Raw genomic sequence first — 55,533 nt, forward strand, 5'->3', positions numbered from 1 at the left:
GCGCGGCGCCTATCCAGAAGCTGCCGTTGATGGCGAGGCTGACCCGCCCTCGCACGCGCGCGGGCACCAATTCGTCGATGGCGGAATTGATCGCGGCATACTCGCCGCCTATGCCCAGCCCAGTGACGAATCGGCACAAAATGAAAGACCAGGCATCGAAGGACAATCCGGTGGCCAGGGTGGCGGCCATATATAAGGTCAGCGTCGCCAGAAACAGGCGTTTGCGTCCGAGCGTGTCGGCCATCCGGCCGAATATCAGGGCGCCAAGCACCGCACCGCCGACATACAGGGAGCCTGCCCACCCCACCTCGGATGCCGACAGCGCCAGTGTTTCGGGGCGCTCCAGCACGCTTCCGAAGGAGCCCACCAGCGTGACCTCCAGGCCGTCGAGCATCCAGGCAACGCCCAGCGCCAGTACGACGCGAGTATGCCAGCGAGACCATGTCAAATCATCGAGACGCGAAGCGATATTCTGAAGCGGACCCTGTCGGCCTTGATGCATGGAAGTCATGAAGTCTGGTTTCCCCATGGAACGATGCCACAGCTGCTGGAAAATATAGAATCAGAACGGTGTCATGAACAGATACCATACACTCCTTCATCTGGAGTGTTGAAGGGCGGTTTGCCCGTTGGCGGCTACAAGGAGTAGAGCGTGAAGAAAATCGGAATGGTGGGCGTGGGTCTGATGGGAATGGGTATTGCAAGCAATGTACGGAAGGCGGGCTATCCGCTGGGTGTGCTGGAGCACCCGGGAAACCAGCCACTCGACACCTTGCTCGAGGGCGGCGCAAAAATCTATCGCAGCGCACGTGAGCTTGCGCAGAATGCCGATATTGTGATTCTTTGCGTAACCGGATCTCCCCAAGTTGAAGATGTTCTGCTCAAGGAGGGCGGCGTTCTTGAGGGGCTATCCGAAGGGGCTGTGGTGATCGATTGCTCGACGGCCATTCCTTCATCCACGCAGCGCATTGCCGCCCTTGTCCAGGAAAAAGGCGGCCGCTTCATGGATGCGCCCATGACGCGTACGCCTCGCGAAGCGGCAGAAGGCCGTCTTAATCTGCTCGTTGGCGGCGATACCGACCTCTTCGAGGAGATCCGCCCCTTGCTGGCCACCTTCGCCGAAGGCATTACCCACGTTGGTCCAGTGGCATCGGGTCATCGCATGAAACTGCTGCACAACTATGTATCGCTGGGAACGATTGCACTGATCTCGGAGGCGGCGGCATGTGCGGCACAGGCTGGCATGGACCCATCCGTTTTCGTTGACGTACTTGCGGCCGGCGGGGGAGGGGGCGCCGCCCTGGAACGCCTGACGCCCTATCTGCTGCGGCACGACACATCCTCTCTGCGCTTTGCCATGTCCAACGCGGAAAAGGACATGAATTATTACTCGGCCATGGCGGAGGAAAGCAACACGGCTCGGCTCATTGCCGACGCCGTTCGTGGCACTTACGCCAGGGCTGCAGCAGCGGATCCCGTCCGGTTTGCGATTGAGCTGCCAAGCCTGCTGAACGCGCGCTAGCAAGCCGATACCGTCTTGCGCCTGGGGCGCGGCCGCGCCGGCGCGTACCAGCGTGGCTGGCATAAACATCATATGTTATGTTATAACATAACATTTATTTCATACCCCACGTTCCTTCGCCGCTATGCGCGGTGTTCCCGCCAGTTTCCCAGGAAGCGCCATCATGCAAGTTCTGTCCTCCCTCAAAGACGCCAAGAAACGCCATCGCGACTGCCAGATTGTGCGCCGGCGCGGCCGTCTTTATGTCATTTGTAAAAGCAATCCGCGCTTCAAGGCGCGCCAGGGCGGTGCCCGCAACAGGCGCGCGTGATGCGGGCGCTGGATGTCGTTGTGGTCGGTGCCGGCGCCGCCGGAATCGGCATGGCGCTGGCGCTTCAGAAAATCCCTCGGCTCCGGTTTGGCGTTCTGGAAGCCGGACGTATCGGAGAGTCTTTTCACCGATGGCCCGCTGAAACACGTTTCATCACGCCTTCGTTTTACAGCAACCCCTTCGGGATGGCCGACCTGAATGCCGTCAACGAGCTGTCCTCGCCCGCAATTTTCTCCGGATCCGAGCACCCCAGCGGCGAACAATTCGCCGCTTATCTCGCATTCCTCGCCAAAGGGCATGAGCTGCCGGTCGTCGAGAATTGCCCAGTGCAACACGTTGCGGCCCTTGAACGCAGCCAAGGCTTCAGGCTTTCAACGCCCCAGGGCCAACTGCGTGCGCGATTCCTCATTTGGGCCACTGGCGAGTACCAATATCCTGATCTCGATCCCTTTCCTGGCGCGCAATGGTGCCTCCACTATGCGCAGGTAAACAGCTGGAAAGCCGTCGCGGGCACGCATCATACGGTCATAGGCGGCTACGAAAGCGGCGTGGATGCCGCCGTCAATCTTGCCGCGCAAGGATGCGCCGTACGGCTGCTGGTCCGCAAGTCTTCCTGGGACCCACAGAGCACTTACGATCCAAGCCTGTCCTTGTCTCCATACAGCCGCGAACGGCTTCACCGGCAGGTCGACAGCGACAGGCTGGAAATTCTCTTTGGCGTGGATGTGATCCGGGTTACGCAGGGCCAGGGTATCGGGTTTCGTGTCCATGCCTCCGATGGTCGTTACTGGGATGTCCCACAGCCACCCATCCTTGGCACGGGCTTCGTCAAAGGCGGCGGCGCCCGCCAGATTGCCGGGCTCTGGCAATGGGATGGGGATAACCGCATTGTGCTTAGCGAAGCCGATGAATCCACACGCACGCCGGGGCTGTTCCTAATCGGGCCCCAGGTCAGGCACGACACGCGCATCTACTGCTTCATATACAAGTTCCGCCAGCGCTTTGGCCTTATCGCGCACAGCATCGCCCAGTGCCTTGGCCTCGATTCACAGGCGTTGCAGGTTGGCGTGGGCGCATGGGGTCCCTTCGGCAATAGCGAGTGCTGCGAAGGCTGCGAATGCTGATGCGCCCGGCGCATCTTGCCCAAACCGGCGTTTCCTTTTTGCTGTTGGCTGCGGTGTTTATCGGGGCTGCGGTTGGACAGGTGCTGCCTGAAGCTGGACGCTGGCTGGGCGGGCACATCGATGCCACCTTGCTGGCACTCATTTTTCTATTGTTCTTTGGCGTACGTGCCGACGCTGTCGTGACTGCATTCAGAAACCTTCGCTTTATCGGCGTGGCGCTGTTGGTCAACTTCCTGCTCGTGCCGCCAATAGGCTACGGCATTTCCCGCCTTTTTCTGGACATGCATCCATGGATGCAGATAGGGCTGGCCATCTACTTTATGTCGCCGTGCACAGACTGGTTCCTGGGATTCACGCGGCTGGCCGGTGGCAACGTGGCCTTGGGTGCGGCGCTGATACCGTTGAACATGGCCGCGCAATTGCTGCTGTACCCCTTTTATCTCCAGTTGGTTTCCCACAATGTAGTGCATGTAGACGCGGCAGTCATCAGCGATACGATGCTGCGGTGGTTTATGCTGCCGTTACTGCTGGCTGTGGTGCTGAGCGGCTTGCTGTCTACCTTGCTTGGTCTCGATACCTTGCGCCGCTTGCAGCGGTATGCGGACAAGGCCGTACCCCTATGCCTGGCCCTACTGGTGCTGGAAATATTTGGCGCCAATGTGGCTGTCATTCAGACACATGCGATGGTTTTCACCCGATTGCTGGCCGCCGTTTTTGTGTTCTTTGCAGCAACTTACCTACTAAGCGAAGCCGTAGGCCGCATTTGCCGCTACTCCTACCCCGAACACGCCCTGCTTACAATGACGGTCGCCGCCCGCAACGCGCCACTTATGCTTACCGTAACCATGGCGGCGCTGCCTGGTCAGCCATTGATCTACGCGGCACTGGTCATGGGGATGTTGCTCGAGTTTCCTCATCTTACCGTCCTCACACGCCTGCTGCTGCGCGCTCGGCCGCGCTGATATCGACAGCGCGGCCTCCAACGGGCACTGGGCTGGCCTGGCTACTGCTTTCAGTCCAGGGAGATATGGTTTGCCTTCACCACGTCGCGCCACCTTTGCTCCTCGGAATGAAGGAACGCCGCGAACTCTTCCGGTGTGCTGCCGACGGTGGTAAGACCGAGATGGCCAAGCTTTTCCTTGGTCTCGGGATTCTCCAGTGTCTCCTTGATGAGGTTGTACAGCTTATCTTTGACTTCATCAGGCGTGCCCTTGGGAAGAAAGAATCCATTCCATTCGTAGACACTGAAGCCAGGGACGCCAGACTCTGCAACGGTGGGCACGTCAGGCAGCTCGGGCATACGCTTTTCCGAGGTCACAGCCAGAGCACGCAATTTTCCGGAAGTGACATAGTTGAGGCTTGAGGCTGCATTGGCAAAATAGGTTTCCACGTGGCCTCCCATGACATCCACCATGGCCGGTGCGCCCCCCTTGTAGGGAATATGCACCATCTCTATGCCGGTATTCTTCTTCAGAAGCTCGGCAGCCATCTGGGCCAGGCTTCCAGGGCCGTACGATGCATAGGTGTGCTGGTTGGGCTCCGCCTTTGCCGCTGCGATAAGATCGCCCAACGACTTATAGGGCGAATCTGGCGCCACCACAAGAATATTGGGCACTACCACGGCCTGAGAGACCGGGATGAAATCCTTGTCCGCGTCATAGGGCAGCTTTCGCAGGACCGGGTTGATGGCGAAGGACGACGCGTCATAAAGCACGGTGTAGCCATCCGGCGCCGAGCGGGCAACCTGGGCCGCGCCAATGGAGCCGCTGGCGCCCGCCTTGTTCTCGACCACTATGCTTTGTCCCGACACCGCTTCCATGCCGTGAGCAATGATGCGGGCGGCATTGTCGGCACCCCCGCCCGCTGAAAACGGCACAATAAGCGTGATCGGTTTGTCGGGGTATCCGGCGGCATGGGCCGCGGTGCCGCCGAGCGCAAGCGTGAGCGCGGCGAGCCCCGCGAAGGTGAAGGTTTTGAGTGTCATACTGTATCTCCCTGGTGTAGATATTGTGAGTACTACTGAGTAAGCGACGATTATTCGTCGTCGAAGCCATAAAGACGGGCGGGGTTGTCGACCAGGATACGTTCAAGCACCTGCGAGTCGCCGCACCAGCGCGCAAGCAAATCAAAAAGCTCCGCATCATCCGGCTTGCGCGCCGGCTCGGTCACATGGGGCCAGTCGCTCCCCCATACCAGACGCGTGGGAGCCGCCCTGATCCAGGCACGGGCAATATCGTCAACGTCGTGGTAGCCACCCATGCCTTGCCGGGTGTTTAGATAGGCGCCGCTCAACTTGAGCCAGGCTCGCCCATCCTCCAGCAGGCGCCGTACGACGCTGAATGCGGGATGTGATGTCCCTTCCGCCAAAGGCAGCCTGCCCAGGTGGTCAAAAACAATCTGGCCTGGTAGCCGCTGCAGCATGGCCGCGTTCTCAACAATCTGGCTGGCGGTCCAATGCAGCTGCAGATGCCAGCCCAAGGTCTGCACTCTGTGGGCAAGCGCTTCAACGACATCGAAGCCGCCAGCGTTTTCATTCGGCGCGTGGAAACTGAAACGTATGCCTCGAATGCCGCCCTCATGCAAGGCATGAAGCGCTGTGTCATCGATATCCGGAGCAATCACAGCAATACCACGCGTATCGGCAGCGCCGAGCGCGGCGATGGCGCGCAGGGTAACCGAGTTATCGGTGCCGTAGACGCGCGGCTGTATCACGACCGTCCGTCGTGTGCCAAGCAGCGCCTGTATCTGGCGGTACTGTGCGACGTCGGCATTTTCCACGGCCGCTGCTCGCCTCTCCGAGCCCTGTTCGTAGATATGGATATGCGCGTCGCAGGCATCTGTGGGCGCAGCCGTGTTCGGCATACGAGCCGCCGCGGAGTTGGGAAAGTTTTTTGAGGCGGGTGCCATGTCAATGCCTATCGTGCAGGAGATCTGCTTCCGCATTGATCTGATCGGCATGCTCGTTGAGCATGGGCGCGGCGAAGGGCTCCGGACCCGGCGTGCGCCCGAAGACCATCGCCCGCTTGAAACCACGATAGCGCCCCACGACAGGGTGCTGGTAGACGGCAATCATGTCCTCGGCTGCGACTTGCGGGAAGTCGAACATGTCCTCGACCGTGCGGGCGGCCGCGCAGGGTACTTCGTCGCCGAAGCGCGCTTCCCACTCCAGCGCGCTGTACGCGCGCAGCGCCTCATGCAGTCGGGGAACTATCTCTGCTTGATGTGCCGCGCGTTTGCGCACGCTGTCGTAGCGCTCGTTGGCTAGGATATCGGTCATGCCGGTCTTTTCACATAACGCTTTCCAGAAATGCGGCGTATTGGCCGAAATGTACAAATAGCCTTCCCGGGTGGGATGGATGCCGGTAATGCCGCCGGAGCGCATGTCGCGCCCCTTGTCGCGCGGCTCGGAATCAGCCCAGACCAGGCGGGCCGATTGCATCGCAAGTGCTGCACGCAACAAGGAGACGCCGACATACTGCCCTTTGCCGCTACGCTCACGCTCATACAGGGCCGAGGAGACGGCGCCCGAAAGCAGCGCTGCGGCGTAGTAATCAACGACCGACCCATAAAGGACTTCGGGCGGGCCGTCTTGTTTTCCTTGCAGCACGCACATGCCGGTAAGCGTCTGTAGAACTTGATCGTAGCCTGCCTTGGTGCGCAGTGGGCCCTCGTCGCCATAACCGGTCAGGGCACAGTAGATAAGACGGGGGTTGATAGCGCACAGTTGCTCGTAATCGATGCCCAGCCTGGCCGGTACGCCCGGCCTGAAGTTATGCACCAGCACATCCGCGGATTTGACAAGGGCACGCAGACGCTGCAGACCTTCATCCTTCTTGAGGTCCAGCACGATGCCCAGCTTGCTGCGGTTGACACCCAGGAAAGCGCGGCTTTCATCCTCCAGGGTGGAAGGATACTTGCGCAAATTGTCGCCGGCTGGCGGTTCTATCTTGATGACCTGGGCGCCTTGATCCGCCAGCAGCGCGCAACCATAAGGGCCGGCGATATATGCGCTGAGATCCAGCACGCGAATGCCGGTCAGGGGACCCGACGCGCCGACGCGCTCCGGCAGATGGGACACAACGTCTTGTTTGGTTTCAGTGTTGGGCATAGACATGAAGCTGGAAATGAATACGGTATGAAGTCGGCTTGTGTTTCAGCCGTTGTGCCGCAGTGCCTGCGGCAGCTCTCCGATGGCGTGCAGCAGCGCCTCGGCGCGGCGGACAAAGGGGGCATCGATCATTCTGCCGTCCACGGTGTAGGCGCCCTTGCCTTCCTTGCGGGCCTGCACCTCGGCCGCCAGTACGCGCCGCGCAAACTCGATGTCGGCTTGCGACGGTTGAAATACATTGTTGGCCAGCTCGACCTGACTGGGGTGTATACAGGTCTTGCCCACAAAGCCCATGCGTCGTGCCAGTTCCGCCTCAGCCGTGTAGCCTTGTTTGTCCGCGATATCGGAGTAGGCCGCGTCGTACGCATAGATGCCTGCCTCCCCGGCTGCCATGCTTACCGTAAACATGGCTTGCTCGACGGCGCTCCGGCTACATCGGTCTATGCCCAGCGGTTCAAACAGATCCGCCAAGCCCAGTTGCAGCCCCACAACGCGCTCATCCGCGGCAGCCAGTTCGGCCGCCATGCGCAAGGCGCGGGGCGTCTCGATATTGAGCAGGAGGCCGATCGTGTTCGTGAGGCCTTGTGCAGTTTCCTGCCCGGCCATCAGCGCCGATATCTCGCGAACCGATGCGGCGCCGTCGGGCTTGGGAAGATTGACGACATCGACCGCAGCGTGCGTCACGGCACGTATATCCTCCTCGAAGTAAGGTGTGTCGGCCGCGTTGACGCGAACAATCACTTTCTTGCCGTTTTTCATATCGGGGGTGCGCGCCAGTTCATCCAGCCAGGCGCGCACTGCCTGCCGGGCCTGCAGCTTGCGGTTCGGGCTGACCGAGTCTTCCAGGTCTAGCGATATCGCGTCGGCCGAGCCTGCAAAAGCCTTGGCAAAGAGTTCGGGGCGGGAGCCGGGGACAAAAAGCTTGCTGCGCATAGTTTCGAGTTCATAAGACAATCAGGACAGTCTAGGGGCCCCAAGAGTTAAAATCCACTAATGTTATGTATATTCAAAAGATAGATAATCCTTCTTTTCGATCTGCATACAAGCACCTTCCGGTGCGTTCCGCATCGAGAAAACCGCATGGAAACCGACTTTCTGAAAACCTTCACGCGCATTGCCGAGCTTGGCTCCATGGCCGAAGCAGCGCGGGACATGGGCCTGACGCCCGCCGCCGTTGCTCACCAGATCAAGGCGCTGGAGAAAGACCTGGGCGTTACGCTGATTGCACGTTCCGGTCGTACTGTGGTGCCCACTGCGGCAGGGTACCGCCTGCTTGAGAAAGCCAGACCCGTCCTGGCGGATATGAATGGCCTGCGCGCCCTGGTCCAGGAGTCCGCCATGCAGGGAGAGCTGCGGCTTGGCGTCATCAATTCCGCGCTGCACACACTCATTCCCGAAATGCTCGAACGCTATTGCAGGAAGTACCCCGACGTTCATGTGCATGTGCATGCTGATGTCTCGCCGCAACTTCTGCATCAGTTGCAGGAAGACATCATCGATCTGGCCGTTTGCCAGCATCCCGCCTTCGATTTGCCCAAGACCCTGGGATGGTCCTTGCTACGCGAAGAGGCGCTGATCGTGATTGCGCATAAATCATTACAGCGCGAGCCGCCCCTGCATCTGCTGAAAACGCAGCCATTCATTCGCTATGACCGCAAACTGGCCGGAGGCAGGCGGGCCGACGCTTTTCTTCGGGCACATCATATCGAGCCCAAGGCAAGTTTCGAGCTGGACTCGCTGCTTGCCATCGCACTCATGGTAGACCGCCGTCTTGGCGTCTCCCTGATCCCTGATTTCCGCTCCCCGCTGACCGCCACGCTGGATATTGCCGCTTTGCCGCTGGAGAATACCGGCAAGGCGCGCGCATTCGGCGTTCTATGGAAGCGGGAATCGCCGCGCGGCATGCTCGTACAGGCCATGGTGGAGCAGGCGCGGGAAATGGCTGTCAAGTATGGGGAGGCGTATGAATATCAAGGACATCAGTAGCTTTCTGGCTGTAATTGAGGAGAAGTCTCTGCTGAAAGCCGCTGTAACGCTGGGCATAACGCAGCCAGCCTTGAGCAAGCGTATCAATCGGCTGGAAGATGAATTAAGTGTGAAGCTGTTCGAACGAAGTCCCTTCGGGATGGTGCCGACAGCTGCGGCGCGGGCGTTCTACGAACATGCAGTCAGGCTCTCGCGAGAGTATGGCGAGGCAATGCGTGTGGTCGGTGAAGTCGGTTTCGCCGAAAAAGCGACAATACGGGTGGGTACCACACCCACCTGGGACAGGCTCGTCAACGAGGCATTGAGCCGCTATTTGCAGTGGCGCCCTGCGGCACGGCTTTACTTCACCGTCATGCTGTCGGATATGCTGCTCGGTGCGCTTGCAAAAGGCGAAATTGACTTCGCAATCATAACGGCGTTGGAAATTCCTCCAGAGTTTAATGCTGTATGTATCTTCAAAGAAGACGTGGTGCCGATCGTCCGTCAGGGGCACGCATTGAGCCATGCCGACAGCCAATTGAAGTTAGCGGACTTCCTGCAAGAAAAATGGATTTTGCCCAGGCCAGGCATACACCCGCGTGAGGAGATCAATAAGCTCTTCGCAAGCCATGGTCAGCCCTTCCCTCAGGTACAGGTCGAGATCAATGGCATCAACGCATATAGCATATTCAATCTTCTAGCCAAAACGAATCTGGTTAGCCTATGCCCTTCATCGCTATTACCTACAGCGGCGTCGGCCGGACTGGTCCCGCTTGTCGTGCCTGAACTTAGCCTGGATTTTTTTCTGTACCTTGTCACCCGGCAGGGGGCTAAAGCCTCACCGAATGTGGAGTCTTTTATCTCTCATTTTCTGGAATCAATCTCCCGAGAGCCGTGACGCGTTCGAGGCTATCGATCACCGTAGTGGTTATAGCCTACCCTGATTTTGTTATATGGGTGCATGCAGACGCATCACTAGAATGGTGTCGAAAATTCATCATCCTGATGTCTTTGAACTTGAAAGGGTATTCCATGCCATTCGCTAATGCATCTGACGGCGTGAGTATTTATTACGAAACTCATGGAGAAGGGCAGCCAATCATTTTTATTCACGGAGGCGGCGGAAACACGCTGGTCTGGTATCAGCAGGTGCCCTATTTTTCGAGGAAGTACAAGGTCATCACCGTGGATCTTCGAGGATTCAAGCATTCAGTATGCAGCCCCGACAGAACGCTCCCCCAGCATTTCTCAGAAGACATGCTTTCTGTGCTGGACCATGCTGGCGTGGAAAAGGCTGTCTTTGCTTGTCAATCGCTCGGCGCATGGGCTGGTTTGCCGGTTGCTGTCCATCATCCGGAGCGTGTCCAGGCACTATTCATAAGCGGATCTCCCACGCCCGCCTACTCGCCCCGGACATGGAAGGTGCTGGAGGATGCCGCTCGCACCTTTGATTACAAGCAGGCTGATATGCGAGCGACTGGCATAGGGTGGAATAAGGCGAACTTGGAGAGTCGGCCGGAGCTGCTTTTTCTCTATAGTCAGCTGAAAGGCTTGAATCCTTCCGGGTTTCGCGCGGAAACGATGACCGCCGACGAGGTTCGAATATTGCCCGAACATTTTCGTGGTTATGCCATACCTACCATGGTGTGTGGCGGCAGCCACGACGACTTCCTCACACCGACATTGCACGAAGATGTTGCCAGGATAATTCCGGGCGCATCGGCCCACACTTTTGTAGACGCTGGGCATTCTGCTTATTTTGAAACACCTGACGAATACAACAGTGTTCTGCAGGCATTCATCGACCAGTACGGTTAACAACCGACGCACGTCATCGACCCTGAAATTCGCGTGGATGGACTGTCGGCCATGGCGCGGCGGCAGCCAAGGAGGATTCAATCATGAAAGGCAATTATGCTGTGCGGATGGCCATTGCGGTCATTGCATGGGCAGTTTCAATTCCGGTTTTTGCACAAGCCGAGACTGCTCCCAAGATTATCAAGTTCATTGTTGCCAGTTCGGCAGGGTCGCCGATTGACATCATTGCCAGAAAATTGGCGGACGTGATTTCGAAAGATATGGACTCGCAAGTGATTGTGATGAACAAAGGGGGGGCGGGTGGCACTATAGCTGTAAAAGAGCTGCTCAAAGCCCCTGCTGATGGCTCAGCATTCTTGATTACCACGGACTCGGTGCTTACAGCGCCGTTTCTCATAAAGGACGCGGATTACAATCCTTTGGAAAGCTTTTCATACATCAGCAAGGTAGCGGCCGCCGGTGCTGTTTTGATCGCGAATGTGAATGTTGAAGCTGACAACCTGACGGAATTGGTAGCGCATCAAAAAGCGAGCAAAAGCCCTCTTGCATACGGCTCATGGGGAATTGGAACTTTGCCAGTCCGTGTAATGAGCAGTTTGGCCGAGCGGGCCAGTATCAGTATGGAAGAGATTCCGTATCAAGGTTCGCCTCCGGCCATTCAGGACTTGCTGGGTGGACATATCCCGCTGACATTTACGGGGGCGAATGTTGCCGAACCGCTGGTAAAGCAGAATCTCGTTAAGGCCCTGGCAATTGTCAGCGACAAACGATCCATGTTGTTGCCCGATGTTCCGACGTTTAGCGAGTCGGGATACCGGGATTATATTTTTTCCAATAAGGCCTGGGTGGGCGTTTTAGGGTCCGCCAGGCTTTCACCAACCGTCGTGCGTCACATGGACGGCGTCATCAATGCGGCGTTGAGCACCCGTGCCATGCATAACTTCTTCTCCGATATCGGTTTCGACGTCCTGGCGCTGGGGCCAGACGCGTTCAAAAAAGAAACGGAGAAGGAGTCGCATGTTCTGCGCACTCTGCTTCAGGACAAACTGAGTCTAACGCCCCAGTAAATACGGCTGTCCATTCGTTCCATTCCACGCTTGCTTCGTCGCTAGTCCCGCCGCCTGCCCTGGGAATCCAGGCAGGCGGCTGTGTATTTCAGCCAGATTTTTACAATTTCAATTGTCTTTAGTGTCAAATACTAGACGTTTATATTGACATAAACGTCAAAAAACAGTCTAATAAGACAAATCATCTGATTCTGGGGCGATCATCAAGGAGACAAGCATGGCCAGCCGGAACACTTCCCATCTGATCACTGCCGGGTTTCTCAATACGGACTGGAACCCGCGCGATGTGCCTGCAAGCACAGTCACACGCAACGTCGTGCTGCGTACTGCCGATGGTGCGGCCACCTCGGGGGCGCTTTACCAGCCGTCAGGGGCGCGGCCTGACACGGTTGTCTGTGTTATGCACCCACGCGAGTTCATGGCGTGCCACTACCTCATCCCTGACATCGTTGCCTCGGGCATGGCGGCGTGGTCGCAAGGCTCGAGATCCATCGGCAACGACTTGAGGCTGGAGCATGAAACTGCGCTTCAGGACGTGGCGGCGGGCCTGCAGTTTCTGCGCAGCCAGGGGTTTCAGAAGATTGTGTTGCTGGGCAATTCGGGCGGGGCGGGCCTTTATGCCTTCTATGCGCATCAGTCGAGCCTTGCGCCATCAGATCGCATAAGCAAAACACCGGGCGGCAGGCGCACAGCTTTGGATGCGTTGGACATGCCGAAAGTCCAGGGTATGGTGCTTATCGGTCCGCATCCTGGCCAAGGCGCGCTATTGGGAAACTGCATTGATCCTTCCGTTGCCGACGAAAACGATGCGTTGTCCGTCATACCCGAACTGGATCCATTGAATCCGGACAATGGCTACGAGCCGAACGGCGAGGCCCGGTACAAGCCCGAATTTATAGCCCGTTACAGAAGCGCCCAGATGGAGCGGGTCGCACGTCTGGATGACAGGGCGCTTCGGATGATCAAGGAACGCCTGTCTGCCCGCAAGGTTGCCAAGGACGCGGAGGAGCCAACGCAAGCTCAACGCCGCCTGGCAGCGCATACGCCGGTCATGACAGTCTGGCGTACCGATGCCGATCTACGCTGCCTGGATCTGAGCATGGATGCCTCTGATCGGCACGCCGGATCGTTGTGGGGCGCAAACCCCTACGCCTCCAACTACGGCGCTGTTGGGTTTGCCCGATTCTGTACGCCTGAAAGCTGGTTGTCGACCTGGTCCGCCAGATCCTCGAACGCGAGCATTGCGCGCTCCGCCCCAAGCATCACCCAGCCTACGCTGATTGTGGAATACACCGGAGATCAAGCCTGCTTTCCTGGCGATGTGAAGGCGATCCGGGACGCGATCCCCGCAGTCGATAAAACACACCTGCGCATACGCGGAGATCACCATGGCCGAGCACTGGCCGACGGAGAGGAACCGGGGCGCTATGCGGCTGGCCGTGAGCTGGGTTCGTGGCTGCGCGAGCGCTTCCTCTAGAAATATGCCTTAGGAGAAAATGCAATGAATTCAGTTTCAAACCACGAGCCCCGACTGAAGCTGCATGGCGTCGATCATACGGCCCGTCCCACTTGGCGGCTGCGTGAGACAGTCACCTTCTATCGGGACATTTTGGGGCTGCCGCTGGTGCATGTCATTTCAGCGCGCGGTTGGGGCCCGGAAACGCATCCCGATTTCCTGCATTTTTTCTTCGACAGTGGCCAGGGCAGCACAATTGCCTTCTTTTACTACCTTGGTTCCAAAGAGCCAGCCGCGCTGCAAGGGCGTAATCTCAAGCGGCCCGTACCCGAAGACCATGTGTTCGACGCCACGCATACAGCCTGGCTCGTTCAGAGCCAGGACGAGCTCCGGCTCTGGAAGAAAAAGCTGGAGGACGCCGGGCTGGATGTGTCCGTCGAAACGCGGCATGAGGTGATTGAGTCGGTTTATGTCAGGGATCCGAACGGTTATTTCATCGAGTTCACACGCAAACTGCGCCCCCTGGGCCGCGTGGATTCCATTGACGCCGACCTGACCATACAGGCGGCCATGCAGGAGGAAGACACAGCGCGCTCCGCTGGCGCTCTGGTTCAAAGTATTGACGATATCTGGGCACGCAAGGCCGTTCTTCTTGAGGAGCACCTCGCGCTTGGAAGCCCGGATTCCGCACCAGGGGTGCGTATCTTTGTGCCGCGCGTGGCGGAGTTTTCCTCCCTGATCGAGGAGGCGTCGGCACGCGGAGACTGCAAGGTGGTTGATACCGAGTTCTTCCAGTGTGTGGAATCGGATACGACCCTGGAGTTTCAGCGCAGGAAACTGCGCCTGAAGCCCGCCGTGTGGTATGGACTGTTCACGGGGGGCGTCAAGGGGACGATTGAAGTGCTGGATCGGGACAAGGTCCGTATTGCACCCGTAGTGCGCTAGCCAGGTGCCATATAAAAAACGTGGAGGAGAGCATGATGCGGGACATTCGATACCCCATAGAAGGCGTAATCTATCATCCAGAGGAACGGGCGCGAGGGTACCTTGAGCGGAGCGTCTGGCGGCCCCAGACAGTGGGTGGCGTGCTCCGTGAAACTGCCAGCCGGTGCCCAGAACGCACAGCGCTGATTACGGATGAAGGCAGTCTTACATTTCGTGAATTGGACGAACTGACAGACCGATTGGCTGCGGCCATGCTGAGGCTTGGGTTGCGCGCTCCCGATCGTGTCATTTTTCAGATGGGCACGACAATCGAGACGGCGCTGGCATTGCTGGCTTGTTACAAGGCAGGGATTGTCCCTGTTTGTTCCTTGCCTCAGCACAGGCAACTCGAGATTGGCGCACTGATTCGCCAGACCGGAGCGCGAGGCTACTTCGTGCAGGGTGATTTCGGTCGCGCCGATCTGCCGGATTTCGCGGCTCAGATGATGGCTGATTATCCCGGCGTCGAGCATCTCATCGTGGCGCGGGGCAGTGCATCGCAAACGGGTCATGCCATGGGATCCATGATTGACGGCATGCCTTTGCTACAGGCCAGGGAGCAGCTGTTCGGAAATGAGCCGGGCTGTGAAGACGTGCTGAGCTTCCAGCTTTCAGGCGGAACAACGGGATCGCCGAAGATCATTCCGAGATTCCATGCCGAATACCTGGCCCACGCGCTTGCCTGTGCCCGCCGCTATCGACTTGATGAGACGGAACGCATTATCTGGGCCTTGCCCCTTCTACACAATGCTGCCCAAGTCTACGTTCTTATGCCTGTAATCGCCATGGGTGTTTCCGCTGTCCTGATGCCCAGAGTCGACGTTCCGAGAATGATGGAGCTCATTGATCAACATAGGGTGACAAGAGCCATGTCGATAGGCCCGATCGCGCCGCAGATCATGGCCTATCCTGATCTTGCCCGCCATGATCTCTCGTCTTTGCGGCTGTTTATTACCATGAGTGCGGCCGATCATCTGGAGAGACATCTTGGTGTTCCGTGCTCCAACCTCTTCGGTATTACCGAAGGCCTATTGCTTGGATCGCCTGCGGACGCGCCAGACTACGTACGCCATCACACCCAGGGTAAATCAGGCTGTGTCGAAGATGAAATCGTTCTCCTTGAGCCGGAAAGCGAGACCCCGGTAAAGCCTGGCGAAATGGGTGAACTATGTTTTCGTGGGCCGGCAACATTACCGGGATTCTTCAATGCTCCGGATGCGAATGCGCGCTCGTTCACTGCCCACGGCTTCTATCGTACCGGTGACATGATGACCGCGCATGTCGTGGATGGAGATACCTTCTACACATTTGGAGGCCGTCTGCGCGACAACATCAATCGCGGTGGCGAGAAGATCGGTTGCGAGGAAGTGGAAGCGCTGATCAACACGCACCCCGCGGTTTCGGAAGCGCGATTGGTCGCCATGCCCGATCCCGTTTATGGCGAAAAGGGTTGCATCTTCATCATCCCCAGGCCGGGTTCGCTGGCTCCCTCGGTGCCGGAACTGGGGGCGTTTCTGGTCGAAAAAGGGCTGGCCAAGTACAAGTGCCCAGAACGCGTAGAACACATCGATGCCTTTCCTGTGACAAAGGTGGGAAAGCTTGACAAGGCTGCGCTACGCACGCGAATAGCGCAGGTGCTCAATCGCGAGGCTGCAATGCGGCGGGAGTCGGACGATGACCAAGATTGAGTATGTGCTCCAGGAGACGCCGTTCATCGTCCGTCGCCGTGTCAAGTGGGGAGATTGCGATCCCGCAGGCGTGGTCTACACGGTCATGTTCGCGGAGTACGTCATATCCGCCGCCGATCTGTTCTATGGCCGGCTCCTGGGCGGAACGCCGCAGCGCATCAAGGACAGCCAAGGATTCGGCACGCCGACACGCGCACTGACTTTTGATTTCCGCGCTTCGGTTTGGCCCGACGACGACCTTGATGTACGCGTGACCGTGGAGGATGTTCGTGACAGGACCTATTCCTTGTGCTTTGAAGGCAGCGTGCAGGAAAAAGTCGTCTTTGAGTCGAAGCTGACACCAATTTGTGTGGCGCGAGGGGAGCGGCGCGCCATCTCCATACCTGATGTGCTGCGCACGGCGCTGCTTTCATATCGGCAGGATTGCTGCCAGGGCAACCTCACGAGCAGTCCAAGACGTAAAGGAGTACAGCCATGAAAATTGCCGTAATCGGTGCGGGCCCCGCAGGCCTTTACTTTTCCCTGTTGGCGAAGAAGCACAACCCTGAACACGATATACATGTGTATGAGCAGAACCCTCGTGGAGCCACCTATGGCTGGGGCGTTGTTTTCTCGGATGTCGGCCTCGCGGCGTTGCGGGAGGCGGATCCTGAGTTCTTCGACGATTTTGTTGCCCATCACGAGCGATGCGACTACATGGAGATTATTCATCGCGGCACGCGCGTTCAGATTCAGGGCAACCATTTTTCCCGCACTGCACGGATAGACATGCTGCGAGTGCTGGAAAAGGCATGCCTGGAAGCCGGCATAGTCATTTCCTATGAGCATCGCGTCGAGGATGTAGAGCGCCTTGCATTGGAATCAGACATGGTTGTGGCGGCGGACGGCAGCAACAGCGCCACGCGTACACAGTATGCAAGCCATTTCAAGCTGAGCTTTGAGCATCGCAGGAACAAGTTCGCATGGTACGGGACTCGCCAGCGGTTTCATCCTGTGTCGCTTATTTTCCGCGAGTCCGAACATGGCCTTTTTATCGCTCATAGCTATCAGTACAGCAAGGATCTGAGCACCTTTCTCGTCGAGGTTGACCCCGAAACCTGGAAACGTGCCAGCCTGGATACAGCGACGGAAGCGGAGAGCTGCGGGTTCTGTACAAAGATTTTCTCGCCAGATTTGGGAAGCAACGCATTGTTGACCAATCGATCCTTGTGGTTTGAGGCAAAAATCGTTCGGAATGAGCATTGGTCGTACCGGAACATCGTGCTTCTTGGCGATGCGTTGCGCACTGTGCACTTCTCGCTTGGTTCTGGAACACGGATGGCCATGCAGGATGCCATTGCGCTGCAACGTGGCCTGGCGCGGCACCCGGCGGATGTCCGGAAAGTGTTCGCGGCGTTCGAGTCCGAGCGTCGTCCCGCTTCATCGAGCTTCCAGACCGCAGCCGCGCGCAGCCTCGATTGGTATGAAAACGTGGCTTCCAAAATGGACATGGATCCGCTTGCCTTTGCGTATGACTACATGCGGCGAACAGGGCAGGTCACGCATGACGACCTTGCACGGCGCGACCCCGCATTCACAGCGGCCTACGAGCTGGCTTATCCGCATGAATACACCAAGCAGCCAGCTGCTTATTAAATACAAATTGATTTTCGGAGGAGACATGAAAAAAGTAATTGGATCGGCCATATTGGCGATCAGCCTCGCAGCCGGCGCAGCGTACTCGCAAGACCTTCACTATCCCGAACGCCCGGTGCGCGCGGTGCTGCCATACTCGGTGGGTAGCGGGCCAGATGCCGTCATGCGCATGGTGGGGGAGCAGCTTTCATCCAAATGGAAGCAGCCTGTGATCGTCGAGAACAAGCCGGGCGCAAATGGCTGGCTTGCCATTGGTGAGGTAAAGCGTTCTGAACCGGATGGATATTCGATCGTCATCGTGGACAGCACCCACATGACGTTGCAGCCCCATCTGTATCGTGAGTTGCCTTTTGATCCCGTCAAGGATTTTGATCCTGTTGCGCCTATCTATACGACGCATTTCTTTATCGTCGTATCCGCTGACTCGCCCTGGCATAGCGTGGGGGACCTCATTGCGGCCGCCAAGGCCGATCCCGGACGCATCACATACGGCACTTGGGGCATGGGTAGCGTTGCACATGTTGGTACAGCCATGTTCGAATCCAAAACCGGCACGCAGATGATGCATATTCCATTCAAGGAGCTGCCGCAACTCTACACCGCCGTGGCGAACAGGGAAGTGGACTGGGCATTCGGCACTGCGGCTACGGTGCAGAATCTTTACCAAGCCAAGCGCGTCAAGCTGCTGGCGCTGGCCGCGCCGTCGCGGCTGGCTACTTATTCCGATATTCCCACTGTGGCCGAGGCGGGTGGACCGGCTGATTTCGAACTCAAGACATGGGTGGCCGCCTTCGCACCCAAAGGGACGCCAAAGTCCATTACCCAGCAGATCAACGACGGGATTGCCGAGGCTGTTGTCGCGCCGGAGGTGAGCAAGCGATTCGAGACTTTCGGCTTTGATGCGTGGCCTGCCAGTGCCAGAGATCTGGTGCGTGTCCAGCAAAGTGATTCGCTGCGATTTTCGAATGTGGTCAGGCAAGCCCGCATTTCCCTGGATTGAGCCTGCAGGAGTTGTCATGAAACAGCTTTATCGCATTGGGCAAATCGTGCCCAGTTCCAATACCACCATGGAGACAGAGATTCCAGCCATGTTCAGAGCACGGGAATCCGTCTTTCCAGAGAGGTTTACTTTTCATTCCAGCCGGATGCGCATGCACAAGGTTACCCCTGAGGAGTTGCGTGCCATGAACCAGGAAGGACTTCGCTGCGCCGCGGAGCTTGCTGATGCACGGCCGGATGTCATCAGTACGGCGTGCCTGGTTGCCATCATGGCGATGGGACCGGGCTATCACAGGAAAACCGAAAGCGCGCTGCAAGAAGCCGTGCGCACCAACCATTGCGATGCGCAGGTCATGACCTCGGCTGGGGCGCTGATTGAAGGCTTGCGAAGGCTTGGGGCGAAGCGCATATCCCTGATGGCGCCCTACATGCCCGATTTGACCGACCGGGTCGTAACTTACATCGAAAGTGAGGGTGTCGAGGTTGCCGATGCAATCAGCTTCGGAATCCCGGACAACCTGGAGGTAGGACGGCGGGAACCGATGCAGCTTGTCGACGATGTGAAGCGCCTGAATACCAAGAACGTGGATGTAGTGGTACTGTCGGCATGCGTGCAGATGCCTTCGCTTGCAGCGATTCCGGTTGTCCAGAAGCAGATGGATGTTCCGGTTGTTTCCACGGCGGCCTGTACCGTATGGCAGATGCTGCAGCATATGGGATTGCCGGCGATCGTGCCGGATGCCGGCGCGCTGCTGGACCCTGAAAGCGTTATGACTCCCTAGACGGGGATTCTGGCGGACCCTCAATGATCTATGATGTTGTCAAGTGAAACGCTGCTTGGCGAAAAAGACAGACATCGTATGAAAGAAAGAAAGAAGCCCCTGATGCCAGCCTCCCCCCATGGCGGCGGTCACTCGCTCAAAGGAGAACTGCTGCGCGACGCGATTCTTGATGCTGCATCCAGGCTTTTCATCCAACGAGGCATCGGTGGCACCAGTATTCAGGATATCGCCGAAGCCCTGGGGCTTACGCGGACGGCGGTTTATTATTATTTCAAGCGAAAGGAAGACATCCTGCGCACCCTCACCGAAGAGGTCACCATGTCGGCTGGGCGGCTTGCCGCTCATGATACGCTGGATGGCGATCCCATTGAAGCGCTGAGGGCGTGGGTGCGCCGGTATGCAATGCATATTCTGTCGCGGCCGTCGGAGTTTCGCGTCGTGGATCGCAACGCCGCGGAGTTGACCGACGAGCATGGTGCCGCGGCACAAGCTGCCCGCAGGGCGGTTCTGACCAAATTTCGCGAAATCATAGATCGCGGCGTGCATGATGGCCATTTCAGAATGGTCGACGCGCGCGTCTCCGCTTTCAGCCTGATCGGCATGTGCAATTGGACGGCATGGTGGTACAGCGCCGATGGCGAACTTGGCAGGGAAGAGGTTGCCGAGGCCATCGCTGAAATGGCCGTGAATGCTTTGAAACGCGAGGCGTGCAGGCGGCCAGAGGCGGCAACCGTCAAGGAATCACTGCGTGTGCTGCGCGAAGATTTGGCCTACCTGGAGACCATGCTGGAACAACGCGACTGACAGTGCCGATCTCGCCGGCGCTAGGCGTGTGCGGGCTGCTGGCGGGCGTGCAGGACCTGGTTCGCCATTTCGACAAAACCTGCGCCGTGGCCGGCATCGCAGATCCATCGTGGCCGATGGGTCAGGCTATCCAGATGCTGTCTGATGTTTGCCACGCCCACGCTCAGCGCATAGGCGTTGAAAAGCGATTCGTCGTTGGGCGCATCACCAATGAATAGGACCCGGCGCGGCTGCTCGCCGGGGTCGATGCCCATATCTTCGGCCAGGAATTGCGCCGCCATGGAAGCCTTGTCATAGTCGCCAAACCAGGCATTCACATGTATCGAGCTGGCGCGTGCGCGTGCGCCGGCATCTTCGAATACCCTGATGATTCGGGCGATGCTGGACCAGGGCAATGGGCCCACATCCTGCGAGTGATCGACGGCTACGTCTGCAAGCCGATAGGACTGGTCGGCCGCCATGCGCGCCTCCGGGACTTCCTCCAGCGCCTGGCGCGCAATGTCCAACAACCGTTTCTGATCAGCGCGCAACTGCGCCAGCGGCCGCGCGTAACGTTGGCTCAGCCCGCCATTGGGGCGTTTTTGAAATCTGAAGGCGCCGCTTTCCCCAATCACCGCAGTTACTGGCCATGCGCGTACGATGTGATCACACCATCCGGCGCAACCTCCCGTGACCGGGACGACGCGCACTCCATTTGTCTCAAGGCGTTCCAAGGCATCAAGGGCCAAGGCAGACAGCTTGCCTTCCGTCGTCAGGGTGTCGTCCACATCCGTCAGTATCACATCAACCTGGGAGAGCAATTGTGGATCGGCTTCGGCGAGACGGCTCATTTTTTCTCCTGGAGATGGGGCGCGGCGATATCGGACATGTCGGCGCCCGCGGCAATATGAAGTTCGACGCCTGCCTCGTGCAAGGCATGCATCAAGGGCTCGGGTGGCGCCCGGTCTGTGACAACGCCGCTCAAGGCATCCAGCGGCGCCACGATTTCGAGCACATGCAGATCGAACTTCGTGTGGTCCACCAGCAGATAGGCGTGCTCGCAGCGTTCGATCATGGTGCGCTTGACCCAGGCTGCCTGGCGGTTTACGTCCATCACCCCTCCCGCGCTCAGGCCGCTGGCGCCGATAAAGGCGATGTTGGCGTGAAACCGCCCCAGAAATTCAGTGGTGTCCTGCCCGAATACGCCTCCTTCGCGTCCGTTGAATTCGCCCGGGCACACGATGGTTGTGCAGCGGGAAGGGCTCAGTGCGGAGGCGACCGGGTAGCTGTTTGTAATCACTGTCAGTGTTTCCGCGCCGCGCGCCAATTGCCAAGCCAACTGCGTGGTGGTTGAGCCTGCATCCATCATCAGTACCTGACCGTTCGATATGAAGGAGGCGGCCCGCGTCGCAATGCGTGTGCGCTCGTCCACAGTGGCTTGATCGCGTTCGAATATCGAGGGCTGGACCCCCATGGGCTGGGCGACTGCTCCGCCGTGCGCGCGGTTCACCAAACCTCGCCTGCTCAGAGAGTCAAGATCGCGGCGGATGGTTTCGGTCGTAACCTTGAATCGCTCGGCAAGCAAGGCGATGCGCAGATGCGGCGTGTGGCGCAGCGCCTCGAGAATCCGGGCTTGTCGTTCATCTTTGCGTGGTTTGCGGGTCATGGCATGCGAGGCCTGATAGGGGAACGGTTGAGCCGGCTTGACGGAAGCTTGGCGGTCATAAAAGTTGCTTACGCCACATTAGATTGTGATGATAACAACATTTATGCACAAAATTATTGTAAAAAACAACTTTTATTAGTAATCTAGGTTGGCAGACAACAACATTTCGCACGCAGCGATATATATCCATTGATTCGATATGAATATCAGGAGAAGAGAGGAGCCATGAAGATATCTATAGCCGGTATGACCCGTCCCGCCCTGCGGCTCACGTGCGCCGCAGCGTTTATGGCCATGATGCTCCCAGCCGTCAGCGCCGGCGCCGCTGAATGCAGCAACCGGGGTTCGTTGGCCAACATTTATTGCGATGAAAACGACGATCTTGTCGCCGACACCCCCACCGATCCGGACAAGCTGCTGAATCCCGATACGCTGGTATTCGCCTATACGCCGGTTGAGGATCCTGCAATCTACGCCGATATCTGGAAACCCTTTATCGAGCATCTGGAAAAAGTAACTGGCAAGGATGTGCGGTTTTTCGCCGTCCAGTCCAATGCCGCTGAAATCGAGGCCATGCGCAGCAACCGCTTGCACATCGCGGGTTATTCGACTGGCCCTACGCCATTCGCCGTCAATCTTGCGGGCGCCGTGCCGTTCGCCATCATGGGATCGGAAACGGGGAAATTCGGCTATACGCTGCAAGTCTACACACGCAAGGACAGCGGCATTGACACGATGGCCGACCTCAAGGGCAAGCGCGTGGCGCACACTTCACCGACCTCCAACTCAGGCAATCTGGCGCCTCGTGCGTTGTTTCCCAAGCTCGGCCTGACGCCGGACAAGGACTACAAAGTCGTGTATTCGGGCTCGCATGATCAATCCATGCTGGGTGTGGTCGCAGGGGACTATGATGCCGCGCCGGTGGCCTCCGAGGTGGTCGAGCGCATGGCTGAACGCAATCTGTATGATCCCGACGAGGTCAAGATCATCTACGAGTCCAAGCGGTTTCCCACCACCTCGTATACATACGCGCACAACCTTGATCCTGCACTGGTCGAGAAAATCAAGGAAGCCTTCTTCAGCTTCGACATGAAAGGGACGGCGTTGGGCGAGGAGTTTTCCGGCGTGACCAAGTTCGTGCCCATTACGTACAAGGAGAACTGGTCGGTCATCCGCGACATCCAGGAAGCCAACGGTGTGACCTATACAACTGAAAATCTGAAATAACCCCCCCCCTGTGTCGTCTGGCCGGCTCGCCGCGCCAACCGGCCAGTGTGCCGGCCAGATGACGCAAGACATACTGAAGAGTCACGCATGCTTCGCATTACCAGCCTGGTCAAACGCTACGGCGATGGCGCCCCCGTCCTGCAAGACCTCAACCTTGAGGTTGCCGGCGAATCTATCGTCTCCATCATCGGTGCGTCGGGCGCGGGCAAAAGCACCTTGCTGCGCTGTATCAACCGCCTGGTCGAGCCCACCTCCGGCTGCATCGAACTGAATGGCGTCGAACTGACATCGCTAAAGCGCGAAGGGCTGCGCCGCTCGCGCCGCCATATCGGCATGATTTTTCAAGGCTTCAACCTGGTCGACCGCCTGACCGTCATGGAAAACGTCCAATGCGGCCGCCTTGGCTATATCCCGTACTGGCGCGCTGCATTGAGACGCTACCCGGCCGAGGACATCGAGCGCGCATTCCATTTGATGGAGCGCGTGGGCATCGCGCACTACGCCAACAAGCGCGCAGACGAACTGTCGGGTGGGGAGCGCCAGCGTGTCGGCGTGGTGCGCGCGCTCATGCAAGAACCGCAAATCCTGCTGGCTGACGAGCCAACCGCCTCGCTCGACCCGGTCACTTCGCGCCAGATCATGGAGCTGCTGCAAAGCTTGGCCGACGAATTCAAGCTGCCGGTGCTGATCAACATCCACAACGTTGCCGAGGCCAAGGAATTTACGCGCCGCATCGTGGGCATGCGTTTCGGCCGGCTGATTTTCGACGGCCCCCCCGACGCCCTTGATGCGGATGCCATGCATCGCGTCTATAGCGGCACGCCCGCCGAAGAACGGGGCCATGTCCACCCCGACATCCTGGAAGCCACAGCCTGATGACGCGCCCATCCACGCCATTGCCGCATACCTGGCGCAAGCCGCCTTTCATCGCCAACCCGCTGCTGCGCTGGGCGCTGGCGGCTGCGGTGATCGCCTACCTGGCTTGGGCCATCTATACGTTGCCCTTCAATTGGGACCGCATCAGCCAAGGCATGACACGCGCCGCGCGTATCTTTTCCGGCGCTGTTCCCCCAAGCTTTGCCCGCCATGAGCTTCTGATCGACGGGTTTCTTGAAAGCATGCAAATCGCCATTCTGGCGACTTTGCTCGGTCTGGCGCTCAGTATCCCGATCGCCTTCATGGCGGCCCGCAATATCGCGGCCAAACCGATCTATCTGCTGGGGCGCGCCCTGATCATCGTGTCGCGCAGCTTCCATCCCGTCATTGTCGCTATCATTTTCGTCAAGGCGGTGGGCTTTGGTCCGGTTGCAGGCATTCTGACTTTAACCATTTACTCGATCGGGTTTGTGGCAAAAATGCTTGCCGAACGCATCGAGGAAATTGACTGGGGTCAGGTAGAAGCCTTACGCAGCACGGGTACGCCATTCTTTACGGTGTTGCAGTTTGCCGTGCTGCCGCAGATCATGCCGCGCCAGATCGGTCTGTCGATGTATCAACTTGACAGTAATTTGCGCGCTTCGGCCGTGGTTGGGATTGTGGGTGCCGGCGGAATCGGTGCGACACTCATGAATGCCTTCGGTCGTTACGACTATGATTTCGCCCTGGCGATCACCCTGGTCATCATCGGCGTTATCCTGATCAGCGAAGCCGTAAGCGGCCGCATCCGGAGGGCCATATGGTGACGCAATCCGTGGCCGATCGTGCCTGGGCGCGCCATACGCCGAAAGAGCGCTGGATGCGTCTGGGGATTTTTGCGCTTGTGGCGCTGGCTGTGGGCTGGTCCCTGAGCTCCATCAATATCATTTGGTCATGGGTGTGGGACGCCCCTGCTCAAATTGGCGACTTGGCGGGCCGCATGGTTCCTCCGGATTTTTCCGACATCCGGGCAATCCTGTGGGCCCTGGTCGAAACCCTGAATATCGCCACCATCGCCACTTTCATTGCTGTCCTGGTGTCCTTGCCGGTGGCCTATATCTCGGCACAAAACACCACGCCAAACCGTGCGACCTTGTGGCTGGGCCGATTCATTCTGGTTTCCAGCCGGTCGGTCAACACGCTGATCTGGGCGCTGCTGTTCGTGGCCATTTTCGGACCAGGCGTGATGGCGGGCATCGTCGCCATCATGTTCCGCTCCCTGGGTTTTCTGGGCAAACTGCTGGGCGAGGCGATCGAAGAAATAGACCGGCGTCCCGTCGAGGCGCTGGAAGCCACCGGCGCTTCGCGCGCCAAGGTGATTCTGTACGCCATCGTCCCCCAGGTTGTGCCCACATTCTTCGCAGTCGGCATATTGCGCTGGGATATCAATCTGCGCGAATCGACGGTGCTTGGTCTGGTGGGTGCCGGAGGTATCGGCGTCATTCTTCAAGGCGCCATCGATACACTGCACTGGCGCACGGTGGCCACCATTCTGCTGGCGATTATCGGACTGGTGATTGCGGGCGAAGCCGTTGCGGCGTGGCTGCGCAAAAAAGTAATTTAGCGCCTGACGTTTTCATTGGGGTGCTGATGAAATGGGTGGCCGCAATCATGGGCTTGGGCCGCATGGCGGCATATGCAGCGCCATCAGTTCAACCACCCAATCCATGAACACGCGCAGCTTTGTGCTGACATGTCGGTTTGGAGAATAGGCAAGGTACATTGGCATGGGCGCCAACGTCCAGTCCTGGAATAGGCGAACCAAGCCGCCGCTTTGATTTCGAGATCAAGGTCATTGCGAAGCTGCCGCGGGCGGGGTCGAGCTAGGGATGTCGTTACGTCACTACGACTCTGAAGCGCAGACCAGAAACAGGGAATATATCTACGAAAGAACCAAGCACATCGTTGGCTCGCTGATGACGCGGGAAATAATCGGGACGGCGGCTTTGGTCTATTGCGTGGCGATCCACCAAATCGTTCCTGATGAATCCTGAACACCACCGCGCAGATCGTCGTCCGGCCGCTTGCGTATCGGTGCCTGAACCTGCGTCGCTCCAGCAGCAATAGCCCGCTCGAACACCGATTTTGCATCATTGACGTAGAGGTGGATGTGAACATGTGCGCTTTGGTGGCCGGTTTCTCCACCGCCGATCATGACAACGCTGTCGCCGATGCGAACTTCGGCGTGCATCAGCGATCCGTCGGGGCGATCGAATCTTCGCAACAGACTGCCGTCGAATGCTTCCCGCATAAAGGCAATCGAAGCCTCGGGATTCTTGCATATCAAGTAGGGACTTATCGACGGATAGCCCGATGGTTTCCAATCTGTCATGCGAGTAAACTCCAGCTTGCGGCCGCACGTCGCAGAGAGTCAAGATAATCCCGAAACTGCGGCAGCAGGTTCTAGAACTTGCGCTGTGTTTTTGCCGTTACTGTTGCCAGGCAACCTCCATCGGCTGCCATCTTTATCGGCAGGTCGATCTTAGGGAGCTTAACATGCGTGTCCGGGTTATGACTCTCAACGTTTGGAATGTCGAGGGAGACATATGGCTCCTTGATCTAACGGGAAAACGCCTTGTTGCATTCAATGAGCGCAATCTACCGCATCCAAATGACCGTGTAGCCATGACGCGACGTCTGTCGTTGGAATGGAACGGCTTTCGTTATAAGTGACTGCTTTTTCCCACCACATCCCGTCGCCTAATGCAAAGGCGGTCCGATACCGGGCCATTACATCGTCAGGATGTCGGCCCAACATATCGTTCAGATATTCCCGTGTGAGAAGTTTGCGTGTGAAGGGGGTGTTGGTCACGTCTTCCAGAATATCTGCGAGTGTTGCGTACGAGAGGGTGTCGCTGGCAACGTAGATAATCTCATTCGCGATGCGAGGCTGTTCGAGCACGATTTCTGCGGTGAGTCGTCCGATGTCCTCGGGCGTGGTGACCGTAACCTTGGTTTCCCAGGTGCCCAGTCCATGTACTGTCTTGGAGTTGAAATCAACTATACCGAAGGCCGGTTCAAACAGAAAACTCGTGAACATGCCGGTGGACACAATTACCCATTCGGTTCGGTTCTGTGACCGCAGCAGCGTTCTGACGTCATACTGTTCATCGAAGACGGGTTGTCCGCTGCCTTTTCCGACAATGTCATAGTCAACACCAAACTGCCATGGAAAATATCGGCATACTTCTGCAGAGAGGGCGGCACGTGTCACCTTCATCTGGGTGCCGGGCCCTGCAACGAAACCGGTACAGTTAATGACGGTACGAAATCGCTTGAATACTTCGGTTAGCTCGTCTTCGGTGCAGGTAAACAGATCGAAGGGCAGTAATTCAGCGCCGAGGTCAATAAGCTCGGCAACCGATTTCGCCTCTAATACACTTGGCGATTTCCACATTTTCGGCGAGATCAAAACAGTCAGTCGTGTTTTTGCATTCTGGCGACGGGGTGCCAGCTCTCGTAGCACTGCCATGCCCAATTGGCCCGCGCCAAGTACCAGCATGTGTTCAGTATCTACTCCGCTTTTGTGTTGATTCATGGTGTATTTCCCTTACATGGTTGGAATATGATCTATCCCATATTTGTGCATAATCTGGCCAGCGCTGCTGGCTGATCAGCAAGCATTATGATGCCGGTAGAAAGCCGATTCCGAGAAATAATAATGGCCGGATGCATGATGGAAAAAGCCACAGAAATTGTTTTTAATATTGTAAAAAATGGAATAATAGGCTGGCCTTGAGACGTTACTATTCAGGCGCTCATGGCGCGCTTTATGTTTTGGAAGGGCTATGGCATACGGAAGAATCCTAATCTGGAGGTTCGAACATGGATAAACTCCGAGCTATGTGGGTTTTTGTACGCGTTGTTGATATGAATGGTTTCGCCAATGCAGCAAATGGCCTTTCCATGCCGCCTTCGACTGTAAGCAGAGTGATAAAAGATTTGGAGGCTCATCTTGGGGCCCGGCTGTTGCAGCGAACCACGCGCACGCTTAGCCTGACGCCGGACGGCATCCTTTACTATGACCATTGCCGGCGAATCTTGAGCGAGGTTGAAGTGGCCGAATCCTCGCTGTCTAGCAAGGCTGTGCCGCCACGCGGTAAATTGCGTGTGGATATGTCTCCTTCATTGGCTCGAAGGGTTGTTCTACCAGCTATCACGGACTTTCAGGAGTGTTACCCCGATATCGATCTCATACTGACGCTCGGCGATCGACCGGTCGATTTGGTTCAAGAGGGCGTTGACTGTGTGTTGCGCGCCGGCACCCCCGCGTCGTCGGCGGTGTTGGTGGCTCGTCGGGTTGGCAGCTTTGAATGGATAACGTGCGCCTCATCCGCATACCTTAAAAAACACAGCGAGCCGAAAACCCTGGAAGACTTAAAGTCTCACCGCTTAGTGCAGTTCCTGGCCGGGCGAACCGGGCGTTCAGTCGATTGGCGCTTTCTTATCAATGGCGAGGAACGTACCGTTAACGTATCCGGCAACCTTGCTGTAAACGATACTGACGCGTATGTCACTTGCGGCTTGGAGGGGCTGGGCCTGATTCGAATCGCGAACTTTATAGCCCAACCATATCTTCGAGATGGTCGATTGGTGGATATTCTCCGGACCTACGAATCGCCTGAGGTGCCGCTGTCAATCATGTATCCGCAGAACCGTCACCTGTCGCCAACTGTGCGTGCTTTCGTGAGCTGGGTAAGCTTATTGATTCACGATGCACAACCAACATGGCGTCTATCTCATTGCGGGCGAGTTACAAGCTAATGTCATATACCAGCGTACTCTCAAGCAGACCCGTTTCGATCGTCACTTCAATAGCCCGCCTCTCTTTGATGCCGGAAGGACAGGACATACACCGCGTCGTCGACTCGTTCGTGATGGTACAAAGCAACATAACCAGAATCCCCAAACGTAATGACCAGCTCACGCAATTCCGGCATTTCAGGGTATGGTCTGCCAACGTTTGGGGCTGTTTCCAATAACAAGAGTTGCTGTGCGATGGCTTGACCCGCTCGCCGGGCGGCTTCCGGCGCCTTGGCTTGCAGGAACTGCCGGCACCGCTCCAAGCCTTCCGATGCGGCTTCGGTGATGATTACTTGTGGCACTCGGGCAGCGCCTTTTCTTTATCGGTACCCCAGGTGTTCAACCAAGTGCGAACTTCCTGCCCTGTCAGGTGAAGGCCTGTTTCTTGGTAAGACGCCCATGATGCCAATGCTTCCTGCTTGAAGCTCTCGCGGGCCTCTTCGCGCTCGACGTACTGTCGGATGGCTTCGAGCATGATCCAATGTGGTGAGCGACGTCGTTGGCTAGCCAAATGCTGAACACGGCCTTTCAAGGCTTCGTCGATCTTGAGAGATGTTGCCATAGCAGGCCCCTTATCACTAGGTATTACTTAGTGATAATAACGCCGTCGGCCCGCCACGTCTACTCAATGTGATAAGCCAAGATAACATCACGTCACTTTTCGTACCTCAGTAGCGGCAGGCATCAAGATGGCGCCATCTTTCGATGTGGGTATCATCGGCGCGATTGGCTTGCCCGTGTTTTTGTCAATCAGTACGGAATGGCGCTCGCCACGCGCGAACGCATGCCGTTCCCCCCACTGTCGCAATGCCACGACAACAGGAAACAGGCTCTCTCCCTTGGCTGTCAGGACATATTCCTGATAGGCGGTGCCGTCCGAAGCCGCCTGCATTTCAAGAATGCCGGCTTTGGTTAGCTTGCGCAGCCGATCTGTGAGGATGTTGCGGGCAACGTCCAGGCTGCGCTGGAAGTCACCGAAACGGCGCACGCCATCAAAGGCGTCACGCACGATCAGCAACGACCAGCGATCTCCCACAATATCAACGCAGCGGGCGACGGGACACGGTCTGTCATTCATTGTCTTGTGGCGAGGCACGGTAGCTCCCATTGGAACATCGCGGGCATTCAACTAAGTTGCATTTTAAAACTACATGCCATAGCATTCAACTAGTTTTATTTTGAAACTTGATTGAATGGACTTGGAATCATGAAGTCATTGTTTACGGCACTGCCGAGTCGGAACCACGCTTCGGTGCCAGATGCACAAATGCCTCGTAGTCTGGTGCTGCTGTTTGCTATCGCCAGCGGTTTAAGTGTGGCGAATGTCTACTACGCGCAACCATTGCTCGACGCGTTGGCGCGAGACTTCGACATCAGCTACGCGGCTGTCGGCGGGGTAGTGACTGCCACGCAGGCCGGTTGCGCATTGGCCTTGCTACTGTTGGTGCCATTGGGAGACCGGATAGAACGTCGCCGACTGATGGCCATACAACTACTGGCGCTAGTGGCGGCACTGGCAACGGTGGGTATGGCGGCGTCCATACCTGTGTTGCTGGCCGGCATGCTCGGCGTTGGTATGTTGGGTACGGCAATGGCACAGGGGCTGATTGCCTATGCAGCAAGCGCCGCCGCACCTCGCGAGCAAGGACGCGTTGTTGGTGCAGCGCAAAGCGGGCTGTTCATTGGTCTGCTGCTGGCGCGCGTGTTCGCTGGAGGCGTCAGCGATGTGGCCGGGTGGCGAGGCGTATATTTCTGCTCTGCTTCTCTGATGCTGGCTGTCGCGCTGCCCCTATAGAAACGGCTGCCGGTCCTGGCGGTAGTGCCGAGCGCGATGAGCTACCCGCACCTGCTGGGATCGATGTTCACGCTGCTGCGGCAAGAAAAGGTGCTGCAAGTGCGTGGCGTGCTGGCTTTGTTAATGTTTGCGGCATTCAACATCTTCTGGAGCGCCTTGGTACTGCCATTGACCGCGCCGCCTTATGACTTTTCACACACGGCCATTGGCGCCTTTGGTTTGGTCGGTACTCTGGGCGCGCTGGTTGCAGTGCGTGCCGGGCAGTGGGCCGACGACGGATATGGACAGCGCACCAGCATAGCGGCACTCTTGATCTTGCTGCTGGCCTGGGGACCGCTATCGCTGATGGCGTGGTCGCTTTGGGCATTAGTGCTTGGCATTGTGCTGCTCGACTTGGGTGGCCAGGCACTGCATGTCACAAATCAAAGTTTGATTGTTCGCACCCGCCCCGAAGCGCATAGCCGGTTGATCGGTCTTTACATGCTGTTCTATGCCGTTGGCAGCGGGTTGGGTGCCATCAGTACCACCGCAACTTATGCTCGCACCGGCTGGCAAGGCGTGTGCCTGCTTGGTGCTTCGGTTAGCGTGCTGGCATTGGTGTTTTGGTATGCGACCCGACATGTTGCGTTCGTTGTGAGCTCTTCATCATTGACGGGGAAGAGCACTGAGTGCTTGGCCCACAAATGACAATCGCCGGCCTGAAAGCTGGGCTTTTGTACTCCATTTTGAAGCGCAATTATTTTCTCATTCCGAGGAGCTTGCCATGTCCAGCGCAGTAGAAGCAAAGGATGAGCGGCTTCATGTACCCCTGAGCGCGGAGGCCAAGACCATGCGTCAACGCGCGGCGAACTACCGTCATAAGACGGTGAGTCAGATCGTGTTGACGATTCTCGAGAGCATGCATCAAGAGCCGCAATTTTGACCGGTTGGGTAGTTCAGTTTGTTTGCTCGGCCTACGCATGATGTTCAATGCTCAATTAAGTGAACTCAGGCCATTCATATCGACTTGGCTATGTGTTCCCGCAGCCACTGGTGAGCGGGGTCTCGATGTACCCGCTCATGCCACAGCATCAGCATCTCGAAACCAGGCACCTCGATCGGCGGTTCCACCGCTTGCAGCGCTCGATTGCTGTGTATCAACCGAGACGGCACCATAGCCACAAGATCCGTGTTCGCCAGCACCGATTCGAGAAACAGAAAGTGCGGCACCGATAGCGCTACGTTGCGCGTCATGTCATGCAGCGCAAGCACCGTGTCCGTTGGTCCCTGAAACCCGCCACCAACTGGTGACACGATTACATGATCCAGTTTGCAGAACTGAGCGAGAGTAGGGCGGCGTTTCAAACGCGGATGGCTTGTACGGCCAGCCAGCACATAGCGTTCCGTGAACATTGAGCGGCGCCGCAAGCCTGGCGGTGCTTCTTCGCTGATGTGAAAGGCCAGGTCAATGTCGCCTTGCTCCGCTTGGCGTGCCAGTAAGGAAGGTGACAGGCCAAGGACCGCCAATCGCGTGCTGGGCGCCGCCACACGCAACCCGGCAAGCGCTGGTAACACGATCGTGAATTCACCGTAGTCTGACGCCGCAACGCACCAAGTCTGTCGTGCTTGGGCGGGAGCGAACGGACTGGATGGTGTGACCGCATGCTCCAGTGATTCCAGCGCTTGCCTCAACGGCTCTCGTAACTCGTCGGCGCGTGCCGTGGGCCGCATACCGCGTGGACCGGGAAGCAGCAACGGATCGTTGAACAGGGCGCGCAATTTGCCTAGTTGTACGCTCACGGTGGGCTGCGATAGGTGCAGACGTTCCGCTGCGCGTGTCACATTATGCTCGGTCAGTAACGCATCGAGAGTGACCAGCAAATTAAGGTCGAGACGGCGCAAGGAATTGTTCAATGTAATACCTAATATTTTAGAAATTCATTTTTAAGATACCGTGTACGCTGGTGGTGACTGAGCAGAATTTACGACGAACGGCCAAGTGGTTTGGGCCAAGCGATCAAAAGACACAAAAAATGCCCGCTTGTACGAGCAGACCTTTCGCAGCCAGGCTAGCCCGCTAGGAGAGCATGTGGTTGATGACTTGCAGCGCTTTGACAAGGGGTCTTGCGTTATCCTAATAGAATTACCAAACATATCAAAGGCTCGGGAAGGTAACGGGCTATCGTTCCTTCTTTTTTACCGGTTTCGTCATGAATGTTGCGTTTCTAAAAAACTTCCTCACCATCGTGGATGCGGGTTCTGTTGCTGAAGCGGCACGACGGCTGAATCTATCCCCGACGACACTGGCGCAGCAGATGAAGTCGATTGAAAAAGACTTGGGCGTGAAGCTCGTTATGCGCACAGGCCGCACGGTGTCCTTAACGGAAGCGGGGCATCGCGTCCTAGAACAGGCTCGAGCGCTGGTTCATGATTATTCGAACATGCATTTGACCGCCAACTCTTCACTGCCTCCAAAAGAGTTGCGCTTGGGATCGATCAATACAGCGTTGCAGTCGTTTATTCCGGATACTTTGTTGATGCTGACAGAGCGCCTCCCTACCTTATCAGTTTTTATTCACGCGGGCACTTCCGAGAAACTACTGGAAGACGTCCGCAAAGGCGCCTTGGATGCTGTGATCATTCCCCATCCACAATATGACTTTCCCAAGTCTCTATGCTGGCAATTGCTCATTGTTGAGCCGCTCATTGCGCTTGTGCCCGCCCGCTTGCGGGCTGCGGATCCGTACAAGATTCTAAGAACACAACCCTTCATCAGGTATGATCGTCAGCATTGGGGAGGCCAGCTGGCAGATCGCTACTTAAAAGAAATGGACATCGTGCCAAAAGAGCGTTTTGAGCTGGCCTCCTTGTTAACCATCGCTCTGATGGTGGACAGGGGACTAGGTGTGTCTTTGGTTCCCGACTCTCATTACCCGTCGCCGCCTGGGCTGCGTTTGGCAAAGTTGCCGCTTCTCGCTACTCACCATCAACGATTGATTGGTGCGGTATGGAAGCGCGGTTCTCCCAAGGAGGGACTAGTGGGTGTTGTTATAGATCACATTCGTAGCGTACTCGCCCTCGAGAAATCACGTTCAAGTTGACGCCTCAAAGACTATGCCGGATTCAAGAAGCTTTCGGTACGCATGTTCGTCGATGCCTACTTTCGCCAGAACTTCGCGATTATGCGCTCCGAGCGCTGGCGCAGGTGTTCTGATACTTCCGGGTGTTGCCGACAGCCGGGGAAGTACCGTGTGCATGGGAAACGAGCCCATTTCATTGTCCGGGTATTCGCGAATGATTCCGCGCTCGATAAAGTGTGGATCCTCGATGATCTGCGATATGTCATAAATGGGGCCGATGGTCACTTCCGCTGCCTCGAAGAACGCAACATTCTCTGCCTGGGTTCTTTGGGAAATGAAGTCCGCTACGATATTGTCGAGTTCATCAACATTTTTTACGCGTGCGGCATTAGTCGCAAACTTCGGATTGTTTATGAGATCCTCTCTGCCGATCGACCTGAACAGCCGCTCTGCCATTTTTTGCGTTGAGGCGGATAAGGAGACATATCGGTCATCCTTGGTGCGATAGGCATTTCGAGGCCCGGAGTTAGTAGACCGGCTGCCGACGCGAGGCTTCACTGTTCCCGTCAATCTATAGTTGGCCGCTTGCGGTCCTAGAACATGAAAAAGAGGGTCGAGCAACGAGACATCGATCACTTGACCTATGCCGCCTAGTTTCTCGGAGTTTCGTAGAGCGATCATTGTAGCCGTTGCGCCATAGCTTCCGGCAAACGCATCCGCCATGTAAAACGGGGGAAGTACTGGCTCGCGATCCGGAAATCCATTAAAGGAGGCAAAGCCTGAAATTCCTTCTATCAAGGTACCGAACCCTGGTCGATGGCTATAAGGGCCTTCTTGACCCCAGCCGGATATCCTGACGATGACCAGTTTTGGGTGACGCCGATGCAGCTGTTCTGGAGCGAGCCCCATCTTCTCCAATGTGCCTGGTCTGAAACTCTCCACCAGAACGTGGCAAGTTTCCACCAAGTGCCTGAGCAACTTTTGCGCATACTCATGGCGTAGATTCAGTGCGAGGCTTTTCTTGTTGCGGGCATATAACTTCCAATTGGTTTCTATGCCTTGCGTCTGCCAGGCGCGTAGTGTGTCTCCTTCTTTGGGTTCTACCTTGATGACCTCTGCGCCAAAGTCGCCGAGCATCTGAGTTAAAGCGTTGCCTGCAAACAGCCTGGATAAGTCCAGGACCCGAATGCCGTTCAGGGGGCCGACTGTGTCTCTATCGTAGTCTGCCTTATGAAATTTGCTTTCTGACAGTGCATTCACTTCCACTTCTTGCATTTGATATCTCCCGCTTGCTACGCAAATACTAGATCAGGAATACCACCCGTGGAAGGAGAAAAAGGCATTTTTAAAAAACGTGTATTACGTTCCTTTAATAAAACTACAACGTGTAATATGGATTCGAAAATTTATAAATTGATGATTTCTAGGAGGCAAGATGAACAAAGTCATCCGACTCTGTATGGCGACCCTTATAGGGTTCGCGATCAGTCCGAGCAGCTGGGCCAAATACCCCGATAAATCGATATCCATTATCGTGCCGTTTACCCCGGGCGGCTTCAGTGACAAGGTCGCTCGGCTGGTCGCCGAGGGCATAGGCGCCAAGCTGGGTGTTTCAACCATCGTTGATAACAAGCCTGGCGCAGCCGGCGCCTTGGCGTTGTCTCAAATAAGCCGCGCCGAGCCGGATGGCTATACCCTTTATCTATCCAATTCGGCGACTGATGCCATCAATCCCAACATCTATCGGACGCAGGAGGTCGATCCGCTGAAGGCACTCAAGCCAATCATACTGGTTGTTAAAACGCCCAACCTGGTAGCGGTCAATAAAGATGTAAAGGCCCATACGTTGACCGAATTGGTGGAGTTGGCCCACAACCACCCCGGCCAACTTAACTTCGGTACGCCCGGTGTAGGTACAACCGGCCATTTAACTGGGGAGCTTTTCAATGGGGTTGCGAATATCCAGTTGCAGCATGTTCCTTATAAGGGTTCTGCGCAGGTTTTCACCGACCTTGTCGGTGGGCAGATACAGGTGACTTTCGACAACATCACCACGCTTGCCGGGCAGGTCAAAGGTGGACATATACGTGGCCTAGCCGTCACGGGATTGAAGCGATCTCCGTTGCTGCCGGACATTCCCACCGTCGTAGAGTCCGGCTACCCGGGATTTGAAACTACCTCTTGGGCGGGGATATCAGCGCCTGCCGGTACACCGGATGACGTCATTCGGACTCTGAACAAAGCGATCTCGGCCATCATAGAGACAAAGGAATTCAAGGCCAAGATGAATGGCGGTGAGGTCGCGGGGGGTAGCGCGGACAGTTTCCGCCAATTCATTGTCGAGGAGCGGGAAAAATGGGGCGGGGTCGTCCGGCGAATCAACCTGAGCATGGATTGATCATGACTTTAGCGCCCGAATACTGGAGATCGCTTCTGTTTGTGCCAGCCAATAATCCCCGATTTATTGATAAAGCCAAATCTGTTGAAGCTGACGCGATACAGCTGGACTTGGAAGACAGCGTCTACCATACAGATAAAGATAAGGAGGACGCTAGGGCCTGCATCGCAACCGCTGCGAAATCGTTGCGCTTGGCTGGTAAGACGGTATCCGTACGTATAAACCAGCCTCTGGATCTTGCCGTCAGAGACATCGAAGCGGCAGTGTGTGAAGACGTGAGTGTACTGGCGCTGCCTAAGATAGCAGCCGCGGCGCATGTGAAACTCATCGAAGCGCTCGTTGAAAAATGCGAAATCAAGGTGGGCATGGCGGTCGGTACGATTCAGTTCATCGTTGCCGTGGAAACTCTTTCCGCTTTCTACCAGCTTCGCAGTATTGCGTCTTCCTCCGCAAGAATCATGGGCCTGATGCTGGGCAGCGAAGACTTTGCTTGGGAGTGTGGCTGCGAGCCCTCAGAGGAAGTCATGCGAGGTCTGAAGCAACAGATGATTGTTGCAGCGCGGGAGGCGGGGGTCAGACCGCTGGGGTACATCGGCTCGTTGTCAAATTTCCGCAACCTGGAGGAATTTGAATCCATGGTTCGACGATCCAGGGCATTTGGGTTTGACGGCGCGACATGTATTCACCCAGCCCAGGTTCCCATCGTCAATCGCGTGTTCGGCATCGAAGAAGACGAGTTTGCGCATGCAAAGAAAGTAATGGACAACGCTGATATTGCGCGCCGCGAAGGGAAAGCGGCATTCTCGGTCGACGGCAAGATGGTCGACAAGCCAATCATTGACCGGGCGGAACGGGTGTTATTGCGAGCCCGCCTGTATCGGACATCCTGAGAGTAAAAACTTAAGAGAGAGACATGAAATACCTTACTATCAAGCGTTTTCGCCACCTTGCCTTTACCTTGACCATAGCCATGCTGACACAAGGGTTTGCTGCAACGAATGCAGTAGCGGCGGATCCTTATCCCAGTAAGCCGGTCACCGTGATGGTGCCATTCTCCGCCGGGGGGTTTACCGACATTATGGCGCGTCTGCTAAGCAAGCTGTTAAGTGAACAATGGAATGCCCCAGTCGTCGTGGAGAATGTCACAGGCGCTGGCGGCAATCTGGGTGCTGCTAAAGTGGCACGAGCTGCAGCAGATGGGTATACCCTGCTTGTATCTAATACGGCCACGAACAGCATTAACCAGTTCATCTACAGTAAGATCGGCTTCGACCCGGTGAAGAGCTTCGAACCAGTCGTTTTGATCATTAAGACGCCCAACGTCGTGGTCGTCAATAAAGATGTGCCTGCTGATAGTGTTGGGGATCTGGTGAAGCTCATCAAAGCCGATCCGGAAAAATATAACTACGGCAGTTCTGGGGTTGGAACGACCGCGCAATTGACGGGCGCTCTATTTCAGGATGCGGCCGGTGTCAAAATCCAGCATATCCCGTATAAGGGCTCCTCGGGGGTGATGACAGCGCTGCAGGGCAACTTCGTTCAAATGGCTTTCGACAATAGCGTCGCATGGGCGCCGCTCATCGAAGCTGGCCGCGTAAAAGCCCTTGCGATAGCGAGTCTGAAACGTTCGTCGTTGATGCCGAATGTACCGACGATGGACGAGGCCGGATTCAAAGAGTTTGAAACGTCGTCGTGGTTTGGGATCTCGGCGCCCCTGGGAACTCCCAAGCCGATCATTGAAAAACTCAATGCCGACATCAATGCAGTGCTTCGCATGCCTGAATTTGTCGAGAAAATGAAGGGCGGTGAAATTGTCGGCGGAACGCCAGAAGAATACGGAAAATTCATCGTGGCTGAAGCAAAAAAATGGGAAAAGGCCGTCGCCTTAAGTGGCGTCGAGAAACAGTAACAGGAATTCATTATGCGGGTATTGTTCACCTCAAGTACGACTTCCCCACAATTGAAGATTCCGTTGAATGCGTGTGACTCGCACATGCATATATTCGATAGCCGGTTTCCTTTCGCCGAAAATGCGCCGGTTGTTCCGGATGCGACCGTCGGCGACTACAAACGATGGCAGAATGCCATGGGCTTCACCAGAACCGTCGTTGTGGCGCCGTCGATGTACGGTTTCGACAATCGATGCACGTTGGACGCTACCAGGAAAATGGGTGGAAAGGCCCGATGCATTGTCACTCTGGGCCCGGACACGCCAGAAGCCGAGATCGAAAAAATGCATGCGGACGGTGCGCGGGGCTTCCGATACAACCTGGCCCGCAGCTCGATCAACAGCATGGATTCGCTTGTCCGGATTTCAGAGCGTGTGGCTTCCTATGGTTGGCACCTGCAATTATGGATGCATCCAGACGGCCTTGAAGACATCGTTCCCATACTCAATAGCCTGTCTATTCCGACAGTTATGGATCACATGGCCGGCATCCCGATCCATGGCGGCACATCGCATCCTGGCTACCGGACCTTGATCCGCCTCTTGGAAGCCGGCAGAACCTGGCTGAAGCTTTCCTTAGCGACTGCTTGGCCACAATTGGAGTCCGCGGCGCGACCCGCTCTGAATGAACTTGCACGGACATTCATCTCTGCGGCGCCGGATCGCATGTTATGGGGCAGCGACTGGCCCCACGCGATGTCTTCGGTACATGCCCAACCCTATCCTAACGACGCTTTGAAGGTCGATGCCTTGTCAGACTGGTGCGCCGATGATTCCGTGTTGCAGAGGATTCTGGTTTCAAATCCTGAGCACCTTTACGGGTTTCCCCGATAGACACAGTCCTGCCGAGAGAGAAAATAATGTCGCATACAGACCACGATGTTTCCGATACAGACGCCATTCCCTTGACGGCGGAGTTGGCACAGTTCATATCCCATCTGACGTTCACGGATCTTCCGCAGACCGCGATCACGACCGCGAGCACCGGCTTTGTGGATTGCACCGGCGTCATGCTCGCAGGCGCGGATGAGCCAGTCGTTGGCAAAGTCATCTCTGCTATTGGACACTGTGCCGGGGAAGCCCCCGTGCTTTTCAGCCAGCACACGATGCACCCGGCGCATGCCGCCTGGATCAATGGCGTGGCGGCGCACGCGTTGGATTGGGATGACGCTGCTTTAAGAGGCCACCCAAGCGCCGTTCTCGTGCCAACCATTCTTGCAGAGGCTCATGTGTTGGGCCGCTCGGGAGCAGACGCCATCACTGCTTTTGTCGCAGGCTATGAGACCTGGGCGGAGCTGGCGCACCGTGATGCCGAAAGCCATCACCGTAAAGGCTGGCACCCGACTGGAATCTTCGGCGCCATCGCCTCCGCTGCGGCCTGTGCCTCGCTATACAATCTGGACCCGGAACGTGCCGCGCATGCCCTGGCCATTGCTGCTTCGCGAAGCAGCGGGCTCATGTCGAACTTCGGCAGTATGACGAAGCCTATACACGCTGGCAATGCTGCGCATGCCGGCATCATTGCCGCAAGGCTAGCCGCCGCCGGTACGACGGGATCTCATAATACATTGGAAGATCCGCAAGGCTTCTTATCCGCAGTGTCTCCCTCGGGCAAGGTGGATAAGCGCACTCCCGTTCATGCGCGCCGGGATTGGCATATAGAAGAGTATGGCCTGAACATCAAGCAGTATCCTATGTGCTATTGCACGCATCGTCCTATCGATGCCATGATTGCGCTTCAGAAAAAGCATGGGTGGGATCCGAATCAAATCAGAAACATCGATGTGTCGATCAGTGGCAGAAACGCTACCGTTCTGCGCAACCATTGGCCTCAAACTGGTCTGGAAGCCAAGTTTAGTATTGAGTTTGCAATGGCTTCGGCGGTGGTTGCCCAGCGAGTTGGCCTTGCTCAAGTGAATGATGATTTTGTGCAAACAGACATCATTCAAGATTTGATGCACCGCGTCTCGGTCACGATCAATCCGGCGGAAGATGCCGAATCCGGCTATGCACCGTACGACCACGTCGTTGTAACGTTGGCCGGCGGTGAAACCGTAAAGAGCGATGAGGTCCATGAGGCGCGCGGGGCCCGTTCCGTGCCCTTGACGAAGGGCGAGCTTAGAGAAAAATTTGAGGAGTGCGCCCGGGCCGGTGGCATCCGTGACGACATTGCCGGTTTGTTCGAATTCTTGAGCTCGCTGGACAGGCAAGCGGAACTGATGCCTTTGCGGAAATGGCAGCGCCATCAGGTGATCGTTCTAGCGTCGAACTGGAACCCGAACGTATAGGCCTGCCCGCCAGGGTATCGCGAGGTGCCCACCAAAACCTCCCTGCCTTGGGCGTCCCGGTATACCAGCCGTCTCTGCAAAATAGGATGCCCCGGCAGGACCCCCAATTTTCTTGCGTCTTGTGGCGTAGCACTGTGGGCATCTAGTTCCACTTCACCGGACGCGATGTCGAAACCAGCATTCTTCAACAAGACCAGCAGGCTTTTATGCTCAATGTCCGCAGGGGGGATAAGTCCATGCACGGAGGCCGGCATGTAGCGCGTGTCCAGGCTCATGACGCCATTGACCGAGCGCGTGCGTTGAAGCCGGGTCACTTTTTCGCCCGTCTTCAGCTTCATGAGCCTGACAATGTTTGCCGGCGCTTTGACGATTCCATACGATTCGACAACGAAATGGACGGCGCCGCCTTCCGTCCAGCCCGAGAAGTCGGGTGTTCCCGAGATCGGCAGGCGTTCCAAATAATGTCCACTGACGAAAGACCCCACGCCCCGCTTGCGCACAATGACCCCGGCATTGACCAGCCTCTGGTAGGCATGCCTCGCGGTCATTCTGCTGACACCGAACCGGGCGGCGACATCCGGCTCGGCGGGCAGCGGCTCGCTGCGGCCGGCTCCGGTCTGTATGAGCTCGCGCAGGTAGCATTCAATCTTCTGGTAGGCAGGGCCGGCTTTCTTACCTGTCATTCTTGTCTCTCGCCATGGGCGCACACAATCTCAATCCACTGAATGCTAGCTCAGCTGGGCATGAGATGTCGACGCTGTCGTCTTCAAGCATCACCAGATTGCGACATGTCTATACATACTCTTGACATGACATATGTATATACATATGATGAAGTCATTCCCAGCGGTGCACGATGACATTTTCTTGCGCAGTGCGGGGCAACTTCCATGACAAAAGGATAAGGCATGAATCAAACAAGCTCTGCGATTGCCGACAGGCAACGCGATATCGATGTAGAAGTGCTGCCGCTCGCTGCTGCTTTGGGCGCGGAGGTAAAGGGCGTGAACGTCGCTGAGGGCGTCGGCGACGATCAAATGGCTGTGGTGCTTGATGCCTTGCATACGTATGGGGTGATCGTTCTCCGTGACCAGCGCTTGACGCCGCAACAGCAGGTGGCCTTTTGCAGGCGCTTAGGCCCGATGCGCGTGTCGTTCATGACCGACGTTGCGGTTCCCGAAGCACCGGAACTCACCATCGTTTCCAATATCGTGAAGGACGGGAGGCCGATAGGTCTTGTGGATGCCGGCGCCCTTTGGCACACCGATGGCTCTTACCTACCGCAGCCCGATATGTATACTGTACTGCACGCGATTCAGATTCCCCAACGGGATGGTACCTCGCTGGGCGAAACACGTTTCATGAGCACAGCTGCGGTCTATGAGAATTTGCCCGACGACATCCGCGAAAAAATCGACAGTGCGCAAGGGGTGCATAGCCTTTCGTATCACATCCAACGCAAGATAGAAGGCAACTTCAAGGCACCTCCGGCAAAGGACTCCAAGCCGGATGTGCTGCATCCCGCCGTGATCCAGCACCCGGTGACCAAGCGTAAAGGGATCTACTTGACGGAAGGCCATACCAAAGCCATACAAGGTTTGCCTGAGCAGGAAGGTCGAGAGCTGTTGGACGTCATCGCCACCTTTGCCAAGCAGCCGCAATTTCTGTACCGCCACAAGTGGCGTGAGGGCGATTTGCTGGTTTGGGACAACGTCGGCACGCAGCACCTAGCCATCACCGACTACGGCACGATGCCCCGCCGTTTGCACCGCGCCGGAATCAGTAGTCCCTTTGACGTTTTTACGAAGCACTGAAGCCCTTATACGGCAGAAGGGCAGCAAAACGGGCCGCTTGTGTGGCCCACTTTGTCGTTATTTGGTGAAGCTGATCACCTAGCTTGCCAAATATGCTCATGTCCACAGAATCGGGATATGCAGCAGTAAATCAAGCTATCAGTGGGTGGCTGGCCCAGCAGATATTCCAGACGGTGTCGCGGCGGAATTGAATGGGGTAATGAAAAAAATAGCAAACGACGAAAAATGATGAAAAGTCTCAAAGGCGCCGCACGCTACGATCCTATAGGAAGTAGCGCACCAGGCATGGCTAAAAGACAAAAGACGACACTGAGCTGTTTGGTGGCTTGGTCAAAGAGTCCGGTAGTCAGCCACAGTAGATAAAAAGCACTTTCAGTACTTGCAACGCATATTAGCATTTACGGGACAAACCATGATCGGATTTCAAATTAAGAAGCGACACCGCGCGGTCGAGGCATCAATCGTCGACCGCTACAAGCAATTGCCAGTGGCCAATATTAGCGACGTGATGTCGAGGATGTTTGCCGGAGGACCAGATCTGCGTCCGATGCATAATGGAACTGGATTGGCAGGCTCGGCCGTCACTGTTCGATGTCGGCCCGGAGACAATCTGCTCGTACATAAGGCCTTGGAAGTTGCTCAGGCCGGTGACGTGATTATTGTAGATGCGGGCGGCGACCTGTCTAATGCCATCATTGGCGAAATTATGGTTGCATATGCTAAGAGGCGGGGCTTGGCAGGGATAGTCATCAACGGTGCCATTCGAGACTCCGCCGTAATTCGCCAAGGAGACTTTCCCGTATTTGCTGCCGGCGTTACCCACCGCGGGCCTTATAAAGATGGCCCTGGTGAGATCAATGTCGAGATATCTATTGGAGGTATGGTTATTGAGCCTGGCGACCTTATTGTTGGTGATGCAGACGGCTTACTTTGCGTTCCGTTTGATCTTGTCGACGAAGTGTATCGCGAAACGGTCAATAAGCATGAGGTAGAAGAGCGCATGCTTGCTGATATTGCTGCGGGTACCTATGATTCCAGTTGGGTAGATACTCGTTTGGCATCACTTGGTTGTGATCTCTAGTGTGACCTTATTGCGTGCGTACAGTCGAGCGATCAAACTATGTCTGGGCTCGGCCAGAGAAGACACTCTCCAAGGCAACCAGCTGATGGTGCTGAGCCTGACGGTGCCCGAGTACCATTGCAAGGACTGTGATCGCTATTTTCGCCACCGGTTCGCAGCATCCGGCCACCGTGCCGGGCTATTGAGACTTACCGTCTAGAAGTCTTCGAGGCCCACGATGAGGGCGCGAGCCAGGGCTATACCACGCGCGCTGGTCGATTGAAGAATCACAAGATGTTCGGAAGAGCCGGAAAAGCTCTTAAATTCCTGACACAAATAAAAATTCCCAGCCTTCAGAGCCGGCCATCGAATTCGTGGCTGTGGCCCAAAAGGGGCGTAAACCAGCATAAATAAAGGATCCTTTCAGACGTGGCGAAATTTTGAGAGACTGGTTTAGGGGCTAAACATCATCGCCTGCAAGTTAGATAATGCCCCTCGGCAGATCAGAAGTGCCTTGGTGTACGTGCATACCATTCTTATCGCCTATTAGCCTGAATACTTCAAGCTGCGCGCCGCATGTGATGGCTATGCATTGAGCGCGGTATTCCCGAGATGCCAGTAGTTCAATATGGGGTTTGACGGATACTTTTAATTGCCACTAAATCCCGTCAAAAAGCCGAAGGTCGATTTATTGGCCGTTGGATCCTTAACGCCATAATTATGGCGGGTGCATCGCGCCCCTAGGCATAGCTTCTGACGCTCGTTTGTACTGCGTGTACTCAGAGATTTCGTGAAGTGCCGTGTCTCTAGAGAACCTGGAAGATGCAGGAAGTCACCCGGTACCCGCAGTTCTTCAAAGCTATCAAAATAGACCATTCAGCATCTCGATCTAACCGAATTGATTAGACGGGTTGTACTTATTACTAGAAATCGCTTCCGCCAGCTACTAGCTCAGTATGCGATGCCCCTTTTATGGGCTTCACAAGGGTGTAAGTAGCTTCTCCAGCCAAGTGGTTCACCCGTGTCAACTTTGTGCACAAGAATCCGTGATACATATTTTGAGTAGTGCATTGGCACGATAGTAGGATTCAGTAAGAGCAATTCCTAAGTTCGCTTCATTGACGCGCCGCGCCGCACTCTGGAGAATGTGCCTCACCAGTAATCAACAGTAATGTAGTCAATTCTGATCGGTCGTAGCGTACAAGCTGCACGATACTAAAGTCATAATGAGATTTCACCCTACAAAGCCTCTGAAGCCGAGTTATTGGCAAGATTCGCTCACGTTTTCCACACGTTGCCCCGCATTCAAGGGGGAGCACCGTGCAGACGTCGCCATCATTGGTGGCGGGTTTGTAGGTTTATGGACTGCTCTGAATATTAAACAGCTTGAGCCCGACTGCACTGTGGTAATTCTTGAGCAAGATATATGTGGCGGGGGAGCATCTGGGCGCAACGGTGGCCTCGTGATGTCGTGGTGGCCGAAGATCGGAACGCTCAAGTCTATCTGTAACCCCGAACAAGCGCTTTTTTTGGCGCGCAGTGCCGAACGGGCGATTATTGAACTGGGTGAGTTCTGTCAGCAGCACGCTATTGATGCCCAGTTTGTTCAGAATGGGTGGCTCTGGACCGCGACAACATCGCTGCACGTTGGTTCATGGAATCGCACGCTGCAAATTTGCGAAGATTTGGGCGTTAGACCGTTTGAGCGGATCTGCTCAACGGATTTGAGGCGCAGGACGGGGTCTTCCATTCATTTGGCGGGCATATTCGAAGCTTCCAACGCCACCGTGCAACCGGCGGCCCTTGTACAAGGCATGTGCCAGGTCGCCCTAGAATCCGGCATTCGGATCTATGAGCAGTCGGCCGTACGATGCATGCGACCTGGGTCACCTGCACTATTACAAACAGACCAAGGACAACTTAAAGCGGACAAGATAGTGCTTGCGACAAATGCCTGGTCGGCAGCAATTCCAGAACTGGCACGAATCATCACGCCGGTCAACAGCAGCATCGTTGTGACTCAACCTGTGCCCAAAGACCTTGAAGAGATAGGCTGGACAGGCGGTGAGTCTATTACGGACTCGCAGATGTTGGTAGATTACTACCGTACAACGCCAGATGGGCGTATCGCATTTGGTAAAGGAACGGGAGTGATTTCCTATCGATCTGAAATCAACCAGACTTTTAGCGACGATACCGAGAGCATCGCCATGGCGCGTGCAGACCTTTTTAATACCTACCCTTTCTTAAAAAAAAACATAGTCGCTTATAGCTGGTCAGGCCCTATTGATCGTACTTATGATAGCCTGCCTGTCTTTGGAAGATTGGCAGGGCAAGAAAACATTTTCTATGGTGTTGGCTGGAGTGGTAACGGTGTGGGCCCTAGCCGACTAGGCGGCCGTATTTTGGCGAGCTTGGCATTAGCTCGCCAGGATGAATGGAGTCGATGCGGATTGGTGGAAAGGAGATGCAAAAGGTTTCCGAGTGACCCTATTCGCTTTATAGGCGGCAACTTGGTTCGCAACGCAGTTATCTGCAAGGAAGAAGCCGAGATGAAAGGCCGTCGGCCAACCAAGATCCAGCAATGGCTCGCAAGCTTAGCGCCTTCCGGGCTTGAAGACAAATAAGGCGCTTTACTACTGAGGGTCTTCCGATGCCGTTAAGAATTACAGACATTGTCAATATGCCAGAGCTGCACACTCGCTTCTTTGCAGGAGCCGACGGAGGAGAGCGAACGGTGCGCTGGGCACATGTCTGCGAACTTCCAGACCCTTCTGAATGGTTGGGGGAAGGTGGCTTGCTCATGACAACCGGCATGGGCATTCCTGCGCACCTGGGCATTCAGGAGTCGTACATAGAGAAGTTGGCTCAGGCGGGGCTGGCCGGTGTAATGATTGGTGAGAACATGCAGGCGCCGAATGATCTTTCAAGCTTACAAAATGCTGCAGATAGATTGAACTTTCCCATCTTGATGACGCAATATGGTGTGCCATTTTCCAGTGTGACACGCATTGTGGTTGAGGCTAGCCGCCGGGAGGAATTTGATCGGCTTAACGTTATCAATCGCTTGTATGTCAGCGCCCGAATGGCAATAGAGGGGATGAGCCTAGAACAGCTTTTCCAGCGCCTGGAAAAGGACATACGCGCTGAACTCATGCTAGTGGATATGTGTGAAGAAAAAAAACTCTGGTTTCCCAAGGATAAGGATATTCCAGAAAACCTTAAAGCAGCCATCAAAAAACAGCCGCTGGATTTCTCGGACACCCAGCCTATTGTCCGTCGCTATCTGCTGGACGATGGAAATGTTTATGCGGCTTCAGTGCCATCCCGGCATACTTGCATCCTTCTAGCACGTGTCGAAGCCGATTGGTCACTTGAATATAGCCTGCTGCAGCACTTGGTGGCGGTGCTGGGTATTTCGATTGAACGCCTTTACGTCGAAACGGAGCGCACACTGCGAATTGGATCTCAGTTGCTGGACGATTTATTGAATTTTCGGCTATCCGCTTACGACATGGGAAAGCAGCTTGAGAAATGCAAGCTAGATGTCGAGTCTGCGTGTCTGGCTGTGGCTAGGCCGGGTAAACAGAGATTGACGGAATGGAATCTTCAGTTTTGCCGACTTGAACTGCCTGTTTTACTGCGCCCGCAAGGAGATGAGTTGGTCATGTTGATGGAAACCGGGCACATTGCAGCTGTACAAAATATTTTGAACGTTGGTGTGGGTTTTAGCAATGCAATCGGCAACTATGAAAGATTATTTGAAGCATTGAGAGAGGCGCGTCTCGCTTCTCTTCATACGAGTGAGATTGCTGTGGTTTCGTATGCGGATATAGCTGACCGCGTTCCTTGGTTACCCCATAATCTCGACGAGGCGACACAGACTTTCCATCGGGTACTAGGCGCTTTGGCTGATTATGAAGAAAAACAAGGTACTGCCTTGCTCAAAACCTTGAAAGTTTTTCTCGATCAAAATCGTTCCTGGTTGGCCGCCGCTAAGCAATTACACATCCACAAGACAACCTTGATATATCGGATACGCAAGATTGAGTCATTGACTGGCCGCTCGCTGGACCGCACTGAAGACGTGACCATCTTATGGCTCGCACTACGAGCCGGCGAACTGGCGGGACGTTTTTTACCACCGTCGCAAGAGCCGAGAGAAAGCCACGATCAATTCAAATAACGGAGGACAGTTTGAAAAGCTCTTCAAAGCAACCTACAGGACGGCGGCTGTTTTCGTTCGCAGTCATCGCGGATACCCATGTGAACGAGGACGACCGCTCCACCCGCTCGCCCTTTGCATCCAACGCAAGAGCAAATGATCGGGCACGGCATGTGTTCTCTGAAATTTCGTTAATGAAGCCTGCTCCAAAATTTATAGTTCACCTCGGGGATATCATTCATCCGGTACCTGAACTACCGACATTTGAGCAAGCGGCGGATCGTTTTAAAGAGATTGTCCGTACCGTGCCTATGCCGCTACACCTGGTGCCTGGTAACCATGACATTGGTGAAAAGAATCTTGAGGGCGTACCGGCGGCGACCATCTGTGAGGAGTACATCACCAAGTACAACGGCGTATTCGGAAGAGACTTCTACTCCTTTGAGGTTGAGGGACTGAAGTGTCTAGTGTTGAATGCTTTCCTCTTTAACTCTGGGCTTCTGGCGGAGCAAACTCAGAAAGAGTGGATAGACTCGGAATTATCCAGTACGGACAAGCGCGTGTTCGTCTTCACACATTACCCTCCCTATCTCTACAAGCCCAATGAGAGAGAAAACTACGACACTATGGACGAACCCGGGCGCAGCTGGCTACTTGAACGTCTGGGAAAGCCCAACGTAGAAGCTATCCTCGCTGGTCATGTTCACAACTTCTGGTACGACGTGGTCAACGGCTGCGAAATGTACTTGCTGCCTTCTACCGCATTCTTGCGGCACGACTATACGGAGTTCTATCGCGTTGACCCGGGGGGCGAGAACGGGCGAGGCGATATCGATAAGCTCGGATACGTCATTATCGATGTTTATGAGGAGGGCCACATTGCCCATTTGATTCGAACTAATGGAAGATGTCTTGATGCCCAGGATACTGCTGAGGTGAGCCGCGCCGCACCCGTTGTGCATACCAAGACGTCATGGCTTCAAAATTTCGGCGTAGAAATGCGCCACCAGTGGAACGAAGTTGCACACATACCGCTTACGGGCGGACTTGAGGAAGTCGGTCGGAAGCTTGCTCGTAATGATTACCAGATTATGGCGCTATGGGAAATGGGGCTAAGAACACTGAAAGTACCCGAGCAGGATATTTTCGACACAGAGACTGTCGAGCGTGCCGGCCTTATGTCGAACGTCGGGCATCTCTTTATTGTCAGCAGCACAGGGGTACCTGGTCAGCCTCTTGTGAAGGCTTTGGAAGATTCCCGTGTCGCCATTGAGGCAGTCGAGTTGAATCTGACGCTTTCGCGACTGTTGGGTCACGCGCCCAAAATTGCCGAAATGCGCAAGCGTGTTGGTGCCAAGTTTATCTTCTCTAAGTTGCGGACCACTGAGGAGTCGCATTTCGATGGCAAGCATTTTAGCCATTTTGTAAACGCGGGGCTCAATTGCAGCGAGGTCGAAGCGATGAAAGATCAATTGGGGAATTTGATCGCGGATGGGGTGATAGATGGTATTACCGTACGTATCAATCTGGGCGAGAGCATCATCAGTACTTCAGCGAAGTTGATTAAGTTAGCTGAGGAGTTGAATTGCGAAATTCTGGCGTCAGTGAAACTGGTGGGTAGAACGCTTGCTGATCGCTTTGACGATGATGAGGAGATCGCTCGGATGGCGGCGGAGGCTGTGGTGGCCTCCAAGAGTTCGGATCGCGTTATCTATGTATTCGACACATTCATGGATGTCGACCGTGGCTATTTTCCGCGCCACGGGTTCATTGATCGTCGATTCAATCTTCGGTCCGTGGGCTTTGTCGTCGCTAATTTGGTACGTTTGCTCGCAGACGAGCCTACGATGACTGTCGAATCGTCACGCACTGAGGACGAGTGCGACGTTATCCAGTTTAGTGGCAATAAAAATTATTCGCTTATCTCTGGCGACGCTTGGAAAGTGACTCGGTTGGCAGGCTCCGGTTCTGGGACGGTGGAGAATCTTCTTGCCCAGAATTTACGCGAGAGTAAAGGCGATAAAAGGAATGTCGGGCGCGCGTTGGTGCTTGTCATAAATAATTAAGTTCTCGTCAAGGAGGCTTCAATGTTGAAAGCAAAACAATTATTCGCTAGCTTGATCTTATCCGCTCTACCGTTGTTGCCTACGCACGCTGCCGATAGCAAGGCGGTGACCCCGGAGAGAGTGATTGTTGGATATGCACCTGGCGGTGCCACTGATGTGATCGCACGTGTGCTTTCTCGGGAGCTGTCAAAAAACTACTCGAAACCAATAGTCGTTGAAAACCGGCCCGGGGCGGGCGGCATGATTGGTGCTGAACTACTGTCACGTGCTAAGCCAGATGGTTCGTCACTGTTGATGGCTTATATTTCCGAAGCCTCGATCAATAAGCTCGTCTACAAAGAGATGTCTTACGATCCGGAAACTGATCTTGTGCCTATTGCTCGAGTTGCAACGGCACCGCTTATTCTCACAACGGGGCCTCGCCTGAAGGTGAAGTCTTACCAAGATCTGATGGAAGTGAAGGATAGAGACGAGCCCTTTACCTACGGATCTGCTGGAAATGGCGGACAGCAGCACTTGGCTGGCGAGTTGCTCAGGATTGAATCAGGGCTCAATATGCTGCATGTCCCCTATCGGGGAAGCGCACTGGCGGCGACCGATGTTTTAGCTGGCCAGATCGATATGGGCTTTTTTTCGGCAAGTCCAATTCTGTCTAACGTTCGTGAAGGTAAATTGAATGCGCTTTTCATCGCGGGCCCTGAGCGTCAAAGTGTATTGCCTGACGTGCCAACCGCAGAGGAAGTGGGTTTGCCGAATTTCCATTTACTCACATGGTTCGGTGTTTTTGGCCCTCGAGGCATGACGCCTCAAGTTGCACAGGATCTGGCCGGTCAAGTCCAGGCGGCACTCACGCAGCCCGAGGTCGTTGAAACATTGAGCGCCCAAGGCTTGACGCCCTCCTATCTGCCGCCCACTGAATTCCGCCGCTATATTGCGTCGGAAATGCAGAAATACGGTCAGATTGTAGAGAAAGCTAATATCGAAAAGCAGTAAAAAGCCTGGACGCGCTCTCCTATAAATTGTCTTTTCGCACCGATACTTGCGTCAATTGAACCTACTCTCACGTGCGCACGAGGGTCGAATTGAGCTTCAAATGCCTCTTTCGGCCCTTCAATGCCGAACGAACTCCCACTATCACGGTTACACCAGCACGCAAACGAGCATTGGCGGACAGTATTTCAGCAGCCTGCTAATGCCATCCATCTCTAAGTTCAGAGCGAGGGTTCGAAAACCCTCTTCAGATAGACCTTTCCATCCGCCAAACGCCTGGCTGTGCGAAACATTTTTGCTATGCTTACAGTAGGCGCCCGATTGAAGAATTCCTGGCACAAAAGAAAATGCCCGGTCTTAAGGGTCGGGCATCGCTGGGGCACGATCCCAAAACGGGCGTAAACCAGCATAAATAAAGGGCCTTTTTAGAAATGACGAAATCCGAGGGAACAGTTTAGGTAACAGTCCCCATAGATGCAAACATTGCGTCTCTAGCACCTGGGCGCCAATGGCTATAACGCATCTTGGATTGTACTCCATTTGGAAGTACAATTATCACTCTAACCCGAGGGGCTTGCCATGTCCAGCATAGTAGAAGCAAAAGATGATCGGCTTCAGGTACGCCTGAACGCCGAGGCCAAGACCGTGCTTCAACGCGCGGCGAACTACCGTCATAAGACGGTGAGTCAGTTCGTGCTGACGACGGCTTTGGCTGAAGCCGAAAAGGTCATTCGCGAGAACGAAGCCGTCGCGCTGTCGGCGGCGGATTGGAAGGTATTTTACGACGCCTTGAGCAATCCTCCTGCACCCAATGCCGCGTTGCGGAAGGCGTTTGCCAAGTATCAGAAGTCGGCCGAATGACAGTCATGCCATCACCATGGCAGGCTTTGGCGTTTGATAGCAAGGTACATGATCGCACTGCTTTCTCCTGTGGCGTTGCTGAACTTGATCGCTATCTTCGAGAGCATGCGTCGCAGGACATCAAACGGGATGTTGCTCGTGTCTTTGTGGCTGTGCGGCCCGAAACCACGGCGATCTGCGGTTATTACAGTTTGAGTGCGACGAGCTTCCAGCGCGATGAACTGCCTGCGGAACAGGCTAAGAAACTGCCACGTTATCCCGTTCCTGCTGTCCTGCTTGGCCGCTTGGCTGTTGATCGTGATGCTCAGGGATCGGGCTTGGGCGAGTTCCTGCTTATGGATGCGATGTATCGTACATTGCTCGCAACACAGGTGATGGCCGTCCACGCGATGGTCGTGGATGCAAAAGATGCTGCTGCCGCCAAGTTCTATCGGAAATACGGGTTTATCGATTTTCCGAACAATACCCAGCGGTTGTTCCTGCCGATGGCGACGATGCGTCAATTGAAGGAGTCCTGAGCTCAAGCTCGATTTCGTGGGAAGGAGGGACCTCCGGCTTCAGCAGCTGTCGCGCGCTTAACTGCTAGCGCAGCAAACCTCTACTTTTAACGACCGTTAAAAATGGGGGGATTACCGCTGCGCTGGCCAACTGTCGTTATCTAATTTGTAGCTGCGTGCTACAACAATGGTTCAGAAAAATAGGAAGGCTATTCGATGTGCCACGTATGTGCTGCCTGCATTGGTGAACCATTCCTTCGGGAGTTAGTCCGTGCCACTGCCTGCAGTTCAAACTCATGTGATTATTGCAGTGGGGGCCTGCCTGCAACCGAGATCGGATTTGTTGCAGACAAATGTGATGAGGTTATTTCAACGTTCTACACGCCTTCGCACCTGACTCAGGCAGTAATCTACTTTGATAGGACACCAGCCGGAACGGACTTGGAGACAACGCTACAGCAACTTGTTCAATCTTCCGATGAGGTCATTAAGGACATAGCGGAAGCGCTTCAGTTCATGTGGTATGACAGGGATAGTGGTGAGTATCAGTATGGGGACGATGAGCCTTGGTTTGTGCTCAAGTCGCGGATGGAGTCTCCACTGAGCCAAGGCTGGACCCTCATGGAGAACAGCTTACGGAGTGAGGCGCGGTATCTGAATCCGAAGGTGGCTCAGTTTATGGAGTCGATATTCGGTGGGATTGCAGATGATATCGCCGAAAATGGATCTTCAGTACTTGTGGATGTTGGCCCAGAAACTCATTCTGAGACACTCTATCGCGCTCGTGTCTTCCAATCGGAAAAAAGCATGGGTGAGGCTTTACGTCATCCAGAGCGGTTTTTGGGTGCTCCTGCAGCAGGTGTTGGAGCGGGTGGGCGCATGAATGCCGCTGGTCAACCAGCTTTTTACGGAGCCACCGATGTTCAGACGGCGCTTGCTGAGGTGCGCCCGCCGGTAGGCAGTTGGGTTGTTGTGGCGCAATTCTCTATTACTCGTGCTTTGAAATTGCTGGATCTAAAACGTCTTAGTCAAATTACGCTGTCAAAGAACGCTAGCTTGTTTGACCCCGGCACTAAGGCTGCAGCGGAAAGACGAGATTTTCTGCGTCTACTTTGCGAAAAAATTGTTGCCCCAGTCATGCCGGAAAGTCAGGAGCGCAATTATTTGATTACGCAAGTCGTTGCAGACTACCTGTCAGTGCATCCGCGTGCATCTATAGATGGCATCATTTATCCATCTGTTCAGCGTAGCAGTGAGGGAAACAGCTCAAGCGGAGAAAATATTGTTCTGTTCCATAAGGCGGCAACAGCTACACATGCTGACCGTGAGGGTGCAACTGCAGACGTGGATCTTTGGGAATATGAAGAGGGCGAGCCTAATCGTTATTTTCGCCCTCGGATTATGTATTTGCCGGATAAGCCTCAGGACTGGCTTTGGTCGTTAGGTTATCAACCGAAACCTGCGTTACAGTTGGTGCGAGATAGTCTCCAAATTCATCGTGTTCAATGTATAGATATTCGTACTGACGTTACGCCTCTAGAGGTCGAGAGTGTAGATTTATGGGGAAAAAGATAAGAGTACCTTTTGATGCTGAGGAATAGACAATTCCTTGGGTAAATGTCGTCATTGCTATTGAGAAAATGGAAGGCCGGTATTTTGTTTACGCGGGCTTGTGTGGTTTCCCCATAATCAAATTGGTTGAATAGGTTTGAAAATTCCTGTCTTGGTCATCTGCCGCCGCAGCTCAAATTGAGCGAGAGACTCGACGACATCGATCATTTCCAGCACTGCAAAGTCGATACGCTCCCAGTCGCGACGTTCCACGCTGACTGAATATAAGTAGTCATCACGCACTTGTCCTGTGGCAGGATCATTGCGCTGAGAAAACCCCGAAAGCGTGACACGGTGAGCGGACGGAAGGGCAGCGAAGGTTTCTCCAACGATACGGAAGCCAATACCGTGCACATGTGCCATATATCGCTTGCGGATTTGTGCAGCGGGCAAGTCTTTGACAGACAGTTTTAGACCGCGAGCGGGCACTGCGGCGATCTTGGATGGCATGTCTTCGAGCTCAGGTAAGTCTACGTCGAGGCGGACATGCTGGCCTTGCTCCGCAATTTCTAGCGATATCAGTGTTTCTCGTGGCCACGCAATATCTTGTAAGTTTTCTTCCAGCCAACGCTCCATGGCACTAATGTCATGATAGATCTCGTGTTCGATGAAGTGTTGTCGCTGCTCTTGTTCCTTTTCATAGCGCGCCTTGTCTTGTTCCCATGCTTCGAGTTGGCGCTGATGATGTGCAATAGCTTGTTGATGCGCTGCCTCCAGCTTTGCGAGTCTCTTCGGTAGGAGCTTTTCCCACCAGCGGGGGGGTGAAGGCGTAGGAGGAAGAGGGGCTGGTGATGCGTAAGGTGCCGGGATAAAACGAGGACGAGAATAGGGGGGCGGCGTATCTAGGTGAATGTTGGCCAGCGCGTCTAGTTCTCCGTTGATCTCATCACATTTGCGCTGAATCAATCCCAGGATGGCTTCGCGGTTTTGTTTTTTCGCGAGCTCCACCATCGATTCGCTAAGTTCGGTGCCATCTTGATCGTGGAAGGTGAGTAGCCCGTCATCTGCCACTCCGCAAATGAGAGAAACGTGACGGGTCGGTGATGTTGACGGGCGTGTGAGCGATTGCCTTTGCTTAGGTGGAGGCTTATGCAGGTTCTGGCTGGATGAAAAACCTATAAAGCTGGTGTTCAGGCGTGCTCCGCGCTTGCCGATTCCCACCGAAGCACCGCGTGGACCCAGCGTCCAACTCATCCCAGACTTGCTTAGATTCATGCGTATGCCCGGCGCCAGTTTGATGGAGCGCCGAAAGCGCAGAGCCATAATGTTCTCCTGCTTTCCCTATGATATTGTTATATTCAACTATATATCACAAATAGTTACTTAATAGTTTTTATCGCTACCGCACAACTGGCAACCCCAAACACCATAAACGACTACGCCCGCTTCCGCGGGCGTGCCTTGCACGCTTGCGACCTGGCAGTCGTCTTCGATCTTTGACTGCTTGCGCTGCGCCGTGTTGGTCACGGTTCCGGGCAATTCCGCCCGAGCAACCGGAGCACGATCATGTCGCAACTTTCCTTTTCCTCGTTCGATTCCTCTCTGATGGTGCGTGACGCACAAGGCCATTACCTGTCGGCAACGGCCGATCAGATTATCGAAGCTGCACGGCAGGCGATTGACCAAAATTGCAGCGCGGCGCGTCTTTTTCTTCTCCCGATATCGTCAAGGAATACCTGGGTGCCAAGCTGGCTGGTTACGATCACGAAGTCTTTTCGGTGTTGTTCCTTGATTCGCAGCATCGCTTGATCGAGTATGCCGAGATGTTTCACGGCACCATTGATAGCACGGCAGTCTATCCGCGTGAGGTACTTAAGGAAGCATTACGACTCAATGCAGCCGCCGTCATCATGTCGCACAATCATCCGAGCGGCACTCCAGAACCAAGCGCAGCTGATCGGACATTTACCAAGCGGCTCAAGGAAGCGCTGGCGCTGGTGGATGTTCACACGCTGGATCACATCATTGTCGCGGGCAGCACCACGACGTCATTTGCCGAACAAGGCATTGACCTGTCCGGGAATTTCCTACCAGTGAGAGCTAGAGATTCCGGCCTGGGTTGTTAATTCTTGGTTCAGGGTTCTCACGAACTGCCGTGGGGTCAAATAATTCAAGCTGGAATGCGGCCG

54 protein-coding genes and 3 pseudogenes (1 of these 57 only partly in view) are annotated in these 55,533 nt (G+C 55.4%); 39 read left to right on the forward strand and 18 right to left on the reverse strand.

What is annotated here, in order from left to right; all coding sequences use genetic code 11:
* A protein-coding gene (locus ERD78_RS14720; protein WP_180029214.1) for an MFS transporter crosses the window boundary here: on the reverse strand, nucleotides 1-511 show its start. The gene continues 1,004 nt to the left of window position 1, outside the view; 511 of the gene's 1,515 nt are visible here — the first part of the coding sequence; it begins with the start codon at nucleotides 509-511; its stop codon lies off the left edge, out of view.
* 141 nt (nucleotides 512-652) lie between these two features.
* On the opposite strand from ERD78_RS14720, the gene ERD78_RS14725 reads away from it, so the two are divergent.
* The 4 genes from ERD78_RS14725 (at nucleotide 653) to ERD78_RS14740 (ending at nucleotide 3,918) form a co-directional block, all read left to right on the forward strand.
* Entirely contained in the window at nucleotides 653-1,522 is an 870-nt protein-coding gene (locus ERD78_RS14725) for an NAD(P)-dependent oxidoreductase (protein WP_129970066.1), read from the forward strand.
* A gap of 163 nt (nucleotides 1,523-1,685) precedes the next feature.
* Nucleotides 1,686-1,832: a type B 50S ribosomal protein L36 gene (ykgO, locus tag ERD78_RS14730; protein WP_129970067.1), complete on the forward strand. Its 147-nt coding sequence runs from the start codon at nucleotides 1,686-1,688 to the stop codon at nucleotides 1,830-1,832.
* Nucleotides 1,832-2,956, forward strand: a complete 1,125-nt coding sequence (locus ERD78_RS14735; protein WP_129970068.1) for an NAD(P)/FAD-dependent oxidoreductase — start codon at nucleotides 1,832-1,834, stop codon at nucleotides 2,954-2,956. The genes ykgO and ERD78_RS14735 overlap by 1 nt, the downstream gene beginning before the upstream one ends.
* Nucleotides 2,950-3,918 carry an arsenic resistance protein gene (locus ERD78_RS14740; RefSeq protein ID WP_129970069.1) on the forward strand — a complete coding sequence of 323 codons (969 nt, stop codon included), beginning with the start codon at nucleotides 2,950-2,952 and terminating at the stop codon, nucleotides 3,916-3,918. The genes ERD78_RS14735 and ERD78_RS14740 overlap by 7 nt, the downstream gene beginning before the upstream one ends.
* Nucleotides 3,919-3,968: 50 nt before the next feature.
* On the opposite strand, the gene ERD78_RS14745 is transcribed toward ERD78_RS14740, so the two are convergent.
* The 4 genes from ERD78_RS14745 to ERD78_RS14760 are packed head-to-tail and all read right to left on the reverse strand — an operon-like array spanning nucleotide 3,969 to nucleotide 7,997.
* Complete coding sequence (locus ERD78_RS14745) at nucleotides 3,969-4,940, reverse strand: tripartite tricarboxylate transporter substrate binding protein (protein WP_129970070.1); 972 nt, start codon at nucleotides 4,938-4,940, stop codon at nucleotides 3,969-3,971.
* Nucleotides 4,941-4,990: 50 nt separating this feature from the next.
* Nucleotides 4,991-5,863: an amidohydrolase family protein gene (locus ERD78_RS14750; protein WP_180029215.1), complete on the reverse strand. Its 873-nt coding sequence runs from the start codon at nucleotides 5,861-5,863 to the stop codon at nucleotides 4,991-4,993.
* Nucleotide 5,864: 1 nt separating this feature from the next.
* Complete coding sequence (locus ERD78_RS14755) at nucleotides 5,865-7,064, reverse strand: CaiB/BaiF CoA transferase family protein (protein WP_129970071.1); 1,200 nt, start codon at nucleotides 7,062-7,064, stop codon at nucleotides 5,865-5,867.
* Between the two features lie 45 nt (nucleotides 7,065-7,109).
* The gene (locus tag ERD78_RS14760; protein WP_129970072.1) at nucleotides 7,110-7,997 is read right to left on the reverse strand and encodes an HpcH/HpaI aldolase/citrate lyase family protein; all 888 of its coding nucleotides are present in this window, start codon (nucleotides 7,995-7,997) and stop codon (nucleotides 7,110-7,112) included.
* Between the two features lie 147 nt (nucleotides 7,998-8,144).
* On the opposite strand from ERD78_RS14760, the gene ERD78_RS14765 reads away from it, so the two are divergent.
* The 12 genes from ERD78_RS14765 to ERD78_RS14820 all read left to right on the forward strand — a co-directional run bounded on the left by ERD78_RS14765 (nucleotide 8,145) and on the right by ERD78_RS14820 (nucleotide 20,262).
* Complete coding sequence (locus ERD78_RS14765) at nucleotides 8,145-9,050, forward strand: LysR family transcriptional regulator (RefSeq protein WP_129970073.1); 906 nt, start codon at nucleotides 8,145-8,147, stop codon at nucleotides 9,048-9,050.
* Nucleotides 9,028-9,927 carry a LysR family transcriptional regulator gene (locus tag ERD78_RS14770; protein WP_167668947.1) on the forward strand — a complete coding sequence of 300 codons (900 nt, stop codon included), beginning with the start codon at nucleotides 9,028-9,030 and terminating at the stop codon, nucleotides 9,925-9,927. Before ERD78_RS14765 ends, ERD78_RS14770 begins: the two co-directional genes overlap by 23 nt.
* A gap of 134 nt (nucleotides 9,928-10,061) precedes the next feature.
* Nucleotides 10,062-10,847 (forward strand): alpha/beta fold hydrolase, encoded by a 786-nt coding sequence (locus tag ERD78_RS14775; protein WP_129970075.1) that lies wholly within the window; start codon nucleotides 10,062-10,064, stop codon nucleotides 10,845-10,847.
* A gap of 83 nt (nucleotides 10,848-10,930) precedes the next feature.
* Complete coding sequence (locus ERD78_RS14780) at nucleotides 10,931-11,914, forward strand: Bug family tripartite tricarboxylate transporter substrate binding protein (protein ID WP_129970076.1); 984 nt, start codon at nucleotides 10,931-10,933, stop codon at nucleotides 11,912-11,914.
* 217 nt (nucleotides 11,915-12,131) lie between these two features.
* Nucleotides 12,132-13,391 (forward strand): alpha/beta fold hydrolase, encoded by a 1,260-nt coding sequence (locus ERD78_RS14785; RefSeq protein ID WP_129970077.1) that lies wholly within the window; start codon nucleotides 12,132-12,134, stop codon nucleotides 13,389-13,391.
* Nucleotides 13,392-13,415: 24 nt separating this feature from the next.
* The gene (locus tag ERD78_RS14790; protein ID WP_129970078.1) at nucleotides 13,416-14,315 is read left to right on the forward strand and encodes a VOC family protein; all 900 of its coding nucleotides are present in this window, start codon (nucleotides 13,416-13,418) and stop codon (nucleotides 14,313-14,315) included.
* A 35-nt stretch (nucleotides 14,316-14,350) separates the two neighbouring features.
* Nucleotides 14,351-16,042: an AMP-binding protein gene (locus ERD78_RS14795; protein WP_129970154.1), complete on the forward strand. Its 1,692-nt coding sequence runs from the start codon at nucleotides 14,351-14,353 to the stop codon at nucleotides 16,040-16,042.
* Nucleotides 16,029-16,520: an acyl-CoA thioesterase gene (locus ERD78_RS14800; protein ID WP_129970079.1), complete on the forward strand. Its 492-nt coding sequence runs from the start codon at nucleotides 16,029-16,031 to the stop codon at nucleotides 16,518-16,520. The genes ERD78_RS14795 and ERD78_RS14800 overlap by 14 nt, the downstream gene beginning before the upstream one ends.
* On the forward strand, nucleotides 16,517-17,677 hold the full coding sequence (locus ERD78_RS14805; protein ID WP_129970080.1) for an FAD-dependent monooxygenase: 1,161 nt from the start codon (nucleotides 16,517-16,519) through the stop codon (nucleotides 17,675-17,677). The genes ERD78_RS14800 and ERD78_RS14805 overlap by 4 nt, the downstream gene beginning before the upstream one ends.
* 25 nt (nucleotides 17,678-17,702) lie before the next feature.
* Nucleotides 17,703-18,677, forward strand: a complete 975-nt coding sequence (locus ERD78_RS14810) for a Bug family tripartite tricarboxylate transporter substrate binding protein (protein WP_129970081.1) — start codon at nucleotides 17,703-17,705, stop codon at nucleotides 18,675-18,677.
* Nucleotides 18,678-18,693: 16 nt separating this feature from the next.
* Complete coding sequence (locus ERD78_RS14815; protein ID WP_129970082.1) at nucleotides 18,694-19,458, forward strand: maleate cis-trans isomerase family protein; 765 nt, start codon at nucleotides 18,694-18,696, stop codon at nucleotides 19,456-19,458.
* Nucleotides 19,459-19,560: 102 nt separating this feature from the next.
* Nucleotides 19,561-20,262 carry a TetR/AcrR family transcriptional regulator gene (locus tag ERD78_RS14820; protein WP_129970083.1) on the forward strand — a complete coding sequence of 234 codons (702 nt, stop codon included), beginning with the start codon at nucleotides 19,561-19,563 and terminating at the stop codon, nucleotides 20,260-20,262.
* Nucleotides 20,263-20,282: 20 nt separating this feature from the next.
* Here the strand turns inward: ERD78_RS14820 and ERD78_RS14825 are convergent, their stop codons facing one another.
* The 3 genes from ERD78_RS14825 to ERD78_RS20245 all read right to left on the reverse strand — a co-directional run bounded on the left by ERD78_RS14825 (nucleotide 20,283) and on the right by ERD78_RS20245 (nucleotide 22,266).
* Nucleotides 20,283-21,092 carry an HAD-IIB family hydrolase gene (locus tag ERD78_RS14825; RefSeq protein WP_129970084.1) on the reverse strand — a complete coding sequence of 270 codons (810 nt, stop codon included), beginning with the start codon at nucleotides 21,090-21,092 and terminating at the stop codon, nucleotides 20,283-20,285.
* Complete coding sequence (locus ERD78_RS14830) at nucleotides 21,089-21,907, reverse strand: DeoR/GlpR family DNA-binding transcription regulator (RefSeq protein WP_129970085.1); 819 nt, start codon at nucleotides 21,905-21,907, stop codon at nucleotides 21,089-21,091. The genes ERD78_RS14825 and ERD78_RS14830 overlap by 4 nt, the downstream gene beginning before the upstream one ends.
* A 206-nt stretch (nucleotides 21,908-22,113) precedes the next feature.
* Nucleotides 22,114-22,266, reverse strand: a complete 153-nt coding sequence (locus tag ERD78_RS20245) for an LEPR-XLL domain-containing protein (RefSeq protein ID WP_371734600.1) — start codon at nucleotides 22,264-22,266, stop codon at nucleotides 22,114-22,116.
* Between ERD78_RS20245 and phnD the strand changes: the two genes are divergently transcribed.
* The 4 genes from phnD to phnE (ERD78_RS14850) all read left to right on the forward strand — a co-directional run bounded on the left by phnD (nucleotide 22,196) and on the right by phnE (ERD78_RS14850) (nucleotide 25,613).
* Nucleotides 22,196-23,134, forward strand: coding sequence for a phosphate/phosphite/phosphonate ABC transporter substrate-binding protein (phnD, locus tag ERD78_RS14835; protein WP_371734601.1), 939 nt, complete (start codon nucleotides 22,196-22,198; stop codon nucleotides 23,132-23,134). The genes ERD78_RS20245 and phnD overlap by 71 nt on opposite strands.
* An 87-nt stretch (nucleotides 23,135-23,221) precedes the next feature.
* On the forward strand, nucleotides 23,222-24,010 hold the full coding sequence (gene phnC / locus ERD78_RS14840; RefSeq protein WP_129970086.1) for a phosphonate ABC transporter ATP-binding protein: 789 nt from the start codon (nucleotides 23,222-23,224) through the stop codon (nucleotides 24,008-24,010).
* Nucleotides 24,010-24,816: a phosphonate ABC transporter, permease protein PhnE gene (gene phnE, locus ERD78_RS14845; protein WP_129970087.1), complete on the forward strand. Its 807-nt coding sequence runs from the start codon at nucleotides 24,010-24,012 to the stop codon at nucleotides 24,814-24,816. The genes phnC and phnE (ERD78_RS14845) overlap by 1 nt, the downstream gene beginning before the upstream one ends.
* Entirely contained in the window at nucleotides 24,810-25,613 is an 804-nt protein-coding gene (gene phnE / locus ERD78_RS14850) for a phosphonate ABC transporter, permease protein PhnE (RefSeq protein ID WP_129970088.1), read from the forward strand. The genes phnE (ERD78_RS14845) and phnE (ERD78_RS14850) overlap by 7 nt, the downstream gene beginning before the upstream one ends.
* A gap of 45 nt (nucleotides 25,614-25,658) precedes the next feature.
* Here the strand turns inward: phnE (ERD78_RS14850) and ERD78_RS14855 are convergent.
* The 3 genes and pseudogenes from ERD78_RS14855 to ERD78_RS14865 all read right to left on the reverse strand — a co-directional run.
* Nucleotides 25,659-25,826 (reverse strand): annotated as a pseudogene (locus ERD78_RS14855) (LysR family transcriptional regulator); the annotation flags it as partial.
* Between the two features lie 174 nt (nucleotides 25,827-26,000).
* Nucleotides 26,001-26,381, reverse strand: a complete 381-nt coding sequence (locus ERD78_RS14860) for a VOC family protein (RefSeq protein ID WP_129970090.1) — start codon at nucleotides 26,379-26,381, stop codon at nucleotides 26,001-26,003.
* 252 nt (nucleotides 26,382-26,633) lie between these two features.
* Nucleotides 26,634-27,587 (reverse strand): aromatic alcohol reductase, encoded by a 954-nt coding sequence (locus ERD78_RS14865; protein WP_129970091.1) that lies wholly within the window; start codon nucleotides 27,585-27,587, stop codon nucleotides 26,634-26,636.
* A gap of 287 nt (nucleotides 27,588-27,874) precedes the next feature.
* Here ERD78_RS14865 and ERD78_RS14870 point away from each other — a divergent pair, with 287 nt between their 5' ends.
* Nucleotides 27,875-28,813: a LysR family transcriptional regulator gene (locus ERD78_RS14870; protein WP_129970092.1), complete on the forward strand. Its 939-nt coding sequence runs from the start codon at nucleotides 27,875-27,877 to the stop codon at nucleotides 28,811-28,813.
* 47 nt (nucleotides 28,814-28,860) lie between these two features.
* Here the strand turns inward: ERD78_RS14870 and ERD78_RS14875 are convergent, their stop codons facing one another.
* From ERD78_RS14875 to ERD78_RS14885, 3 genes are all read right to left on the reverse strand, one after another.
* On the reverse strand, nucleotides 28,861-29,154 hold the full coding sequence (locus tag ERD78_RS14875) for a type II toxin-antitoxin system RelE/ParE family toxin (RefSeq protein WP_129970093.1): 294 nt from the start codon (nucleotides 29,152-29,154) through the stop codon (nucleotides 28,861-28,863).
* Nucleotides 29,142-29,414, reverse strand: coding sequence for a CopG family ribbon-helix-helix protein (locus ERD78_RS14880; RefSeq protein ID WP_129970094.1), 273 nt, complete (start codon nucleotides 29,412-29,414; stop codon nucleotides 29,142-29,144). Before ERD78_RS14880 ends, ERD78_RS14875 begins: the two co-directional genes overlap by 13 nt.
* A gap of 87 nt (nucleotides 29,415-29,501) precedes the next feature.
* A complete protein-coding gene (locus ERD78_RS14885) occupies nucleotides 29,502-29,930 on the reverse strand; it encodes a winged helix-turn-helix transcriptional regulator (protein WP_167668948.1) in 429 nt (142 codons plus the stop codon).
* Between the two features lie 189 nt (nucleotides 29,931-30,119).
* On the opposite strand from ERD78_RS14885, the pseudogene ERD78_RS14890 reads away from it, so the two are divergent.
* Nucleotides 30,120-31,334, forward strand: a pseudogene (locus ERD78_RS14890) (MFS transporter).
* Between the two features lie 76 nt (nucleotides 31,335-31,410).
* Entirely contained in the window at nucleotides 31,411-31,569 is a 159-nt protein-coding gene (locus ERD78_RS14895) for a type II toxin-antitoxin system TacA family antitoxin (RefSeq protein WP_245152483.1), read from the forward strand.
* A gap of 74 nt (nucleotides 31,570-31,643) precedes the next feature.
* Here the strand turns inward: ERD78_RS14895 and ERD78_RS14900 are convergent, their stop codons facing one another.
* On the reverse strand, nucleotides 31,644-32,540 hold the full coding sequence (locus ERD78_RS14900; RefSeq protein WP_129970096.1) for a LysR family transcriptional regulator: 897 nt from the start codon (nucleotides 32,538-32,540) through the stop codon (nucleotides 31,644-31,646).
* 296 nt (nucleotides 32,541-32,836) lie between these two features.
* Here ERD78_RS14900 and ERD78_RS14905 point away from each other — a divergent pair, with 296 nt between their 5' ends.
* Nucleotides 32,837-33,727, forward strand: a complete 891-nt coding sequence (locus ERD78_RS14905; RefSeq protein WP_129970097.1) for a LysR family transcriptional regulator — start codon at nucleotides 32,837-32,839, stop codon at nucleotides 33,725-33,727.
* On the opposite strand, the gene ERD78_RS14910 is transcribed toward ERD78_RS14905, so the two are convergent.
* Nucleotides 33,719-34,981, reverse strand: a complete 1,263-nt coding sequence (locus ERD78_RS14910; protein ID WP_129970098.1) for a CaiB/BaiF CoA transferase family protein — start codon at nucleotides 34,979-34,981, stop codon at nucleotides 33,719-33,721. The two genes, ERD78_RS14905 and ERD78_RS14910, sit on opposite strands and share 9 nt — an antisense overlap.
* A 160-nt stretch (nucleotides 34,982-35,141) precedes the next feature.
* On the opposite strand from ERD78_RS14910, the gene ERD78_RS14915 reads away from it, so the two are divergent.
* The 5 genes from ERD78_RS14915 to ERD78_RS14935 all read left to right on the forward strand — a co-directional run bounded on the left by ERD78_RS14915 (nucleotide 35,142) and on the right by ERD78_RS14935 (nucleotide 40,340).
* Nucleotides 35,142-36,104, forward strand: a complete 963-nt coding sequence (locus ERD78_RS14915; protein ID WP_129970099.1) for a Bug family tripartite tricarboxylate transporter substrate binding protein — start codon at nucleotides 35,142-35,144, stop codon at nucleotides 36,102-36,104.
* Between the two features lie 2 nt (nucleotides 36,105-36,106).
* A complete protein-coding gene (locus ERD78_RS14920) occupies nucleotides 36,107-36,994 on the forward strand; it encodes an HpcH/HpaI aldolase/citrate lyase family protein (RefSeq protein ID WP_167668949.1) in 888 nt (295 codons plus the stop codon).
* Nucleotides 36,995-37,017: 23 nt separating this feature from the next.
* Nucleotides 37,018-38,013 (forward strand): Bug family tripartite tricarboxylate transporter substrate binding protein, encoded by a 996-nt coding sequence (locus ERD78_RS14925; protein WP_129970101.1) that lies wholly within the window; start codon nucleotides 37,018-37,020, stop codon nucleotides 38,011-38,013.
* Nucleotides 38,014-38,097: 84 nt separating this feature from the next.
* Nucleotides 38,098-38,886: an amidohydrolase family protein gene (locus ERD78_RS14930; protein WP_167668950.1), complete on the forward strand. Its 789-nt coding sequence runs from the start codon at nucleotides 38,098-38,100 to the stop codon at nucleotides 38,884-38,886.
* 26 nt (nucleotides 38,887-38,912) lie between these two features.
* Nucleotides 38,913-40,340, forward strand: coding sequence for an MmgE/PrpD family protein (locus ERD78_RS14935; protein ID WP_129970103.1), 1,428 nt, complete (start codon nucleotides 38,913-38,915; stop codon nucleotides 40,338-40,340).
* On the opposite strand, the gene ERD78_RS14940 is transcribed toward ERD78_RS14935, so the two are convergent.
* A complete protein-coding gene (locus ERD78_RS14940; protein ID WP_129970104.1) occupies nucleotides 40,298-41,023 on the reverse strand; it encodes a GntR family transcriptional regulator in 726 nt (241 codons plus the stop codon). The two genes, ERD78_RS14935 and ERD78_RS14940, sit on opposite strands and share 43 nt — an antisense overlap.
* A gap of 225 nt (nucleotides 41,024-41,248) precedes the next feature.
* On the opposite strand from ERD78_RS14940, the gene ERD78_RS14945 reads away from it, so the two are divergent.
* From ERD78_RS14945 to ERD78_RS14985, 9 genes are all read left to right on the forward strand, one after another.
* Nucleotides 41,249-42,154: a TauD/TfdA dioxygenase family protein gene (locus tag ERD78_RS14945; protein ID WP_129970105.1), complete on the forward strand. Its 906-nt coding sequence runs from the start codon at nucleotides 41,249-41,251 to the stop codon at nucleotides 42,152-42,154.
* Nucleotides 42,155-42,566: 412 nt separating this feature from the next.
* Nucleotides 42,567-43,235 (forward strand): RraA family protein, encoded by a 669-nt coding sequence (locus tag ERD78_RS14950; RefSeq protein ID WP_129970106.1) that lies wholly within the window; start codon nucleotides 42,567-42,569, stop codon nucleotides 43,233-43,235.
* Between the two features lie 1,205 nt (nucleotides 43,236-44,440).
* Nucleotides 44,441-45,841 (forward strand): NAD(P)/FAD-dependent oxidoreductase, encoded by a 1,401-nt coding sequence (locus ERD78_RS14955; RefSeq protein WP_129970107.1) that lies wholly within the window; start codon nucleotides 44,441-44,443, stop codon nucleotides 45,839-45,841.
* A 26-nt stretch (nucleotides 45,842-45,867) separates the two neighbouring features.
* A complete protein-coding gene (locus tag ERD78_RS14960) occupies nucleotides 45,868-47,400 on the forward strand; it encodes a PucR family transcriptional regulator (RefSeq protein WP_129970108.1) in 1,533 nt (510 codons plus the stop codon).
* Nucleotides 47,313-49,445 carry a metallophosphoesterase gene (locus ERD78_RS14965; protein WP_129970109.1) on the forward strand — a complete coding sequence of 711 codons (2,133 nt, stop codon included), beginning with the start codon at nucleotides 47,313-47,315 and terminating at the stop codon, nucleotides 49,443-49,445. Before ERD78_RS14960 ends, ERD78_RS14965 begins: the two co-directional genes overlap by 88 nt.
* A gap of 21 nt (nucleotides 49,446-49,466) precedes the next feature.
* On the forward strand, nucleotides 49,467-50,438 hold the full coding sequence (locus ERD78_RS14970; protein WP_129970110.1) for a Bug family tripartite tricarboxylate transporter substrate binding protein: 972 nt from the start codon (nucleotides 49,467-49,469) through the stop codon (nucleotides 50,436-50,438).
* A gap of 576 nt (nucleotides 50,439-51,014) precedes the next feature.
* Nucleotides 51,015-51,296: a type II toxin-antitoxin system TacA family antitoxin gene (locus ERD78_RS14975; protein WP_129970111.1), complete on the forward strand. Its 282-nt coding sequence runs from the start codon at nucleotides 51,015-51,017 to the stop codon at nucleotides 51,294-51,296.
* Complete coding sequence (locus tag ERD78_RS14980; RefSeq protein ID WP_129970112.1) at nucleotides 51,293-51,814, forward strand: GNAT family N-acetyltransferase; 522 nt, start codon at nucleotides 51,293-51,295, stop codon at nucleotides 51,812-51,814. Before ERD78_RS14975 ends, ERD78_RS14980 begins: the two co-directional genes overlap by 4 nt.
* A 420-nt stretch (nucleotides 51,815-52,234) precedes the next feature.
* A complete protein-coding gene (locus ERD78_RS14985) occupies nucleotides 52,235-53,368 on the forward strand; it encodes an RES family NAD+ phosphorylase (RefSeq protein WP_167668952.1) in 1,134 nt (377 codons plus the stop codon).
* Nucleotides 53,369-53,482: 114 nt separating this feature from the next.
* On the opposite strand, the gene ERD78_RS14990 is transcribed toward ERD78_RS14985, so the two are convergent.
* The gene (locus tag ERD78_RS14990) at nucleotides 53,483-54,667 is read right to left on the reverse strand and encodes a DUF4236 domain-containing protein (protein ID WP_129970114.1); all 1,185 of its coding nucleotides are present in this window, start codon (nucleotides 54,665-54,667) and stop codon (nucleotides 53,483-53,485) included.
* Nucleotides 54,668-54,910: 243 nt separating this feature from the next.
* Between ERD78_RS14990 and radC the strand changes: the two are divergent.
* Nucleotides 54,911-55,470 (forward strand): annotated as a pseudogene (radC, locus tag ERD78_RS14995) (RadC family protein).
* Nucleotides 55,471-55,533 lie beyond the last annotated feature (63 nt).

The sequence above is a fragment of the Allopusillimonas soli genome, from assembly GCF_004153445.1.
GTDB lineage: Bacteria > Pseudomonadota > Gammaproteobacteria > Burkholderiales > Burkholderiaceae_B > Allopusillimonas > Allopusillimonas soli.

Excerpts from the sequence above, each read along its gene's own strand:
- ykgO (WP_129970067.1), top strand. The coding sequence starts at position 1,686 with ATGCAAGTTCTGTCCTCCCTCAAAGACGCCAAGAAACGCCATCGCGAC.
- ERD78_RS14735 (WP_129970068.1), top strand. The coding sequence starts at position 1,832 with ATGCGGGCGCTGGATGTCGTTGTGGTCGGTGCCGGCGCCGCCGGAATC.
- ERD78_RS14740 (WP_129970069.1), top strand. The coding sequence starts at position 2,950 with ATGCTGATGCGCCCGGCGCATCTTGCCCAAACCGGCGTTTCCTTTTTG.
- ERD78_RS14745 (WP_129970070.1), bottom strand. The coding sequence starts at position 4,940 with ATGACACTCAAAACCTTCACCTTCGCGGGGCTCGCCGCGCTCACGCTT.
- ERD78_RS14750 (WP_180029215.1), bottom strand. The coding sequence starts at position 5,863 with ATGGCACCCGCCTCAAAAAACTTTCCCAACTCCGCGGCGGCTCGTATG.
- ERD78_RS14755 (WP_129970071.1), bottom strand. The coding sequence starts at position 7,064 with ATGCCCAACACTGAAACCAAACAAGACGTTGTGTCCCATCTGCCGGAG.
- ERD78_RS14760 (WP_129970072.1), bottom strand. The coding sequence starts at position 7,997 with ATGCGCAGCAAGCTTTTTGTCCCCGGCTCCCGCCCCGAACTCTTTGCC.
- ERD78_RS14765 (WP_129970073.1), top strand. The coding sequence starts at position 8,145 with ATGGAAACCGACTTTCTGAAAACCTTCACGCGCATTGCCGAGCTTGGC.
- ERD78_RS14770 (WP_167668947.1), top strand. The coding sequence starts at position 9,028 with ATGAATATCAAGGACATCAGTAGCTTTCTGGCTGTAATTGAGGAGAAG.
- ERD78_RS14775 (WP_129970075.1), top strand. The coding sequence starts at position 10,062 with ATGCCATTCGCTAATGCATCTGACGGCGTGAGTATTTATTACGAAACT.
- ERD78_RS14780 (WP_129970076.1), top strand. The coding sequence starts at position 10,931 with ATGAAAGGCAATTATGCTGTGCGGATGGCCATTGCGGTCATTGCATGG.
- ERD78_RS14785 (WP_129970077.1), top strand. The coding sequence starts at position 12,132 with ATGGCCAGCCGGAACACTTCCCATCTGATCACTGCCGGGTTTCTCAAT.
- ERD78_RS14790 (WP_129970078.1), top strand. The coding sequence starts at position 13,416 with ATGAATTCAGTTTCAAACCACGAGCCCCGACTGAAGCTGCATGGCGTC.
- ERD78_RS14795 (WP_129970154.1), top strand. The coding sequence starts at position 14,351 with ATGCGGGACATTCGATACCCCATAGAAGGCGTAATCTATCATCCAGAG.
- ERD78_RS14800 (WP_129970079.1), top strand. The coding sequence starts at position 16,029 with ATGACCAAGATTGAGTATGTGCTCCAGGAGACGCCGTTCATCGTCCGT.
- ERD78_RS14805 (WP_129970080.1), top strand. The coding sequence starts at position 16,517 with ATGAAAATTGCCGTAATCGGTGCGGGCCCCGCAGGCCTTTACTTTTCC.
- ERD78_RS14810 (WP_129970081.1), top strand. The coding sequence starts at position 17,703 with ATGAAAAAAGTAATTGGATCGGCCATATTGGCGATCAGCCTCGCAGCC.
- ERD78_RS14815 (WP_129970082.1), top strand. The coding sequence starts at position 18,694 with ATGAAACAGCTTTATCGCATTGGGCAAATCGTGCCCAGTTCCAATACC.
- ERD78_RS14820 (WP_129970083.1), top strand. The coding sequence starts at position 19,561 with ATGCCAGCCTCCCCCCATGGCGGCGGTCACTCGCTCAAAGGAGAACTG.
- ERD78_RS14825 (WP_129970084.1), bottom strand. The coding sequence starts at position 21,092 with ATGAGCCGTCTCGCCGAAGCCGATCCACAATTGCTCTCCCAGGTTGAT.
- ERD78_RS14830 (WP_129970085.1), bottom strand. The coding sequence starts at position 21,907 with ATGACCCGCAAACCACGCAAAGATGAACGACAAGCCCGGATTCTCGAG.
- phnD (WP_371734601.1), top strand. The coding sequence starts at position 22,196 with ATGGCCATGATGCTCCCAGCCGTCAGCGCCGGCGCCGCTGAATGCAGC.
- ERD78_RS20245 (WP_371734600.1), bottom strand. The coding sequence starts at position 22,266 with ATGTTGGCCAACGAACCCCGGTTGCTGCATTCAGCGGCGCCGGCGCTG.
- phnC (WP_129970086.1), top strand. The coding sequence starts at position 23,222 with ATGCTTCGCATTACCAGCCTGGTCAAACGCTACGGCGATGGCGCCCCC.
- phnE (WP_129970087.1), top strand. The coding sequence starts at position 24,010 with ATGACGCGCCCATCCACGCCATTGCCGCATACCTGGCGCAAGCCGCCT.
- phnE (WP_129970088.1), top strand. The coding sequence starts at position 24,810 with ATGGTGACGCAATCCGTGGCCGATCGTGCCTGGGCGCGCCATACGCCG.
- ERD78_RS14860 (WP_129970090.1), bottom strand. The coding sequence starts at position 26,381 with ATGACAGATTGGAAACCATCGGGCTATCCGTCGATAAGTCCCTACTTG.
- ERD78_RS14865 (WP_129970091.1), bottom strand. The coding sequence starts at position 27,587 with ATGAATCAACACAAAAGCGGAGTAGATACTGAACACATGCTGGTACTT.
- ERD78_RS14870 (WP_129970092.1), top strand. The coding sequence starts at position 27,875 with ATGGATAAACTCCGAGCTATGTGGGTTTTTGTACGCGTTGTTGATATG.
- ERD78_RS14880 (WP_129970094.1), bottom strand. The coding sequence starts at position 29,414 with ATGGCAACATCTCTCAAGATCGACGAAGCCTTGAAAGGCCGTGTTCAG.
- ERD78_RS14885 (WP_167668948.1), bottom strand. The coding sequence starts at position 29,930 with ATGAATGACAGACCGTGTCCCGTCGCCCGCTGCGTTGATATTGTGGGA.
- ERD78_RS14895 (WP_245152483.1), top strand. The coding sequence starts at position 31,411 with ATGTCCAGCGCAGTAGAAGCAAAGGATGAGCGGCTTCATGTACCCCTG.
- ERD78_RS14905 (WP_129970097.1), top strand. The coding sequence starts at position 32,837 with ATGAATGTTGCGTTTCTAAAAAACTTCCTCACCATCGTGGATGCGGGT.
- ERD78_RS14910 (WP_129970098.1), bottom strand. The coding sequence starts at position 34,981 with ATGCAAGAAGTGGAAGTGAATGCACTGTCAGAAAGCAAATTTCATAAG.
- ERD78_RS14915 (WP_129970099.1), top strand. The coding sequence starts at position 35,142 with ATGAACAAAGTCATCCGACTCTGTATGGCGACCCTTATAGGGTTCGCG.
- ERD78_RS14920 (WP_167668949.1), top strand. The coding sequence starts at position 36,107 with ATGACTTTAGCGCCCGAATACTGGAGATCGCTTCTGTTTGTGCCAGCC.
- ERD78_RS14925 (WP_129970101.1), top strand. The coding sequence starts at position 37,018 with ATGAAATACCTTACTATCAAGCGTTTTCGCCACCTTGCCTTTACCTTG.
- ERD78_RS14930 (WP_167668950.1), top strand. The coding sequence starts at position 38,098 with ATGCATATATTCGATAGCCGGTTTCCTTTCGCCGAAAATGCGCCGGTT.
- ERD78_RS14935 (WP_129970103.1), top strand. The coding sequence starts at position 38,913 with ATGTCGCATACAGACCACGATGTTTCCGATACAGACGCCATTCCCTTG.
- ERD78_RS14940 (WP_129970104.1), bottom strand. The coding sequence starts at position 41,023 with ATGACAGGTAAGAAAGCCGGCCCTGCCTACCAGAAGATTGAATGCTAC.
- ERD78_RS14945 (WP_129970105.1), top strand. The coding sequence starts at position 41,249 with ATGAATCAAACAAGCTCTGCGATTGCCGACAGGCAACGCGATATCGAT.
- ERD78_RS14950 (WP_129970106.1), top strand. The coding sequence starts at position 42,567 with ATGATCGGATTTCAAATTAAGAAGCGACACCGCGCGGTCGAGGCATCA.
- ERD78_RS14955 (WP_129970107.1), top strand. The coding sequence starts at position 44,441 with ATGAGATTTCACCCTACAAAGCCTCTGAAGCCGAGTTATTGGCAAGAT.
- ERD78_RS14960 (WP_129970108.1), top strand. The coding sequence starts at position 45,868 with ATGCCGTTAAGAATTACAGACATTGTCAATATGCCAGAGCTGCACACT.
- ERD78_RS14965 (WP_129970109.1), top strand. The coding sequence starts at position 47,313 with ATGGCTCGCACTACGAGCCGGCGAACTGGCGGGACGTTTTTTACCACC.
- ERD78_RS14970 (WP_129970110.1), top strand. The coding sequence starts at position 49,467 with ATGTTGAAAGCAAAACAATTATTCGCTAGCTTGATCTTATCCGCTCTA.
- ERD78_RS14975 (WP_129970111.1), top strand. The coding sequence starts at position 51,015 with ATGTCCAGCATAGTAGAAGCAAAAGATGATCGGCTTCAGGTACGCCTG.
- ERD78_RS14980 (WP_129970112.1), top strand. The coding sequence starts at position 51,293 with ATGACAGTCATGCCATCACCATGGCAGGCTTTGGCGTTTGATAGCAAG.
- ERD78_RS14990 (WP_129970114.1), bottom strand. The coding sequence starts at position 54,667 with ATGGCTCTGCGCTTTCGGCGCTCCATCAAACTGGCGCCGGGCATACGC.